Source organism: Sphingorhabdus sp., from assembly GCF_046596595.1.
In the GTDB taxonomy this organism is placed as follows: Bacteria; Pseudomonadota; Alphaproteobacteria; order Sphingomonadales; family Sphingomonadaceae; genus Sphingorhabdus_B.
Map to the genome: position 1 here is coordinate 1 of NZ_JBKJMB010000109.1, position 51,623 is coordinate 51,623.

At 56.1% G+C, this 51,623-nt stretch carries 49 protein-coding genes, 1 tRNA gene and 1 pseudogene; 31 read left to right on the top strand and 20 right to left on the bottom strand.

Going from position 1 to position 51,623, the window contains the following annotated elements; all coding sequences use genetic code 11:
* The 4 genes from ACLL9E_RS10735 to ACLL9E_RS10750 form a co-directional block, all read left to right on the top strand.
* Positions 1-634 (top strand): amino acid permease (locus ACLL9E_RS10735; protein ID WP_411291729.1); only part of this gene is annotated, 634 nt, incomplete at its 5' end.
* 87 nt (positions 635-721) lie between these two features.
* Positions 722-3,517: a valine--tRNA ligase gene (locus tag ACLL9E_RS10740; RefSeq protein WP_411291730.1), complete on the top strand. Its 2,796-nt coding sequence runs from the start codon at positions 722-724 to the stop codon at positions 3,515-3,517.
* Positions 3,518-3,536: 19 nt separating this feature from the next.
* Positions 3,537-4,982 (top strand): MATE family efflux transporter, encoded by a 1,446-nt coding sequence (locus ACLL9E_RS10745; RefSeq protein WP_411291731.1) that lies wholly within the window; start codon positions 3,537-3,539, stop codon positions 4,980-4,982.
* Between the two features lie 111 nt (positions 4,983-5,093).
* Positions 5,094-7,136 carry a protein-disulfide reductase DsbD family protein gene (locus ACLL9E_RS10750; RefSeq protein ID WP_411291732.1) on the top strand — a complete coding sequence of 681 codons (2,043 nt, stop codon included), beginning with the start codon at positions 5,094-5,096 and terminating at the stop codon, positions 7,134-7,136.
* Between the two features lie 25 nt (positions 7,137-7,161).
* On the opposite strand, the gene ACLL9E_RS10755 is transcribed toward ACLL9E_RS10750, so the two are convergent.
* Positions 7,162-7,530 carry a hypothetical protein gene (locus tag ACLL9E_RS10755; RefSeq protein ID WP_411291733.1) on the bottom strand — a complete coding sequence of 123 codons (369 nt, stop codon included), beginning with the start codon at positions 7,528-7,530 and terminating at the stop codon, positions 7,162-7,164.
* Between the two features lie 360 nt (positions 7,531-7,890).
* Between ACLL9E_RS10755 and infC the strand changes: the two genes are divergently transcribed.
* The gene (gene infC, locus ACLL9E_RS10760) at positions 7,891-8,409 is read left to right on the top strand and encodes a translation initiation factor IF-3 (RefSeq protein WP_125231149.1); all 519 of its coding nucleotides are present in this window, start codon (positions 7,891-7,893) and stop codon (positions 8,407-8,409) included.
* Between the two features lie 7 nt (positions 8,410-8,416).
* Here infC and ACLL9E_RS10765 read toward each other — a convergent pair whose 3' ends face one another.
* Genes ACLL9E_RS10765 through coxB form a run of 9 tightly spaced genes read right to left on the bottom strand, consistent with a single transcriptional unit; the run spans position 8,417 to position 15,585 of the window.
* The gene (locus ACLL9E_RS10765; protein WP_411291734.1) at positions 8,417-9,172 is read right to left on the bottom strand and encodes a sulfite exporter TauE/SafE family protein; all 756 of its coding nucleotides are present in this window, start codon (positions 9,170-9,172) and stop codon (positions 8,417-8,419) included.
* Entirely contained in the window at positions 9,169-9,801 is a 633-nt protein-coding gene (locus ACLL9E_RS10770) for an SURF1 family cytochrome oxidase biogenesis protein (protein ID WP_411291735.1), read from the bottom strand. Before ACLL9E_RS10770 ends, ACLL9E_RS10765 begins: the two co-directional genes overlap by 4 nt.
* Complete coding sequence (locus ACLL9E_RS10775) at positions 9,798-10,184, bottom strand: DUF983 domain-containing protein (RefSeq protein WP_411291736.1); 387 nt, start codon at positions 10,182-10,184, stop codon at positions 9,798-9,800. The genes ACLL9E_RS10770 and ACLL9E_RS10775 overlap by 4 nt, the downstream gene beginning before the upstream one ends.
* Positions 10,185-11,072: a cytochrome c oxidase subunit 3 gene (locus tag ACLL9E_RS10780; RefSeq protein WP_411291737.1), complete on the bottom strand. Its 888-nt coding sequence runs from the start codon at positions 11,070-11,072 to the stop codon at positions 10,185-10,187.
* A 38-nt stretch (positions 11,073-11,110) separates the two neighbouring features.
* A complete protein-coding gene (locus ACLL9E_RS10785; protein ID WP_411291738.1) occupies positions 11,111-11,677 on the bottom strand; it encodes a cytochrome c oxidase assembly protein in 567 nt (188 codons plus the stop codon).
* Positions 11,677-11,832: a hypothetical protein gene (locus tag ACLL9E_RS10790; RefSeq protein WP_411291739.1), complete on the bottom strand. Its 156-nt coding sequence runs from the start codon at positions 11,830-11,832 to the stop codon at positions 11,677-11,679. The genes ACLL9E_RS10785 and ACLL9E_RS10790 overlap by 1 nt, the downstream gene beginning before the upstream one ends.
* A complete protein-coding gene (locus tag ACLL9E_RS10795) occupies positions 11,829-12,734 on the bottom strand; it encodes a heme o synthase (RefSeq protein ID WP_411291740.1) in 906 nt (301 codons plus the stop codon). The genes ACLL9E_RS10790 and ACLL9E_RS10795 overlap by 4 nt, the downstream gene beginning before the upstream one ends.
* A gap of 48 nt (positions 12,735-12,782) precedes the next feature.
* A complete protein-coding gene (gene ctaD, locus ACLL9E_RS10800) occupies positions 12,783-14,450 on the bottom strand; it encodes a cytochrome c oxidase subunit I (RefSeq protein ID WP_411291741.1) in 1,668 nt (555 codons plus the stop codon).
* A gap of 13 nt (positions 14,451-14,463) precedes the next feature.
* Positions 14,464-15,585 (bottom strand): cytochrome c oxidase subunit II, encoded by a 1,122-nt coding sequence (gene coxB / locus ACLL9E_RS10805; protein ID WP_411291742.1) that lies wholly within the window; start codon positions 15,583-15,585, stop codon positions 14,464-14,466.
* Between the two features lie 228 nt (positions 15,586-15,813).
* Here coxB and pyrE point away from each other — a divergent pair, with 228 nt between their 5' ends.
* The 17 genes from pyrE to ACLL9E_RS10890 all read left to right on the top strand — a co-directional run bounded on the left by pyrE (position 15,814) and on the right by ACLL9E_RS10890 (position 32,440).
* On the top strand, positions 15,814-16,395 hold the full coding sequence (pyrE, locus tag ACLL9E_RS10810) for an orotate phosphoribosyltransferase (protein WP_411291743.1): 582 nt from the start codon (positions 15,814-15,816) through the stop codon (positions 16,393-16,395).
* Entirely contained in the window at positions 16,395-17,135 is a 741-nt protein-coding gene (locus ACLL9E_RS10815; protein ID WP_411291771.1) for a pyridoxine 5'-phosphate synthase, read from the top strand. Before pyrE ends, ACLL9E_RS10815 begins: the two co-directional genes overlap by 1 nt.
* Positions 17,132-17,542, top strand: a complete 411-nt coding sequence (gene acpS, locus ACLL9E_RS10820; protein WP_411291744.1) for a holo-ACP synthase — start codon at positions 17,132-17,134, stop codon at positions 17,540-17,542. The genes ACLL9E_RS10815 and acpS overlap by 4 nt, the downstream gene beginning before the upstream one ends.
* Positions 17,539-18,483 (top strand): signal peptidase I, encoded by a 945-nt coding sequence (gene lepB, locus ACLL9E_RS10825; RefSeq protein WP_411291745.1) that lies wholly within the window; start codon positions 17,539-17,541, stop codon positions 18,481-18,483. The genes acpS and lepB overlap by 4 nt, the downstream gene beginning before the upstream one ends.
* 64 nt (positions 18,484-18,547) lie before the next feature.
* Entirely contained in the window at positions 18,548-19,600 is a 1,053-nt protein-coding gene (locus tag ACLL9E_RS10830; protein ID WP_411291772.1) for an AI-2E family transporter, read from the top strand.
* A 10-nt stretch (positions 19,601-19,610) separates the two neighbouring features.
* Complete coding sequence (locus tag ACLL9E_RS10835; protein WP_411291746.1) at positions 19,611-19,880, top strand: hypothetical protein; 270 nt, start codon at positions 19,611-19,613, stop codon at positions 19,878-19,880.
* Between the two features lie 41 nt (positions 19,881-19,921).
* Positions 19,922-21,733 carry an ABCB family ABC transporter ATP-binding protein/permease gene (locus ACLL9E_RS10840; protein ID WP_411291773.1) on the top strand — a complete coding sequence of 604 codons (1,812 nt, stop codon included), beginning with the start codon at positions 19,922-19,924 and terminating at the stop codon, positions 21,731-21,733.
* 105 nt (positions 21,734-21,838) lie between these two features.
* On the top strand, positions 21,839-23,605 hold the full coding sequence (gene recQ / locus ACLL9E_RS10845; protein ID WP_411291747.1) for a DNA helicase RecQ: 1,767 nt from the start codon (positions 21,839-21,841) through the stop codon (positions 23,603-23,605).
* A 106-nt stretch (positions 23,606-23,711) separates the two neighbouring features.
* Entirely contained in the window at positions 23,712-24,143 is a 432-nt protein-coding gene (locus ACLL9E_RS10850; RefSeq protein WP_411291748.1) for a TIGR01244 family sulfur transferase, read from the top strand.
* On the top strand, positions 24,140-24,541 hold the full coding sequence (locus ACLL9E_RS10855) for a hypothetical protein (RefSeq protein WP_411291749.1): 402 nt from the start codon (positions 24,140-24,142) through the stop codon (positions 24,539-24,541). Before ACLL9E_RS10850 ends, ACLL9E_RS10855 begins: the two co-directional genes overlap by 4 nt.
* Positions 24,542-24,550: 9 nt before the next feature.
* Positions 24,551-25,447: a sterol desaturase family protein gene (locus tag ACLL9E_RS10860; RefSeq protein ID WP_411291750.1), complete on the top strand. Its 897-nt coding sequence runs from the start codon at positions 24,551-24,553 to the stop codon at positions 25,445-25,447.
* 67 nt (positions 25,448-25,514) lie between these two features.
* Positions 25,515-27,098 (top strand): GMC family oxidoreductase, encoded by a 1,584-nt coding sequence (locus ACLL9E_RS10865; RefSeq protein ID WP_411291751.1) that lies wholly within the window; start codon positions 25,515-25,517, stop codon positions 27,096-27,098.
* 47 nt (positions 27,099-27,145) lie between these two features.
* Complete coding sequence (gene thrC / locus ACLL9E_RS10870) at positions 27,146-28,546, top strand: threonine synthase (RefSeq protein ID WP_411291774.1); 1,401 nt, start codon at positions 27,146-27,148, stop codon at positions 28,544-28,546.
* A gap of 2 nt (positions 28,547-28,548) precedes the next feature.
* Positions 28,549-29,427 (top strand): class I SAM-dependent methyltransferase, encoded by an 879-nt coding sequence (locus ACLL9E_RS10875; RefSeq protein ID WP_411291752.1) that lies wholly within the window; start codon positions 28,549-28,551, stop codon positions 29,425-29,427.
* A gap of 8 nt (positions 29,428-29,435) precedes the next feature.
* Positions 29,436-29,804, top strand: a complete 369-nt coding sequence (locus tag ACLL9E_RS10880; RefSeq protein ID WP_411291753.1) for a dihydroneopterin aldolase — start codon at positions 29,436-29,438, stop codon at positions 29,802-29,804.
* Positions 29,801-30,556 carry an SDR family oxidoreductase gene (locus tag ACLL9E_RS10885; protein ID WP_411291754.1) on the top strand — a complete coding sequence of 252 codons (756 nt, stop codon included), beginning with the start codon at positions 29,801-29,803 and terminating at the stop codon, positions 30,554-30,556. The genes ACLL9E_RS10880 and ACLL9E_RS10885 overlap by 4 nt, the downstream gene beginning before the upstream one ends.
* Before the next feature lie 342 nt (positions 30,557-30,898).
* Entirely contained in the window at positions 30,899-32,440 is a 1,542-nt protein-coding gene (locus tag ACLL9E_RS10890; protein ID WP_411291755.1) for a DEAD/DEAH box helicase, read from the top strand.
* A gap of 106 nt (positions 32,441-32,546) precedes the next feature.
* Here the strand turns inward: ACLL9E_RS10890 and purH are convergent, their stop codons facing one another.
* From purH to ACLL9E_RS10915, 5 genes are all read right to left on the bottom strand, one after another.
* Positions 32,547-34,136: a bifunctional phosphoribosylaminoimidazolecarboxamide formyltransferase/IMP cyclohydrolase gene (gene purH / locus ACLL9E_RS10895; RefSeq protein ID WP_411291756.1), complete on the bottom strand. Its 1,590-nt coding sequence runs from the start codon at positions 34,134-34,136 to the stop codon at positions 32,547-32,549.
* A gap of 4 nt (positions 34,137-34,140) precedes the next feature.
* Positions 34,141-35,856 carry a heparinase II/III family protein gene (locus ACLL9E_RS10900; protein WP_411291757.1) on the bottom strand — a complete coding sequence of 572 codons (1,716 nt, stop codon included), beginning with the start codon at positions 35,854-35,856 and terminating at the stop codon, positions 34,141-34,143.
* The gene (gene rpe, locus ACLL9E_RS10905) at positions 35,853-36,515 is read right to left on the bottom strand and encodes a ribulose-phosphate 3-epimerase (protein WP_411291758.1); all 663 of its coding nucleotides are present in this window, start codon (positions 36,513-36,515) and stop codon (positions 35,853-35,855) included. The genes ACLL9E_RS10900 and rpe overlap by 4 nt, the downstream gene beginning before the upstream one ends.
* A 60-nt stretch (positions 36,516-36,575) precedes the next feature.
* A complete protein-coding gene (locus ACLL9E_RS10910; RefSeq protein ID WP_411291759.1) occupies positions 36,576-37,106 on the bottom strand; it encodes a GNAT family N-acetyltransferase in 531 nt (176 codons plus the stop codon).
* A 150-nt stretch (positions 37,107-37,256) separates the two neighbouring features.
* Positions 37,257-38,525 carry an RsmB/NOP family class I SAM-dependent RNA methyltransferase gene (locus ACLL9E_RS10915; RefSeq protein WP_411291760.1) on the bottom strand — a complete coding sequence of 423 codons (1,269 nt, stop codon included), beginning with the start codon at positions 38,523-38,525 and terminating at the stop codon, positions 37,257-37,259.
* 135 nt (positions 38,526-38,660) lie between these two features.
* Between ACLL9E_RS10915 and ACLL9E_RS10920 the strand changes: the two genes are divergently transcribed.
* The 5 genes from ACLL9E_RS10920 to ACLL9E_RS10940 are packed head-to-tail and all read left to right on the top strand — an operon-like array spanning position 38,661 to position 42,860.
* Positions 38,661-38,825: a DUF1674 domain-containing protein gene (locus ACLL9E_RS10920; protein WP_306064025.1), complete on the top strand. Its 165-nt coding sequence runs from the start codon at positions 38,661-38,663 to the stop codon at positions 38,823-38,825.
* A 46-nt stretch (positions 38,826-38,871) separates the two neighbouring features.
* Positions 38,872-40,332 carry a circularly permuted type 2 ATP-grasp protein gene (locus ACLL9E_RS10925; RefSeq protein WP_411291761.1) on the top strand — a complete coding sequence of 487 codons (1,461 nt, stop codon included), beginning with the start codon at positions 38,872-38,874 and terminating at the stop codon, positions 40,330-40,332.
* A 3-nt stretch (positions 40,333-40,335) separates the two neighbouring features.
* Positions 40,336-41,277: an alpha-E domain-containing protein gene (locus tag ACLL9E_RS10930; RefSeq protein WP_411291762.1), complete on the top strand. Its 942-nt coding sequence runs from the start codon at positions 40,336-40,338 to the stop codon at positions 41,275-41,277.
* On the top strand, positions 41,277-42,077 hold the full coding sequence (locus ACLL9E_RS10935; RefSeq protein ID WP_411291763.1) for a transglutaminase family protein: 801 nt from the start codon (positions 41,277-41,279) through the stop codon (positions 42,075-42,077). Before ACLL9E_RS10930 ends, ACLL9E_RS10935 begins: the two co-directional genes overlap by 1 nt.
* A gap of 36 nt (positions 42,078-42,113) precedes the next feature.
* Positions 42,114-42,860: a peptidase gene (locus ACLL9E_RS10940; protein WP_411291764.1), complete on the top strand. Its 747-nt coding sequence runs from the start codon at positions 42,114-42,116 to the stop codon at positions 42,858-42,860.
* 115 nt (positions 42,861-42,975) lie between these two features.
* On the opposite strand, the gene ACLL9E_RS10945 is transcribed toward ACLL9E_RS10940, so the two are convergent.
* Entirely contained in the window at positions 42,976-43,368 is a 393-nt protein-coding gene (locus tag ACLL9E_RS10945) for an acyl-CoA thioesterase (RefSeq protein WP_411291765.1), read from the bottom strand.
* Positions 43,365-45,449: a S9 family peptidase gene (locus ACLL9E_RS10950; RefSeq protein WP_411291775.1), complete on the bottom strand. Its 2,085-nt coding sequence runs from the start codon at positions 45,447-45,449 to the stop codon at positions 43,365-43,367. The genes ACLL9E_RS10945 and ACLL9E_RS10950 overlap by 4 nt, the downstream gene beginning before the upstream one ends.
* 126 nt (positions 45,450-45,575) lie before the next feature.
* On the opposite strand from ACLL9E_RS10950, the gene ACLL9E_RS10955 reads away from it, so the two are divergent.
* The gene (locus tag ACLL9E_RS10955; RefSeq protein WP_411291766.1) at positions 45,576-47,375 is read left to right on the top strand and encodes an aminopeptidase P family protein; all 1,800 of its coding nucleotides are present in this window, start codon (positions 45,576-45,578) and stop codon (positions 47,373-47,375) included.
* A gap of 3 nt (positions 47,376-47,378) precedes the next feature.
* On the opposite strand, the gene ACLL9E_RS10960 is transcribed toward ACLL9E_RS10955, so the two are convergent.
* Positions 47,379-48,059: a crotonase/enoyl-CoA hydratase family protein gene (locus tag ACLL9E_RS10960; protein ID WP_411291767.1), complete on the bottom strand. Its 681-nt coding sequence runs from the start codon at positions 48,057-48,059 to the stop codon at positions 47,379-47,381.
* A 203-nt stretch (positions 48,060-48,262) separates the two neighbouring features.
* Here ACLL9E_RS10960 and yghU point away from each other — a divergent pair, with 203 nt between their 5' ends.
* The 3 genes and pseudogenes from yghU (at position 48,263) to ACLL9E_RS10975 (ending at position 50,041) form a co-directional block, all read left to right on the top strand.
* Complete coding sequence (yghU, locus tag ACLL9E_RS10965; protein ID WP_411291768.1) at positions 48,263-49,144, top strand: glutathione-dependent disulfide-bond oxidoreductase; 882 nt, start codon at positions 48,263-48,265, stop codon at positions 49,142-49,144.
* 52 nt (positions 49,145-49,196) lie between these two features.
* On the top strand, positions 49,197-49,577 hold the full coding sequence (locus ACLL9E_RS10970) for a VOC family protein (protein WP_411291769.1): 381 nt from the start codon (positions 49,197-49,199) through the stop codon (positions 49,575-49,577).
* Between the two features lie 75 nt (positions 49,578-49,652).
* A pseudogene (locus tag ACLL9E_RS10975) lies at positions 49,653-50,041 on the top strand (cupin domain-containing protein).
* 156 nt (positions 50,042-50,197) lie between these two features.
* Here ACLL9E_RS10975 and ACLL9E_RS10980 read toward each other — a convergent pair.
* Together ACLL9E_RS10980 and ACLL9E_RS10985 are read right to left on the bottom strand one after the other, a co-directional pair.
* A complete protein-coding gene (locus ACLL9E_RS10980; RefSeq protein ID WP_411291770.1) occupies positions 50,198-51,463 on the bottom strand; it encodes a tetratricopeptide repeat protein in 1,266 nt (421 codons plus the stop codon).
* Between the two features lie 37 nt (positions 51,464-51,500).
* Positions 51,501-51,593 (bottom strand) — tRNA-Ser (locus tag ACLL9E_RS10985).
* Between the last annotated feature and the right edge of the window lie 30 nt (positions 51,594-51,623).

The following is a 51,623-nucleotide window of genomic DNA, read 5'->3' on the forward strand; positions in this document are numbered from 1 at the left end:
GCGGATCCTGATATTCTACATTTTGTCGATATTCCTGATCGTGTCCGTTGTCCCGTGGACCGAGATCGTTCCGAAAGTGTCGCCCTTTGCCACCACGCTTGCTTATATGGGCCTTCCGGCGGGCAAGATCATCATGGAAGCCGTCGTGCTCGTCGCGGTATTGTCCTGCCTCAATTCCGGGCTTTACGTCACCTCGCGCGCACTGTTCGGGCTTGCCAAGCATAAGGACGCGCCACAGTGGCTGGTTCAGGTCAACCGCCGCAAGGTCCCTGCCCGCGCCATCCTCATTGCCAGTCTCTTCAGTTATTTCGCGCTCGCCGCAGATGCAGTGTCACGCGACGTGGTGTTCAGCTTCCTCCTCAACAGCTGCGGCGTAACGATGTTGCTGCTGTACCTGATGACGGCTGGCGCGCAGCTCAGGTTGCGCCGCAAATATGAGGCCGAGGACCCGGCGCGGCTGCAGATCAAGATGTGGTTCCATCCTTATGGGACATATGTCGCGATCGCCGCCATGCTGGTGATATTGGTGGCCAAAGGCCTTGACCCCGCAGCATCAAAGGAATTGTGGCTGAGCCTTATTGTGGCTGGCGGTTTCGCGGCGGCGTTTTTCATGTTCCGGCGCGGAAAGGCGTAAGGCAACGCTACGTCACCCTGAACTACTTTCAGCATGACGTGTCGTGAGGGTTTCCCTTTTTAGTCAGGCCGGTTATGGCCCAAATCCATGACTATCGACAAGACTTTCGACCCCGCCGCAATTGAGGCGAAATGGTATGCGCATTGGGAATCCACTGGCGCGTTCCGGCCCGACCGGCCGAACGCCGAGCCTTACACTATCGTAAACCCGCCGCCCAATGTTACGGGCAGCCTGCACATCGGCCATGCGCTGGACAACACGTTGCAGGATATCCTGATCCGCCATGCGCGCTTGCAGGGCAAGGATGCCCTGTGGGTGGTCGGCACGGACCATGCAGGGATCGCAACGCAGATGGTGGTCGAACGGCAACTCAACGCCCGCCAGCAAAAGCGCACCGATTTCACCCGCGAGGAATTTGTCGCGAAGGTGTGGGAGTGGAAAGAGGAAAGCGGCGGCGAAATCACTGGCCAGCTGCGCCGGCTTGGCTGCTCGATGGATTGGGAAAATGAACGCTTCACGATGGACGAAGGCTTTTCAAAGGCCGTCATCAAGGTGTTTGTCGATCTGTATAATCAAGGCCTGCTCTATCGTGACAAAAGGCTCGTCAACTGGGACCCGCATTTCAAGTCCGCGATCTCCGACCTTGAGGTCGAAACGCGCGAAGTGAATGGCCATATGTGGCATTTCAAATATCCGCTCGCAGGCGGTGAGACCTATATGTATGTCGAGCGCGACGCCGACGGCAATGTCAAGCTTGAAGAGGAACGCGATTATATCGCCATTGCGACGACGCGGCCCGAAACAATGCTTGGCGACGGCGCGGTTGCGGTGCATCCCGACGATGAACGCTACAAGCCAATTATCGGCAAGCTTTGCGAAATCCCCGTTGGCCCCAAGGAACATCGCCGGCTGATCCCGATCATCACCGACGAATATCCCGACCCTGATTTCGGTTCAGGCGCGGTGAAGATCACCGGCGCGCATGACCAGAATGACTATGGCGTGGCGCAGCGCAACAATATCCCGATGTACCGCCTGATGGACGAGGTTGCCGCCATGCGCAGCGACGGCGCACCTTATGCCGAAGTCGCCGCGCGGGCCAAAGCCATCGCCGCTGGCGGCCAGTGGGCCGCCGCCGACATCGACGCGCTCAACCTTGTGCCCGACGCCTATCGCGGACTTGACCGGTACGATGCGCGCAAGCGGGTAGTTGCCGATATCGATGCCGATGGCCTGATGATTGCCGTCGAGAACAAGACCATCCAGCAGCCCTTTGGCGACCGTTCGGGCGTTGTCATTGAGCCTATGCTGACGGACCAATGGTATGTGGATGCCAAGACATTGGCGGCGCCCGCCATTGAAGCGGTGCGTTCGGGCGCGATCGATATCGTGCCGAAGTCGTGGGAAAAAACCTATTTCAACTGGATGGAAAATATCCAGCCCTGGTGCGTCTCGCGGCAATTGTGGTGGGGACATCAGATTCCGGCTTGGTTCGACGACGACGGCAAATGCTACGTCGCAGAGACTGCGGAAGCGGCGCAGGCGCTTGCCGGCGAAAGCATTGCGCTGACGCGCGATCCAGACGTCCTCGATACCTGGTTCTCCTCTGCGCTCTGGCCATTCGGCACCTTGGGCTGGCCCGAACAGACAGGCGCGCTCAACCGCCATTACCCGAATGACGTGCTCGTCTCGGGTTTTGACATCCTGTTCTTCTGGGATGCACGAATGGCGATGCAGGGCATTCACTTCATGAAGGAGGTGCCTTGGAAGACTTTGTACCTCCACGGCCTCGTCCGTGCGGCGGATGGTAGCAAGATGTCGAAGTCGAAGGGCAATACCGTCGACCCGCTTGGCCTGATTGACCAATACGGCGCCGATGCGCTGCGTTTCTTCATGGCGGCCATGGAAAGCCAGGGTCGCGACATCAAGATGGATGAAAGCCGCGTTGCTGGCTACCGCAATTTTGCAACCAAGCTTTGGAACGCCGCGCGCTTTGCGCAATCAAACGGCATCGGTGGATCGCAATCGATCAGCGCGCCCAAAGCCGAGCTTGCAGTCAACCGCTGGATTATTGGCGAAGTTGTCAGCACCGTTGAGAGGCTCAACAAGGCTTTTGCCGAATTCCGCTTCGATGGCATGGCTGATGTGCTTTACCACATGGTGTTCGATCAATTTTGTGACTGGTATCTTGAACTCATCAAGCCGGCCTTTGTGGATGGCGAGAAAGGCGAGATGGACGGCGAGTCGAAGATCGTCGCCGGCTGGGTGCTCGACCAGATATTGGTAATGCTGCATCCGTTCATGCCCTTCATCACTGAAGAATTGTGGCACGCGCTGTCGGACCCTGCCGCACCGCGCAGCTATGACATCATCCACGCCAAATGGCCTGAGCCCAACGCGGCTATGGACGCAGAGGCGGTCGACGAAATCAACTGGGTCGTCGACACGATCAGCAAAACGCGATCCTTCAAGGCGGAACTGAACATAGCGCCGGGCACGCGCCTGATCGCAAATATTGCCGAGCCGCAACCATCGACTATCACTTTTATCGCGCGCCAGGCTGCTGCTTTGGCCCGCCTCGGCCGCATTGATGATTTTGTCTATGTGCCGGTCGCGACCAATAACGTGGCGCAAATTGTCGTGGGCGGCGATACCATCGTCTTTGCCCTTGATGGCATCATCGACCTCGACGCAGAGCGCAGCCGCATCGCCAAAGCCATCGAGGCTGTCGCCAAGGAGCGCGATGCGCTCGCGGGTCGCCTGTCTAACGCCGCCTTTGTCGAAAGGGCCAAGCCCGAGGCGGTTGAAAAGGCGCGCGCGGACCATGCCGAAAAGGCAGCAGAGGCAGAGCGGCTCACAGCGGCATTGGCGCGGCTTGGGTGAGTAAGGGGCAAAGCCTAGCTTGGGCATTTCACCGATCCGGCGCAATACCCTTGCTGTGAGTACGCCAGCACATCAACGCGACCTGACCAATGGCCCAGTGGCCAAGACCTTGTTCGTGTTCGCACTGCCGTCGCTGGGTGTAAACATACTCCAGTCGCTAAACCACTCAGTCAATTCCGTGTGGATCGGGCAATTTCTGGGTGAAGAAGCACTTGCGGCATCGGCTAATGCCGGGCTCATCATGTTCTTGATGTTCTCGACATTGTTCGGGTTTACGATGGCGACGACGATATTGATTGGCCAGAATATGGGCCGGCGGGACATTGAGTCTGTTCGCCGGATCATGGGAACCGCATTCGGCATATTTTTTGTTGCGGGTGTTGTTTTTGCTGCCGCCGGTTGGATTTTTGCCCCGCATATGCTGCGTCTTATGGCAACGTCGGAGAGCGTCTATCCGCTTGCATTATCATATTTGCGCGTCATTTTCCTCACCATGCCAGCGACGTTTGTGATGATCCTTATTTCATCGTCGCTGCGCGGTGTGGGCGATTCTGTCACACCGTTCTGGAACACGGTACTGAATGTTGTCCTGGACATCATACTGAACCCCATTTTCATATTGGGATGGGGACCGATTCCGGCGATGGGAATCGCTGGTTCCGCGCTTGCGACGATACTTGCCGGCGTTGTGAGTCTGGGTTTGCTACTGCGCAAGGTGTATGCTCTTGACCTCACAATCCGCTTGCGTGGGGATGAATTGAAATGGCTCCGGCCCGACCCGCGTTATCTCAAACCGATTGCGCGCATGGGTTTACCGATGGGATTGTCGATGATTATCATGTCGGGTTCTGCGGTTGTGATGATTGGCCTCGTCAACCTCGAAGGCGTCAACACAACGGCAGCCTTTGGAGTCATGAACCAGTTGTGGAGCTATGTCCAAATGCCCGCTGTAGCGGTAGGCGCAGCTGTTAGTGCAATGGTCGCACAGAATATCGGAGCAAACAAATGGGATCGGGTCAGCCATATCGTCTGGTCCGGCATTGGCATCAATCTGCTTATGTCAGGCGTGCTGATTGCCATGATGACCTATTTCGCGAGCCCGCTGCTTGGCCTTTTCCTGCCAAATGATAGTCCAGCTATCCCCCTTGCGATTCACATCAACCATATCGTGGGGTGGAGCTTTGTTTTGATGGGCGTGTCCGTCGTCGTAACCTTTGCGGTGCGCGCCAACGGCGCTGTTGTCGCACCGCTTCTGATATTGATATTCAGCGCCGTGCTGGTGCGATTTAGCGTCGGCTTTGGCCTGTATGACCGCTTTGGCGCAGATGCCATATGGAGCTCGTTCATTGCCACTTCTATTGCGTCGTGCATATTGTCGATTGCTTATTATTTGCACGGTGGATGGAAAAAGGCAAAGGCCATGCCATCAATGGCGGCGGTACCGCTGCAAGCGATGCCCGAATAATCCACTGTCCTACAGACACTGCCTTGTGCCATGAGCTTTTCCATGAACCACGTCGTTACATCATTCGTTAGGTCGGAAGTATCGAGGCTTCTACGGCTTTGCCAATTCCTGATGATCATATTTGTAGCCAGCATTGCCCATGCCCAGGCTCCGGTTGCCTCCCCTGCCCAAAATGTCCGCGCGTCAATCGACGCCGAAACGCGTCGCCCTGCGCCCGGCGGCGTTGTGACGGTCGCCATTGTCATGGACCCGAAGCCGGGTTGGCATGATTATTGGCTAAACCCCGGTGATGCAGGAACGCCGCTTGAACTGGACTGGCAACTACCCGCCGGCGTGACCGCTGGTCCGGTTCGTGCGCCAGTACCCGAGACGTTGATTGTCAGCGGATTCATGAACCATATTTACAAGGCGAAACACGCGTTCCTGATTGACCTGAAAATTCCGGAAAATGCTCAAGTCGGACAGGCTTTGGATATCAAGGTGGATGCGCGCTGGTCAGCCTGTTCGGACCTAGTGTGCATTCCCGAAGGCGCCACTTTAGCTATTCCAGTTCAAATTGGCTCAGGCGCAATTGACGCCATAAACCGCGCGCGATTTGACGCCTGGCGCAGCGCCTTGCCCGTAATGCTTGACCGCGCGGCGCTGTATGCAGTGAACGGCAAGCGGATCGATATCGCCATCCCCTATCCACGTAGCGCCGATGTCGGGCGTGTCTGGTTCTTCGCAGCAAGCGAGAACAGGCTCCTATATGCTGCCCCGCAAACTGCGCGGAGAACGGGCGATTGGCTGATTGTCAGCAGCGAGATAAAAAATCCTTTTGATGGCCAGTTTGACGGCCTTCTGCGATTTAACGATGCGCAGGGGCTTCAGGTGCGCGCAATAAAGGGAGACGTACCCGCTGGCGGCGACAACGTGTCGGTTTTCAGCGAGGGGGCAACTGGGGAAGTTCAGCAAGCTCAGCTTGGCTTTGGCTGGATACTAGGGTTTTCTGTGCTTGGCGGGCTGCTGTTGAACCTGATGCCTTGCGTGTTCCCAATTCTTGGGTTGAAGGCTTTGAGCCTTGCCAAAATGGGCGGCGATGAAGGCGAAGCGCGCCGCGATGCCGTCGCCTACACCGTCGGTATCATTTTAAGTTGCCTTGTCCTGGGCGGTGTGATGCTTGCATTACGTGCTGCGGGAGAAGAAGTGGGCTGGGCATTCCAGTTACAGGACCCGGCCATTGTGCTGCTTCTCCTGTTGCTCATGGTGGCGGTTACGGCAAATCTTATTGGCCTGTTTGAAATTGGTGGCATCGGCGCCGGCGAGAGACTCACCCGCAAAGGTGGTATCGCTGGTTCATTCTGGACCGGCGTTCTTGCGGCCGTTGTTGCCACGCCTTGCACCGGGCCATTTATGGCCGCCGCTATGGGCGCAGCCTTGCTATTGCCCGCAACGCTTGCATTGTTGATTTTTGCAGGACTTGGCTTTGGGCTCGCGCTGCCGTTTCTTCTTATTGCCTTCGTCCCGGCGCTGCGCAAACGCATGCCAAGGCCGGGACCGTGGATGGTGCGCTTTCGCCAATGGATGTCAGTGCCGATGGCGCTCACTACACTGGCGTTGCTGTGGCTGCTCTATCAGCTTGCAGGCTTCAGCGGCTTGTTGATTGGTGGCACCGCCACACTGATTATCCTATTGTGCTTGTTTGCGCTGGGGCGGAAACAGAAAAGCGGGGCGTCGCGCAAATTTGTGGTCGCCACTCTATTGGGAATAACCGCGGTTACGATGTTGATCATAGACAACGCTGCAGTGGTGCCGCCTGCGACGCAAACAGCAAAAAATGGCAGCCTCCCTTTCAACGAAGCACGCCTCGCGTCGTTGCGTGCGCAAGGCAGGCCGGTGTTTCTCTATTTCACTGCAGATTGGTGCGTGACCTGTAAGGTCAACGAAAATGCTGCCATCGATCGTACCGAAACCAGCGCAGCTTTTACAAAGGCGGGTATTGTCGTCATGGTGGGAGATTACACGCGCCGCGACCCCGACATCACCCGGTTTCTCACGAAATACGGTCGGTCAGGGGTGCCACTCTATCTATATTTCCCCAAAGACGGTGAACCCCGAATTCTTCCGCAAATACTGAATGTCGACGACTTAACTGCGCTCGCAGGGGTAGGGTAGCTTTAGTTGATGCGATAGCAGCGTACTAAGCCGTTACTACATTATCATCGAGGTCGATGCGTAACACGCGATTTGCGCCTATAACCGTAATGCCGCGCAAACCGGTGACCCCGACCAGGGGTATTGCACGTTCATATGTTTCTGTGTTGCCGCCAATAGTTTCCTTGACGTGGCCCGTTCGACGGATGGCGGCAACCTCGACCGCCCAATAGTCAGGACGCTCATTATAATATCGTGGTGCAAGGCGCACCTCCAGATCCGCACCAGGATGCGCGCCGGTGACCCATAGATAGAGACTATCCTGAAAAGCGACGGTGCGGATCTCTGCCGACCGAAAGTCAATGATTCGCCCGTTGGGTAAGCTGGACAAAGATCCGCTAGAGGTGGTTATCATATTGGAGCCTAAATTATTGTCGCGACGCTGAGTTTTAGATTTCTCAGTTTTATAATTTTATTGCGCGCCTTTGATGGTCGGCTTGCGAATCAACAAGTAAATTTTTTGCCGATATCGAAAGGTGGCTGAAACTGCTGGAGATTTTCTTCCTCTCCCCCGCTTTTTTTCTGACTGAAACCGTTGGGCGCATCGATTCTTCGTTGAGACTCGCCAAAAAGTCGTCGGGCGCGCATCATACCGACGCACAAAAGCAGTAGCTGCTCCGCTAAAAGCCTTTATCTGCGAGCAAATTGGCTGTATTGGCGCTTCGGAACATCACAAGGAGTATCGACTATCGCAACCCCGCCTACCCGGCGCGCCATGACCCCACCTGTTAAAAGTGGTCCGCGCTACAATAATCTCATCACCGTCGAAAAAGTACGGGTCATCGACGACGATGGCGAGAATTTGGGTGTTATGTATACCCGCGAAGCGATAGCGCAAGCAGCCGAAGTTGGGCTTGATCTGGTTGAGGTTTCACCGAACGCTGATCCTCCCGTGTGCAAGTTTCTGGATATCGGCAAGTTCAAATATGAGGCCCAGAAAAAGGCCAATCTAGCCCGTAAGAGCCAGAAAACCCAAGAAATCAAAGAAATCAAGATGCGCCCGAACATTGATGACCATGATTATATGGTCAAGATGAAGAAGGTCGCAGAGTTCATTGAAGAGGGCGACAAGGTCAAGATCACGTTGCGGTTCCGCGGGCGTGAACTGGCGCACCAGCAATTGGGCATGCAATTGCTTCAGCGCGTTCAGGCCGATACGACCGAAACCGCAAAGATCGAAGCGCATCCCCGGATGGAAGGCCGTCAAATGCTCATGGTGCTGTCGCCCAAATAGGGCGTGGTCACCAGATGGATTGCCGAATCAGTTCGGCACCGACCAACACCATTAGAAGCTGAATGATGATGTTGAACCGTTGTGGTGAGACTCGTTTCACCAGCTTCACGCCTGCGACGGTGCTGAGTATCGCGAGTGGCAGAAACAAAGCGGTCAGCGTCATATTCTGCGTGTTGAATTGACCAAGGGCCGCATATGCCGGAACTTTCATCCAGTTTATGATGGCAAAGAATATCGAAGACGTGCCCACAAACACCAAATGCGGAAAGTTGCGGGAGAGCGCCCAAATCTGAAAGGGAGGCCCGCCTGCGTGTGCGATCTGGCTGGTGAAGCCGGAAAGGACCCCCATCACAGCGCCCACCCATTTGGGCGCTGGACCACTCATTTTCATTTGCAGGCTGAACAAGGGTAACAGCCGATAGACACCAAACGCCAGCGCAATAACGCCAACAAAACCGCGTACAGCATCTGCATTAATGGCAGACGCCAGTAGCCAGCCTAAGAAAATGCCAACCGCAGCCCCGGGTATGGTGAGCCATAACGTTGCAACGTCATAGCTGCGACGGAAGGCCCAGACGCTAACGACATCTTGCACCATCAATATGGGCAAAAGCATGCCCGCTCCCGCCACAGGATCCATAACCAAAGCTAATAATGGCATCGCGGTAGCACCGAGGCCTGCAAAACCACCCTTGGCTAATCCGACCAGAATAACGGCAACGCTGGCTACGATGTAAAAGCCGATTTCGGTCGGCAGACTCAAGGCTGCTTCGTGCGCTTTCGCACAGCAAGGACATAAATGATCGCCGCTGCTGAGGCGAAAAAGAACCATTGGATCGCGTAGAAGCCATTACTCGATATCTTGCTTTCGATCTTACTTAAAGACGGGGGGTCAGCGGCGCGAAGCCCTCCCAACCCATCTTTGGACACCAACATTGGGCGCAGCACGATCCGTTTTCCGAACAACTTTGCGATCATCGACTGGCGGTCAGGCTCAGTGGTAATAATGCCTTCGACCTGTCCACCGTTCCAATCTATCGTTTCATTTGGCCGTGCAGATATGCCCGCGACAATCAGGGCCCCCGGACCTTCTGCACCCGTCACGCATTCAGCCAAATAGCGCGTGCCAGTCTTGCCTGTATTGTCGCTACCCGAATCCTCCGTCCACGCTGACACGCGCAAACAATTAACCGATGATTTGCGGTGCAACGCGCTCATGCTGACTGGGCCCAGGCCTGGATAGGTAATAGCAGGCTTCGATTTGTTGGCGGACACTTGCTTCAGTAACAGCGCATTATGTGCCTTGCGTTCCAACTGCCAGAACCCAAGGCCAATCATCGTGGCGACGGCAATAGCAACAAATATTGTTGGTATGATGGGCCAACGTATCACGTCAAATCACTCTTTCCCGCCTCGTGCGCACGGTTTCGAAATTCAGCCGCCAAAAGCGCCGCTTTGGCCATTCGCAATGTGAGGACGGTCAATGCAGTAGTGAACGGGACCCAAATTATGACATGGACCCAAAATGGCGGGTGGAATGCTGCGTCGAGCATTAGGGCGAACACAATAATCAGAGCCCCGATGACCATGGTCAGCAACGCTGCGGGGCCATCCCCAACGTTGAAGCTGCTATAATCCAGTCCACAGTTGCCACATTTCTCAGCAAATCGACCAAGCCCTGCGAACAAGGTTTTGTGTCCGCATTGCGGGCAGAGACCAAAAAGGGCAGCCTTCGCTATGCTAGGCTGCCCTTCAATTGTTGGTGTCGAAGTCATTTACGCGTGAACTGGCGCGCCCCAGCCGCCCCAAATGTAAATGGTGATGAAGAGGAACAACCAAACGACATCAACAAAATGCCAATACCAAGCGGCTGCTTCAAAACCGAAATGTTGTTTTGGTGTGAAGTGGCCTTTGTATGTACGCGCGAGACAGACAGCCAGGAAGATCGTACCTACAATGACGTGAAAGCCGTGAAATCCCGTCGCCATATAGAAGGCCGTGCCGTAATTCAGCCCACCAAAAGGAAATGGTGCGACGGAATATTCGTACGCCTGAATAGCACTGAACAGCATCCCGAGAAGGATGGTCAACCATAGGCCTTTTTTAAGACCCTCGCGGTCTCCATGGATAAGCGCGTGGTGTGCCCATGTAACCGTCGTACCCGAACACAACAATATGAGCGTATTGAGCAATGGAAGCTTCATGGAGTCGAGGACTTCCAAGCCCTTTGGCGGCCACTGCATGAGAGCTGCAGCGCCTTCCTGCCCGATCAGATTGGTGACTGTGAATGCGTGAGTCTCAGCATCTTTGACGATTTCCAGCGGCACTGGAAACAAGGAATAATCAAACCATGCCCAAAACCAAGCCACGAAGAACATCACTTCCGAAGCAATGAACATGATCATGCCGTAACGCAGATGCAATTGTACGACTGGCGTATGATCGCCCGATTGCGCTTCATGGACGACATCGCTCCACCAAGCATAGAAGGTGTAAATCACACCAATTGCTCCGACCCCAAAAATGAGGCTACCGTAACCAAATTGCTCGGGATGCATCCACATCACCAAGCCGAAAAACATCGTCAGGGCCGAAAACGAGCCCAGCAACGGCGTGATGCTTGGTGGCAGAATATGATAATCATGATTTTTGGCACCCGCCATGGTCAATTCCCTGCAATCTTATCGGTTAACAAAATGCTTTAGCCACCGTTCGCCGCTTGGTCCACCGTGTTCGGCTTCTCAACGGGGTAGAATGTGTAGCTGAGCGTGATTTCTTCAATGTCTTTAGTGTCCGGATCAGTCATAATCTGAGGATCTACATAATAGAGCACCGGCATCCGAACTTGCTCCCCCGGCTTCAATGTTTGCTCAGTGAAACAAAAGCACTGGATCTTGTTAAAGTATTTGCCCGCAAGTTCGGGTGTAACATTAAACGCCGCTGTTCCCGTGATGGTTTCATTGGACAGGTTCTTGGCAAGAAATATCGACATGTCCTTGGCACCGATCGTTACGGTGTCGGTGGGCCGTTCCGGTTTGAAGTCCCACGGCAAGTCGCTGCGATGGTTGGCATCGAATCTTATGACCATGGTCTTGTTTATTGCGGATACCGTTGCGGCCTGTGCGGCATCGACGCGCATCGTGGTCCCACCAAAGCCAGTGACCTGGCAGAAGATGCGGTAAAGCGGCACAGCAGCAAAGCCAACGCCGACCATGGAGACCGCGAGACCAGCGGCCAGAAAACCCATTTTCGCGTTCGATACGGCCATCAGTTCGCTCCCCCGACCTTTACGACGGTGATGAAGAAGAAAAGGATGCATAGTCCAACAAGCGCAACACCCATGACGCGGGACCGAGCAGCCTGACGTTTACGAATAACGACGGTCTCTTCGACGGTGTAAGGTGGGCGATCAATTGGGGTCATGATATGAGCATCCGGTCAAACGCGAAGAGCGCAAAGAGAAGGAAAAGGTAAAGGATTGAAAAAGCGAATAGTTGCTTTTCTGGCTTCATAGCCGCCGCTTCAACGGCGTCATTTTTCCACACCCGATACGCCAACACAAGAAACACGAGGTTCAGCGCGATAGACGTGGCACCGTATAGCCAACCGGTCTGGCCAATCACGAACGGCAATATGGCTGTTGCCGCCATCGGAAAGCTATAAGCGAAAATCTGGTCCCGTGTGACCTTCTGCCCCTTTACATTGGGCATCATCGGAATACCGGCCGCGCCGTAATCAGTCTTCATGAACAATGCGAGCGCCCAGAAGTGCGGCGGTGTCCACAAAAAGATAATGGCAAACAGCAATATCGGCAAAAGCGTGACATCGCCTGTTACTGCCGCCCAGCCTATGACGGGCGGGAAGGCCCCTGCAGCACCGCCAATGACGATGTTCTGCGGCGTGTTGGGCTTTAGCCAGATGGTGTAGACGATCGCGTAAAAGAATATCGAGAAAGCGAGCAACCCAGCTGACAACCAGTTGACGGCCACACCCATGATACCGACAGAGAACGCTGCCAGGCCAATACCGAAATGCAGTGCGGATTGACGGTCCATCCTGCCCGCAGGCAGAGGGCGACGCGATGTGCGCGCCATTTTGGCGTCAATATCCGCTTCGTAATATTGGTTCAACGCACCACACGCACCCGCCCCCAAAGCAATGCACAGGATAGCGGTAAACCCGATGATGGGATGAATGCTACCTGGCGCAGCAAGCAATCCGCAAAGCGCCGTGAACACGACAAGCGACATCACCCGTGGCTTTGTTAAAGCCCAGAAATCGCGCCATTCAGCTGGCAAAATGATGTCACGCGTTGCGGTTGTCATGCCTGTTCCCAAACGTACGAAACGTTTAAAGCGGCGAACCGCCGCCGGTTACTTGATAACCGGCAGCGTTTCGAATTGGTGATAAGGTGGAGGGCTTGTCAACGTCCACTCGAGTGTCGTTGCGCCTTCGCCCCAGTAATTGCCTTCTGCGCGTGGGCCAGCGACCAACGACCAGATGACATTCACGAAGAATATCAGCACGCCAAAGGCCATGATGACATAGCCCGTCGACGCGACACCGTTCCAATAGGCAAAGGCCTCCGGATAATCAGGATAACGACGCGGCATGCCCGAGTTTCCAAGGAAGTGCATCGGGAAGAACAATACGTTCACGCCGATGAAAAACACCCAGAAGTGCAGATGGCCAAGAAATTCATTCAAGCGACGACCCGACATCTTGCCAAACCAGTAATAGAAACCGGCAAAGAGCGAGAACACTGCACCCAGCGACAACACATAATGGAAGTGGGCCACGACATAATAAGTATCATGCAGGTTATCGTCGAGGCCACCATTGGCAAGCACAACACCCGTCACGCCACCAACGGTGAACATGAAGATGAAACCCATTGCCCATACCATTGGTGTCTTGAAGCTAACCGAACCGCCCCACATCGTTGCAATCCAGCTAAAAATCTTGATCCCAGTCGGTACCGCGATCACCATCGTTGCTGCCGTGAAGTACATCTTCATATCGACGCTCATGCCCGTGGTGAACATGTGGTGCGCCCAGACGACGAAGCCAACCACGCCAATCGCGACCATGGCATAGGCCATGCCGAGATAACCAAAGACTGGCTTGCGGCTGAAGGTTGCCACAATCTGACTGATGATGCCGAAGCCCGGCAGGATCATGATATACACTTCAGGGTGGCCGAAGAACCAGAAGAGATGCTGGTACAGAACCGGATCACCGCCAGCTGACGCATCGAAGAATGCGCCGCCAAAGTTACGGTCAACCAGAAGCATCGTGATAGCGGCCGCCAGAACCGGCAAAGCCAGCAACAGCAGGAACGCCGTCACAAGAACTGACCAGACAAACAATGGCATCTTGTGCAAGGTCATGCCTGGAGCACGCATGTTGAAAATGGTAGTGATGAAGTTGATGGCACCCAAAATCGACGCAGCGCCAGCGAGGTGGAGCGAGAAAATAGCCATGTCGACGGCAGGCCCAACTGAGCCCGAAGTCGACAGCGGGGCATAGACCGTCCAGCCGGTACCGGCACCAAGCCCTGTACCGCCGGGTACAAAGCTTGAACCAAGCAGCATGATGAATGCGACGACAGTCAGCCAGAAGCTGATGTTGTTCATACGCGGAAATGCCATGTCTGGCGCTCCGATCATCAAGGGGACAAACCAGTTACCAAAGCCACCGATAATCGCAGGCATGACCATGAAGAACACCATGATCAAGCCGTGAGCCGTGATCAAAACATTCCACATATGATAGGCTTCATCGAGCGAAGCCTCCTTGCCAGCCATCATCGATGCCCAGCCCTGAAGATACTGAATGCCCGGTGCCGCAAGCTCCATGCGCATAAGGCCGGAAATCGCGCCACCGATAATCCCCGCGAAAATCGCAAAGATCAAATAGAGCGTTCCGATATCCTTATGGTTGGTCGACATGAACCAGCGGGCAAAAAAGCCCGGCTTGTGGTCCGCGTCATGATGGTCATGCGCGTGAAGGTCTGTACCTGTGGCGGCTATGGTTGTCATCCGTCTGGCCTCTTTACTTGGTTGGCGCTGCAGGTGCAGCAGCTGTGTCTGGGTTATTTGCGGTTCCCGCAGGAGCTACAGGAGCGGCTACGCTTTGCCCTGGAGCAGCAGCGGCGGCGGGCGCTGGCTTGTCTGCACCCGGCATTGTGCCGCCCTGGGCCTTGACCCATGCTTCAAACTGCGCGGGCGGAAGCGCTTCTACCACTAGGGGCATGAAGGCATGACGCGCGCCGCATAATTCGGAACATTGACCAAAATATACACCTGGCTTCGTGATCGTCAGCGATTTTTCGTTCAGACGGCCCGGTACGGCATCCAGCTTGAACCAGAGCGACGGTACGGCAAAAGCGTGAATCACGTCCGCAGCAGTCGTCTGGATGCGCAATGGAACGCCTGCTGGCACAACCATACGGTTGTCCGCAGCCATCAGCTTTGGTCCGTCATTGTCTGTACGGAAGCGTTCGCCCTTGGCGACGTCTTCTTTTTCCTTCAGCATGTTCGAGACGACTTCGAAACCACCGTGATCAGGGTAAGTATAACCCCAATACCACTGATATCCGGTTGCCTTGATGGTCACCGCATTGGCGGGCGCTGGCTTGAACTGCTTCGCCAGAAGGTCAAGCGACGGATAGGCAATGCCCAACAAAATAAGCACGGGGACCAGAGTCCAGACCACCTCAATAAAGGTATTGTGCGTTGTTTTCGATGGCACAGGGTTAACACGGCGATTGAACCGCAAGACTACCCAAAGTAGCAGACCAAGAACGAAGATCGAGATGACCGTGATGATAGGCAACAGGACCGCGTTGTTGATCCATTTGGCATATTGGCCATTGTCGCTGAACTGTTCCTGAAAATCAACTTCCTTAGCCTTTGGCATGCCAACGCTGTTTTTATAGTCGGGACGCATTGGCGTGTAACCGGGCAATGATCCGTCCATGGACTTGGGCGCAGCGGCGGCAGCAGGTGCGCCTTCTGTCGCTGGGGTCGCGGTTGCAGCAGCCGGCATTGCTACAACGGGCGCAGCCACTTCCTTTGCGACCGGCGCAGGCGCTGGATTCGCCGGCTGCGCCATTGCCAGAGTAGGTGTGGTCAGCACAGCTACTATTACCAGAATTTTCTTCAACATATTCATCAACTTAGCCCTGTATTCTTGATGCGACGCAGGAACTTTGCGCTGGTCTTACCTACCGTTAAACGGCCAGACTGGCGCGACCTATAGTCGTGCTCATCTGAACGCTCAAGCAGAGGATTCATTATATTTAGCATTTAATTGCTCCACTTTTCTACCTATTTGCGTTGCAATCCGCTAAACGGAACATGCAAAAGATAACATTGGCTAATCAGGAAAATTCTCCCAATCATGACCGAAGATGAAATACTTTCCGAATTCCGTAGCGTCGAGGCATTGCTTGAGGGGCACTTCCTTCTGTCCTCCGGTCGTCACAGCGCCTATTATCTTCAATGCGCACGCTTATTGATGAACCCCGAGCGCGCAGGACGAATTGCGCTTGCGATCACGCAAAAAATCCCGCGCGAGCTTCGCAGCGAGGTGGAGGTCGTCATTTCACCAGCAATGGGCGGGATCATCATTGGTCATGAAATGGCGCGCGCGCTTGGCGTCGATGCCTTGTTTGTCGAACGTCCTGACGGTGTCTTCGGTTTGCGCCGTGGCTTTTCACTCGCGCCAGGGACGAAGGTTATTTTGATCGAGGATGTCGTTACAACGGGTCTTTCCTCTCGCGAAGCTATTGCCGCAATCAAAAGTGCAGGCGGCGTCGTAATCGCCGCTGGTGCCGTCGTTGACCGGTCGGCTGGCACCGCAGAGCTTGGCGTGCCATTTTTCCCATTAATCCAGTTGAATTTTCCGACCTATGCACCCGACGAGTTGCCACCAGAGCTTGCGATGAGCCAGGCGGTAAAGCCAGGTAGCCGGAAATTATGATGGAAACGCCAAGCACCCCGCGTCTGCGATTAGGCGTCAACATCGATCATGTGGCAACGATCCGCAATGCGCGCGGCGGGGAGCATCCCGACCCCGTTCGTGCGGCACAGATCGTCGCAGAGGTTGGTGGTGACGGCATTACCGCCCACCTGCGCGAAGATCGGCGGCACATTCGCGATGCAGATATTCAACGCATTATGGCGGCAACCACTTTACCGCTTAACCTTGAAATGGCCGCAACCGAGGAAATGATGGAAATCGCGCTGCGGCATAAGCCACACGCTGCCTGCATTGTCCCGGAACGTCGTGAGGAGCGCACAACCGAGGGTGGGCTCGACGCAGCGGGCCAGCACAACCACCTCGCGCCGATTGTCGCGCGGTTGTTGGACGCTGGCATCCGCGTGAGCCTGTTCATTGAGCCTGATGCGCGCCAGATTGAGGCCGCCATTCGATTGCGCGCGCCGATCATAGAGTTTCACACGGGTAAATACGCCCATTCCGAAGGTGGCGAGCGGGAAATCGAATTGCGCAGGATAGCTGATGCAGCTGCATTGGCTGCAAAGAACGGCATTGAGCCGCATGCCGGCCATGGCCTGACGTTTGAAAATGTTCAACCAATTGCCGCAATCCCGCAATTTGCCGAACTCAACATCGGGCATTATTTGATTGGCGAGGCTATTTTTATCGGGCTTGAGGCAAGCGTCCGCAAGATGCGGACCTTGATGGATCTTGCCCGGTGATCATCGGACTTGGTTCCGACCTGTGTAATATCGACCGCATTGCCCGTTCGCTCGATCGCTTTGGCGCACGCTTTGAAAACCGGGTCTTTACGGACGTCGAACGCGCAAAGGCGGGCCGAAGACCCTTCACCAAAGCCGGGACTTACGCGAAACGTTTTGCAGCCAAAGAGGCTTTTTCCAAGGCTGTGGGAACCGGTTTCAAACATGGTGTGTTCATGAAGGACATTGGCGTTGTTAATGCAGCGTCCGGTGCGCCAACTCTCTCCCTTACAGGCGGAGCAAAAGCGCGGCTCGACGCGATGATACCTTCCGGCTATGAGGCCCATATTCATTTGACACTGACTGATGACCACCCTTGGGCGCAAGCATTTGTCATTATAGAAGCGTTGAGATTGCAAGAGGCATGAACAGTTTGACCACCGACAACAGCAATCCCGCCACACCGCCCGCGCCAGCCCCCGAAAAGCAAGGCTGGGCATCTTCGGCATGGGCGGAAATCAAGGGCATGTTCTGGCTGCTGCTAGCTGTTCTCGCTTTTCACAGCTTCATCGCGAAGCCCTTTTACATCCCGTCGATTTCGATGATGCCGACCTTGCTTGTGGGTGACCGGCTGTTCGTCAGCAAATATCCTTATGGCTGGAGCCATGTTTCGCCCACAATCCCCAACCCGGCCGCGATATTCCGTTGGCTTGTGCTGCGCGAGGATGTTGACGCGCTTGCTGTCCCCTTGCCCGAAAGCAACACCCGTGTCTGGGGGAAGATGCCCGAACGCGGCGATATCGTCATATTGACGCCCAAGGGCAAATATCAGGACTGGATCAAGCGCGTCATCGGATTGCCCGGCGACACCATATCCTTGCGTGAGGGTCAGGTTTTCTTGAATGGAAAGGCGGTTCCACAGGACACACAGCCAAACCTCATATTGCCAGTCGACGCCAACAACCCGTGCAATGACTATGATTTTCCCGGAGCGCTAACACGCGGCGATGATGGATCTCTGACCTGTCATTTGCCCATCATCCGCGAGACACTGCCCAATGGTGCGCGATATGATACGATCGATGCGCGCCGGGGCGATACCGATAACATGGCACCGGTCAAGATACCGGCAGGACATGTATTCCTAATGGGCGATAACCGCGACAATAGTTCCGACAGCCGGGTGCCTGCTGAACTTGGTGGCTTGGGTGGCCCTGTTTCATGGGACCGCATCGGCGGTCGCGCCGAGATAATTACATTTTCGGTCGATGGCAGCACAAGTCTGAGCCCCGCGACGTGGATAGGCTCGTTGCGCAGCGACCGTGCCGGCACAAGCCTGCGTCCCAAAAAGGTCATTCAGGGTGAATGAAGCGCCTGATGCTGCGCCAACCAAACCGCGTCGGCCGCGAAAAAAACTGGTCCTTCAGGAGGACATATTCCGCGAAGAGGTCGGGCCAACCGAACTTTACGACCCAGTCATTCGTTCCGAGATAAAGCGCGCGACTGTCTGGATTGGCATGGCAACTTTGGTTATCGCGCTTATCTGGCTTGCGCAGCCCATCCTCCTGATAATCGGCGGGATTGTTCTTGCCGCGATGTTTGATGGCGGGGCGCGTCTATTGGGCCGGGTTTTACCTATCCCGCGCGGATTTCGCCTGACAATCGTCGTGCTGGCCGTGTTCGGCTTTATGTATTGGACATTTGTTTTTACGGGCTCTGAACTTGCCGCCCAGGCCGCAAGTCTTCAGGCTATCGTTGAAACGCAGATTGAATCCATCGGCAATAGGATTGAGGCCGCAGGGTTCAATATCTCTGCTGAAGATGTGAAGGGTCTTGGATCACAGATTTTGAACTCGGTCGGCCGCGTTACTGAAGCTGTCTCATCCGTATTGGGCGCGGTTACGAACTTGGCGATGATGCTGGTTCTTGCCATCTTCATCGCGGCAGAACCGCGCATGTACGAACGGGGTGTCGCTTGGATGTTGCCCCTCGCCGAGCGCGAGCATTTCTATGTCACCGCCGGAAAACTGGGCAGCGTGTTGCGCCGCCTGATGGCAGGGCGCTTGCTTGGCATGGCGGTAGAAGGTGTTGGCACATGGATATTGCTGAGCCTCGGGAACGTTCCGATGGCAGCGTTGCTTGGCGTGCTGACTGGCTTGCTCGCATTCCTGCCAAATATCGGCGCGATCGTCTCGGGCGCGCTCATCATATTGGTTGGCTTCTCTGCCGGGGTCGATGTTGGCCTTTATGCGGTATTTGTGTATTTCGTGGTTCAAATGGTCGACGGCTATTTGATTGTGCCCATGGTAGCCAAGCGCGCGGTTGATTTGGCACCGGCATTGGTTCTTGGCGCACAGATTCTTTTCGGCGCCTTGTTCGGCATATTGGGCCTTGCGCTTGCTGACCCCATTATCGCGATGATCAAGGTCGCGCTTGAGCGGCAATCCGCTCGCAATGAAGCACGGGCCATTCGCGAAGGGCCCTGATGTAAGCCGCATGCTCTTGCTGATATGTTTCTTTTTGGGCGTCGCAAACTTCGCGCTGCACAAGGCGGTAGCGGAATCTGGCCATCCTTTTGTCGATGAGGCGAAGCGGCGTTTTAGTGCACATTTCGGACAATATGGCAGCTATATGATTGAGCTTGCCCTTCTGATCGGCGCAATGTGGTTGGCCAACGCAGGATCCGTTGCCCTTGCGGTGATGTATGGCGCGTATACCGCGATAAATGGCGTGGCAACTTGGCTCTTGCTGTCGGGCAAGGCATGAACGGCATTTGTGCTTTGGATTAATCTAATTATATGGCGCCTGTGCCGCCAATAGCTCCATCCTCTGACACAAAGCCCGATTTCGCCGTCATGCGGCGTTTCCTGCCCTATCTTTGGCCGAAGAACGAGGCTGGCCTGCGCGTGCGTATTGTCTTCGCATTAATGCTGGTGGTGATCTCAAAACTCATCCAGCTCAGCATGGCCTGGGTCTATGGCCAAGCCATCGATCGCATGGTGCCGGGCATGGAAGACAGCGTGGCAATTGCGGTCGCCTTGGTGGCGGCTTATGCAGGCGCGCGTTTTGGCGGCGTGCTGTTCGACAATCTGCGCAACGTCGTATTTGAACGCGTTGGCCAGGAGGCAACACGACGATTGGCAGAAAATGTCTTCAGCCATTTGCACAATCTATCGATGCGGTTTCACATGAACCGGCGCACAGGCGCAGTTACCAAGGTCATCGAACGCGGCACGAAGAGCATCGATATCATGCTCTATTTCCTGTTGTTCAACATTGCGCCGACGTTGCTCGAGCTTGTCTTGGTCTCGGTTTATTTCAAGATCTCGTTTGGCTGGGGGATGGTCGTAGCAACGCTGATCATGGTCGTGAGCTACATCACGTACACGACGTTGATCACCAACTGGCGTAACAAATTGCGTGAGGAAATGAACGAGCTCGACACGCAAACCGTCGCCAAGTCGGTGGACAGCCTTTTGAATTATGAGACCGTCAAATATTTCAACGCGGAAAAGCGCGAGACGCGCCGCTATGCCGAAGTGGTCCACCATTACGCAAATGCAGCGGTAAAGTCGGAAAACTCGCTGGCCGCATTGAACATCGGGCAGTCGCTCATCACCAACATAATGATGGCAGGCGCGATGGGCTATGTTGTCTGGGGCTGGTCGCGCGGGCAGTTCACAACGGGCGATGTTGTGACGGTAAACACCCTGCTCGCGCAGCTTTTCCGTCCTTTGGACATGCTTGGGATGGTCTATCGTACCATCCGCCAGGGCCTGACCGACATGGCTGCCATGTTCGATTTGATCGATACGCCCGCAGAAATCACTGACAAGCCAAATGCACCTGCTCTGGCGGTCAGCAGCGGCGAGGTGGTGTTTGACGATGTGCGCTTCGCATATGACGCCGACCGGCAGATCCTGAACGGCGTGAGCTTTAAAATAGAGCCTGGACATACGCTTGCAGTCGTTGGCCCTTCGGGCGCAGGTAAGTCGACGATTGCGCGGCTGCTGTACCGTTTTTACGATATTACCGGCGGCCGCATCACGATTGACGGGCAAGATTTGCGCGATGTCACGCAATCCAGCCTCCGCAGCTCGATCGGGATCGTGCCGCAGGATACGGTGCTGTTCAATGACAGCATCGGGTACAATATTGGTTATGGCCGTGAAGGCTCCAGCCAAGACGAAATCGAAGAAGCGGCGCGTGGTGCGTCTATCCATGGCTTTATCGAGTCATTGCCTGATCAATATTCTGCTAAAGTGGGCGAGCGGGGCTTAAAACTGTCAGGCGGCGAAAAACAACGCGTGGCGATTGCGCGAACCTTGCTCAAAAATCCGCCTTTGCTTATCTTGGATGAGGCCACGAGCGCGCTCGACAGCCGCACCGAATCCGAAATACAGGCCACGCTTGATCGTATTTCGGAACGCCGCACCACCATCGTCATCGCGCACCGGCTTTCAACCGTGGTCAACGCTGACCAGATTATTGTGCTTGAGGCAGGGCAAGTTGCTGAAAAAGGCACGCACCTTCAGCTGCTCCGCAAGAATGGCCTTTATGCCGATATGTGGGCGCGCCAGCAAAGCGAAGCTGAAGAAGAGGCTGCGCCCGTCGGCTGACGCGTTGGCTGGACCGAAGGGCTCCAGTCAGGCTATCCACAGACCTATTGCATCACTCGCAAGTGCGGACTGTTATTGGCGGCAGGGTCACGCTAGGGCAGCAATATGGCCTCTGTCGCACCTTCTCCCACGCCAGCCGATGTATTACACCGTCTATTTGGTTTTGCAGGCTTTCGGGGGCAGCAGGAACAAGTGGTGTCGCGTGTGCTGGCCGGACAGCGTACGCTTGCCGTCATGCCAACAGGCGCGGGCAAATCCTTATGCTATCAATTGCCCGCAGTCATCATGGACGGCACATGCGTCGTCATATCGCCTCTGATTGCGTTGATGCACGACCAGATGCGCGCCGCCGACGCGGTCGGTATTCGCGCGGCGACACTGACGTCAGCGGACGACAACCGCGCCGAGACGATCGCGCGTTTTCGGGCAGGTGAACTGGACTTGCTCTATGTCGCGCCAGAACGGGCGTCGGGGCAGGAATTCCGCAATCTCTTGCGCGAGACCAAGATATCACTGTTCGCCATCGATGAAGCGCATTGCGTTTCCGAATGGGGACATGATTTTCGGCCGGATTATCGGTTGCTCCGCCCCTTGCTCGATGATTTTGCCGATGTGCCAAGGCTCGCGCTGACGGCGACTGCTGATAGCCATACCCGCGACGACATCGCCGAGCAGCTCGGTATTCCCGGCAATGGCGTCATGGTGGCAGGGTTTGACCGGCCCAACATTCGTTATGCCGCCAACGCCGCGCCGAACAGCGGCATTGCTGCGCTGGTAAAGGGGCTGAATGGCGCTGGCATTGTGTACGCCCAGACGCGCGATCGCACAGAAAAAATTGCTGCCCAGATCAAAGCGACAGGCCGCAGGGCTTTATTCTATCACGCTGGCATGGAGCCACAAACCCGTGCACGTGCACAGGCCGAGTTCGTATCATCGGAAGATATGGTCATGGTCGCCACAGTCGCGTTCGGAATGGGGATCGACAAGCCCGATGTGCGCTTTGTCGTGCATGCTGGCCTGCCAAAATCGATCGAATCTTATTATCAGGAAAGCGGTCGTGCGGGACGCGACGGCGACCCGGCGGTCGCGCATATGCTCTGGTCGGCGGGCGACTTCACGCGAGCCCGCGCGCGTTTGAACGAACTTCCCAAGGAACGCCGTGAGGCAGAGCTCGCGCGTGTCGCTGCATTGTCGACGCTGGTGGAGACGCCGGGCTGCCGCCGCGCCGTGCTGCTGCGGCACTTTGGCGAAAGCCCGCCTGAATCTTGCGGCAATTGCGACAATTGTCTGAACGCGCCAGCCGTACATGACGCCACGGAGCTTTCCCGCAAGCTTTTGTCGGCGGCCTACAGGACTGGGCAAATGTTCGGCATGGGGCATCTGGAAAAGGTGCTCCTTGGCAATGCCGACGACCGGATTAGCAAGTTGGGGCAGGACAAGCTGTCTGTGTTCGGTATCGTCGATAGCGCCGAAGCGCGCATGCTTAAGCCGTTGGCGCGTGCGCTTCAGGCGCGCGGTGCGTTGGTGGCAAATGAACATGGCGGGCTGAAACTAGCTGGCGATGCCCGCGCAATTATGCGCGGCGACCTGAAAATCGAAATCGCGGTCGTGACCCAAGACCGCAAGCGCCGCGCAAGCAGTCCCCAAAACCCTGTCGGCGACCCGTTGTTCGAGGCGTTACGCGCCCAGCGCCGCTCACTGGCCGAAGAGGCGAATGTCCCACCCTATGTCATCTTCCACGATGCAACTTTGCGCGAAATGGCGACGGTTCGGCCAGCCGACATTCGCGCCTTGGGACGGATCAGCGGCGTTGGCGCGCGCAAGTTGGAGGCATATGGGGAAGCATTTTTGGCCGTAATCGCCCAATATTAAGCTATGACGCGCACGCACCTGCTGTCCTTTCTTGTTATCGATTGCGGATTAAAATAAGGCAGGATGTATGTCGCTGGTTAAGGCGATTTTGAAATAGGATTATCAGATGTTCCGCCAACTCACTGACCGCGTCCTTGTCGCCCCGCAAATTGATGTCGGCGATGTGATGGACGCGGCGCAAGCTGGCGTTAAGCTCATCATCAACAACCGTCCTGAAGATGAATCTGCTGATCAAACCCCAGGTGAAGAGATTGATACCGCAGCGCGTGCCGCTGGAATGGATTATGTCGCCATCCCGGTCACGCATGCCGGGTTCGCCGAATGGCAAGTGACGGCAATGGCCGACGCATTGAACAAAACCGATGGCAAAGTGCTGGCTTATTGTCGCTCAGGCACACGGTCGACCTTGTTATGGGCTCTGGCGCAAGCATCCAAGGGCGAACACCCCGCCCTTTTGGCGGAAAAAGCAGCAGACGCAGGCTATGATTTAACGCCCGTCTCCGCAATGATGGATATGCTGCGCGGGCGGGCCTCGTGACCGCAGAATTGCTGAAGCTTGCAGGCTCCATTGCCGCGATATTGTTTATCGCATGGCTTGCGCGATATTGGCAGCTTGGCGGCGACGTGCGCATTCGTAGCGAGGAGCAAGCCCGCGAGATTGCTAATGATACCTTGCCCGGGTTTGATCCGGTCAAAATTGCCATTGATAAAGCCGGAATAGCTGCGCTCTTGCGCGATGCCGGCGGTAGACATCTTTTAATCCGCCAACATGGTGTCCAATGGGCCGGGCGACTGCTTGATGGACATAACGAAAGCCGTCTGGACCAAGGAATGCTGACAATCGGCACTGGAGAGAGAATCTTCGGCTCGGTCACGTTGAACCTAGGCATGCAAGCGTCGCATTGGGCGGCAGGCTTGCGCCATTTGAAGACATAGGACGCGCATATGCCTGAACTCTTCAGTCCAGTCGATTATGCCATTCCGGCGTTCATCATCCTGATCGTTGCCGAAATGCTGTGGGCGCGTCGCCGTGCGCCGGAAAAATATGAACCGCGCGATACGTTGACCTCACTGGCATTGGGGACGGGCAGCACCGTTGCAGGCGCACTGACTGGGGCATTGGTTTTCAGCGTGGCGATGTGGATTTACGAGCATCGCCTGTTCGATATTGGCTGGGTGTGGTGGGCGTGGCCCTTATGCTTCGTGCTGGATGACTTTGCTTATTATTGGGCACATCGGTCGGGACACCGCGTCCGCTGGTTTTGGGCAAGCCATGTAAACCACCACAGTAGCCAGCATTACAATCTATCAACGGCGCTGCGCCAGACGTGGACCGGCTTTATCGCGCTTGGCTTTATTTTCCGCATTCCCTTGGCCTTTTTGGGTTTTCATCCTGCGATGCTGTTGTTTGTGGGCGCACTTAACCTCATTTACCAGTTCTGGATCCACACCGAAATTATCGGCAAGTTTCCGCGCTGGGTAGAATTTGTCATGAACACGCCAAGCCATCATCGCGTCCACCACGCAACCAACCCCCGATATCTGGACCGAAATTATGCCGGAACTTTCATCATTTGGGACCGCATATTTCGGACATTTACCGAAGAGGTCGAAGGCGAAAAAATCCGCTACGGGATCGTAAAACAACTGGGCACGTTCAACCTGCTGTGGAGCGTCTTCCACGAATGGATCGGCATCGGCCAGGACCTGAAATCCGCCCCATGGCGACATAAATTCTCATACCTCTGGCGTCCGCCGGGTTGGAGCCACGATGGCAGCAGAGACACATCGGACACAATCCGTGCGCGATGGTTGGAAGCGCAGCAAGCGAAGGCCGACTAAGGCTATTTACTCCCTTGCCAGTAATTAATCGCTTGCTTAAACCCTTGGCAAAGAGGGAGCAGGCAATATGGATGAGTTCGACATCATTGTTATCGGCGGCGGATCCGCAGGTAGCGCGGCAGCTGGCCGACTGTCCGAAGGTGGCAAATACAAGGTCTGCCTTATTGAAGCGGGCGGCACCAACGACAACATGCTCATCAAGACGCCCGGCTTCATGCCGTTCATCCGCAATGCGTCCAATTACAAATATGAAACCGTTCCGCAAAAGGGATTGAACGGCCGGACTGGATATCAGCCGCGCGGCAGGGGGCTAGGCGGGTCAAGCGCGATCAACGCCATGGTCTATATCCGTGGGCATGCCTATGATTACGACAATTGGGCTGCGCTGGGTTGCACCGGCTGGTCCTATGATGACGTATTGCCTGTTTTCAAACGCTGCGAAGACAATGAGCGCGGCTCCGATGCCTTTCATGGTTCAGGCGGACCGCTTTCGGTCATGGACCAACGATGGCCACAGGGCGGGAGCCTTGCCTTTGTCGAGGCGGCCGCCGAACTGCAATTGACCGTCAATGCAGACTTTAACGGCGCAACGCAGGATGGCTTTGGCCTGTATCAGGTGACGCAAAAGGGCGGGGAGCGCTGGACCGCGGCGCGCGCGTATGTCGAGCCTGCACGCAACCGGATGGAAGTGCTAACCGGTGCGTTGACCGAAAAGATTATTGTCGAAAATGGCCGGGCGACTGGTGTCATTATTCGGCAGGGGCGCAAGAAACGCACCATAAAGGCACGCGGCGCGGTCATCTTGTCCGCTGGCGCCTTTGGATCGCCGCAGATTCTGATGCTGTCTGGCATGGGTCCGGCCGACCATTTACGCAGCGTCGGTGTTGACGTGGTCCATGACAAGGCAGCGATCGGTTCCGACTTGCAGGACCATATCGATTATGTCTCCAGCTTCGAAACCCAGTCGAAAGATGATTTCTTCGGCGATTCGCTGAAGGGCACAGGAAAAATGATCAGGGCGATCATTGAACACCGGCGCAAGCGCACCGGCGTTATGACCACCTGCTTTGCCGAAGCCGGCGGGTTCTGGCGTTCGGACCCAAGCTTGCCCGCACCCGACGTCCAATATCATTTCGTACCCGCCATGCTGGAAGACCATGGTCGGTCAAAGGTGAAGGGCCATGGTTTCAGTTGCCATGCTTGCGTGCTGCGCCCCGAGAGCAGAGGCACCGTCCGTTTGGCATCGGCGGAAGCCAGCGCAGCGCCGCTGATTGACCCCGCGTTTTTAAGCGACGACCGTGATATGGCCACCTTGCGCAGCGGCGTCCGCGCCATGCACCGTATTTTTGAAGCCCCGGCGATGGCGGTTTATCATGGCAAAAACAGGCATCCGGTCGATATCAATGATGATGCCGCGCTAGACGACCTGATCCGCAGCCGCGCTGATACCGTCTACCACCCTGTTGGCACGTGCCGCATGGGGCCAAGCGCCGATGACGTCGTCGACCCAAGGCTGAAATATCGCGGGATTGAGGGCCTCTATGTCGCGGATGCCAGTATCATGCCCCGCCTTGTTTCGGGGAACACCAATGCACCCAGCATCATGATCGGCGAAAGATGTGCCGAATTTGTCCGTGCTGACTTGCAATAATCTTGCGTAAATGCGGCGCGGCGGTTAACCGCGTGCCCGCAATGGCGATGAACGGAACAGATTATATCAGCACGCGCGGAAACGCGGACGCGCTTGATTTTGCGGGCGTCACGCTGACGGGTCTTGCCAGCGACGGTGGCCTATATGTTCCGCGCCATTGGCCGCAATTTTCAACCGACGAGATTAGCGCAATGCGCGGTCTGTCTTATGTGGAACTTGCGGCGCGCGTGATGGCACCCTTTACTGCGGGCGTCTTGGACGAGGCGGAGTTGAAGGGTCTGTGCGCCACGGCATACGGATCCTTTGCCCATTCGGCCGTTACGCCGCTGGTCCAGCTTGATGGCCAGCATTGGCTGCTTGAGCTATTCCATGGGCCTACCTTGGCATTCAAGGACGTTGCGCTTCAATTGCTTGGCCAGTTGTTCGATCGCTTTCTGTCGGGCACCGACAAAAAGTTGACCATTGTTGGCGCAACCTCGGGCGATACCGGGTCAGCCGCAATCGATGCTGTTGCCGGTCGCGCGCAAATCGAAATATTCATGCTCCACCCGCATGAACGTGTCTCCGATGTGCAACGGCGGCAAATGACCACTATAGATGCGCCAAACGTCCATAATATTGCGATCCATGGCAGCTTTGACGATGCACAGGCGATGGTGAAGCGCATGTTCGGCGATCGTGACGTCAATGGTCCGCTGACATTGTCAGCTGTGAACTCGATCAACTGGGCGCGGCTCATGGCGCAAGTCGTGTATTATTTCTATGCTGCGCTGCGCTTGGGCGGCCCTGAGCGAAAAGTCGCTTTTTCGGTGCCGACGGGCAATTTCGGTGATGTGTTTGCCGGCTATGTCGCCGCGCAAATGGGGCTGCCGATCGAGCGCTTGATCGTTGCGACAAACATCAATGATATTCTCCACCGCGCCTTGTCCAAAGGCGATTACTCGGTGCTCGGCGTGACCCCAACATCAGCGCCATCGATGGACATTCAGGTATCGAGCAACTTTGAACGGTTGCTGTTCGATCTGGAGGGCCGCGATGGGTCCACCACGGCTGCGCGCATGAAGTGGTTTGAAAAAATGGGCAAGATGGTGCTGTCGCCCGACATGCGTAAAAAGGCGACCTTGCTGACAAGCGCGCGTGCCGATGCCGAACAAATGTTGGCGGCCATGCGCTGGGCTTATGGTGCCACCGACCAAATTATCGACCCGCATACCGCTATCGCGCTTCACGCTGCCCGTGCAGCGGGAATCCGGAGTGATGTTCCAGTCGTCACCTTGGCAACAGCCCACCCGGCCAAATTCCCCGATGCCGTCGAAAACGCAACGGGCGTCCGGCCTGTGCTGCCTGCCCGCGTCTCGCATCTCTTTGACCGCGAAGAACGATTTGACATATTGCCCGGCGAATATGGTGCGGTGCGCGATTATGTATTGGCGCGCGCCGCGCGGTAAATATGGAACCCAATTTCGTAACCCTCATCAGCGAGCCACGCCACGAGTACACGCTGATCGATTCAGGCAACGGCCGCAAATATGAAGCATATGGCGACCGCCGCTTCATTCGCCCCGAACCGCAAGCGATGTGGGCCCCCGCCTTGGAAGAATGGCCAGCAGACGCCGAATTCCAGCCCGGGTCGGATGACGAAGGCGGCGGCCGATGGTATAATAATAATCCAGTGCCGATGGATGGATGGCCGCTCTCGTGGAATGACGAAGTACGCTTTACGGCATCCTGCACACCGTTTCGCCATTTGGGTTTCTTTCCCGATATGGACCCGGTGTGGCGGTGGATGCGCGGCCAATTGGCTGGCATGACCGAGCCTGTTGCGATGAACCTGTTTGGCTATACCGGCGTTGGCACGCTCGCTTTGTCCGCAGCGGGCGCGCACATGGTGCATGTCGACGCGTCCAAGAAATCGGTCGGGCAAGCGCGCGTCAATGCCGAACTGTCGGGCATGTCGGACCGCCCGATCCGGTGGATCGTCGATGACGCCGCAAAATTTGTCGCGCGTGAAGTCCGCCGCGAAAAGCGCTATGACGGTATCTTGCTTGATCCGCCAAAATATGGCCGCGGGCCTGAAGGCGAAATATGGCGGCTGGAAGAAGACCTGCCTGAGCTGATTGCCAATTGCCGCAAATTGCTGGATGCCGAATCGAAGTTTTTGTTTCTGACCGTATATGCTGTGCGCATGTCTGCGCTGGCATTGGGCGGGCTATTGGAATCCCATTTTGCCGATTTGGGCGGCACGGTTGAATTTGGCGAACTGGCGGTGCGCGAACAGGGGCGGGGGATGCTTTTGCCCACGGCCATCTTCGCCCGTTGGTCGCGTTAAGGAGTGCAATGAACGACAACCTAATTCTGGAAGTACACGATCTTGTCGTCAATGTTCTCACCGGCATTTACAGCCAGGAAACGCATTTGCCGCAACCCTTGCGGATCTCGATTAGCGCAACGCTCGATATGGCGCCGCATTACGCGCCGGACTCGCCATTATCGGCATCTAAAAATTACATGACGCTCAAGGAAGCTGCGACGCATTTGCCGGAAGGCGTGCATTTCACGCTCATCGAGGCGGTCGCAGACCATATTATCGACAATCTGTTCGCGGACGACCCGCGCATCAGCAACATTGTCGTCAAAATCGTTAAGCTGGCCATCGCCGAAGAGAATGAGGCGATTGGCATCACCATGTCACGGAGCCGCAAGTGAAGACAGCGCCGCTTGCGATTATAACAGGTGGCAAGCGCAGGCTGGGTGCCGAGATTGCATCGAAACTGGCCGCTGCTGGCTACGCGCTTGCCTTGGTCAGTCATATAGACGCGCCGCCCGAGGCCGCATTGGCGGCGGCGCTAAAGACCTATGAGACGGAATGGCATCCCTTCACATTTGACCTCAGTGCCGGAAATCCAGCTGAGCTTGTCGGCACGATTGCAACGCATTTTGGTCGGACCCCGGATTTGCTGGTAAATAATGCGGCGATGTTTGGTCAGGATGACTGGGAATCGATGACGCTTGAAACGCTGCAAACCCATTTCCGGCTTAATCTGTTCTCGCCCTTGTTGTTGGCGCAGGCGCTTGTGTACGCGGCCGGAGCGCAAGCAAGACCAGTCATTGTCAACATTCTCGACCAACGCATCGTTAACCCCCACCGCGACCAGATGAGCTATACATTGTCGAAACAGGCGCTTGCGGCGTCCGTACGGTCTATGGCAGCGGCGTTTGCAGGGCGTGCGCGTTACAACGGCGTTGCACCGGGTCTTGTCATTTCAACGGATGAGTACACCGCAGAGCAAGAGTCGCGGCTGGCCGATATGATGCCCTTAGGAGCCCTGCCTTCCCCATCCGCAGTCGCAGACGCTGTGGTATACCTCGCCGGTGCACAGGACGTTACCGGGCAGATTATTTTTGTAGATGGCGGGGCCCATCTTAAAAGCTTCGACCGCGACTTCATGCATCTGTAGCGCGCCGATTGTCGCGGCCTATTTTGCTGACGACCCAGCCCAGTGCACGACCGATAATTGCGCCACTGCACAAATAACTTGCTTTTGGTGGGCTGCTTGGCCATAGGGCCTCCAAGCGCATAAGGCGAGCGGACAGAACCGCCGCAGTTTTGGCAGCGTGAGGGCCCCACCAAAGGCTCCGCCAAACGAACAAGATGCGTAAGCTTAGAGGCTTCCCATATCACGCAGGGTTGTTTCCAACGGGTCAGCATGAGCTGCTCCCGAACACCTGCTGTTGCGCCTGTGCGGTCCTGATGAAAGGACGCGCATCACGGGCCGCGACGACCATTTGAAAGTATAAATATGTCTTTTTTCCAAGACCTGGGCCTTGCCCAACCTATCCTTAAGGCGCTTGAGGCGGCTGGCTATGATACGCCAACCCCCATTCAGCAACAGGCTATCCCGTCGCTGCTGCAAGGCCGCGATCTGTGCGGTATCGCCCAGACTGGAACTGGCAAAACCGCTGCGTTTGCTTTGCCCTCGCTCCACCATTTTGCGACCAAGCCAAAAGCGCGCCAGCCATTTAGCTGCCGTATGCTTGTTTTGTCGCCAACACGCGAACTTGCCGCGCAAATCGCGGACAGCTTCCGCACCTATGGCAAATTCCTTGGCCTGAAGGTCGATTGCGTTTTCGGCGGGATGCCGATTTTCAGCCAGAAGAAGCGGCTTGCCGGCGGCGTTGATATTCTTGTGGCAACGCCAGGCCGCCTGATTGATCTTATCGAACAGCGCGCAGTGACGTTGAAAGATGTCGAAATCTTCGTCCTTGATGAAGCCGACCAGATGATGGACCTTGGCTTCATTCACGCGTTGAAGCGTATTGACCAATTGCTGCCTAAACAACGCCAGACATTGTTCTTTTCGGCGACCATGCCAAAGGCAATTGCAGAGCTTGGCAACCGGTTCCTGAACAATCCAGTGCGTGTTTCCGTCGCTCCGGCGGCAACCACCGCAGAACGCGTCGAACAGTTCGTGACCTTTGTGGAGCAGCGTGAAAAGCAGACTTTGCTGACGCTAAAGTTGCAAAGTGAAGACATTGACCGTGCATTGGTTTTCACCCGTACCAAGCATGGCGCTGACCGCGTTGTGCGTGGACTGGCGGGCGCAGGCATTCAGTCTGCCGCCATTCATGGTAACAAATCGCAAGGCCAGCGTACCGCTGCGCTTCAAGCGTTCCGTGATGGCAAAATCAAGATCCTCGTTGCGACCGATATCGCCGCGCGCGGCATTGACGTTCCTGGCGTGAGCCATGTGTTCAACTTCGAACTGCCAAATGTGCCCGAGCAATATGTCCACCGTATTGGCCGTACCGCGCGTGCGGGTCGTGAAGGTGTCGCCATGAGCTTTGTTGCCGGTGATGAGCGCGGCTATATGAAGGACATTGAGCGTCTGACTGGCGTCCGCGCCATGACGCTTGGACTTCCCGAAGGCTTTCGCGCAGCGGTTGCTGCATTGCCACCCCCCGTTGCGGATAAAAAGCCACAACAGGCACGTGGCGGTCGCGGTGGTGGTCAGCCAGGTGGCGGACGCACCAATTATGCCGGCAAGAAGCTTGGCGGCAACAATGGCGGCACTGGCTTGAACGGCGAAACACGCAATCGCACGCACACGCCACAAGGCGGCTGGCAACCCGCCATCGGTCCACGTGACGGCAGCCGTGAAGGCAGCCGCGACGCACGTCCGCGCAATGACAATGCACCGGCTGGCGATCGTCGCCCAACTGCCGACCGTGCATTTGCCGCACGCAGCGAAAACCGCCGCGATCCCGGCGCACCCGCACGCAATTACGGTCCTAAAAAGGGCGGTAATGGCAACTTCAGGGGTACGGTCAAGCGGGCTGTCTAACCTCTCGCAATAATTATAGGCCGTCACCCTGAACTCGTTTCAGGGTCTTACTTTCGCGTAAATAGTAAGATGCTGAACCAAGTTCAGCATGACAGCTTTTAATCAATCAGTGCCGGAAATGCCGCATGCCGGTGAAGACCATGGCAAGACCAGCTTCATCGGCGGCGGCAATGACTTCGTCGTCGCGCATTGACCCGCCGGGTTGAATGACGGCTGTTGCTCCCGCTTCTGCTGCGGCCAGCAGGCCGTCAGCAAACGGGAAAAAGGCATCGGAAGCGACCGCCGAACCCACGGTACGCGCGGACGCCCAACCATAAGTTTCCGCTGCCTCTTTTGCCTTTATCGCTGCGATGCGCGCGCTGTCACGCCGGTTCATCTGGCCAGCGCCAATGCCAGCTGTCGCGCCGTCCTTGGCATAGACTATCGCATTGGACTTCACATGCTTGGCAACCGTCCAGGCAAAGCGGCAGTCGGCCAATTGCTGCGCAGTTGGTACGCGTTTGGTCACGACGGTAAAATCGCTGTCCGCAACATGGCCATTGTCACGCGACTGCACGAGCAATCCGCCGGTAATCGGCTTGACGGAAAGACCGCCCCGCTGGGGGTTAGGCAACTCGCCCGTCAGTAATAGCCGCAAATTCTTCTTCTTTGCAAAAACCGCTTTGGCTGCATCGTCAGCCGAAGGCGCTGCTACCACCTCGGTAAATATTTCGGTTATCGCCTCGGCTGTTTCGGCATCAAGCGGCCGGTTCACGGCGACGATACCGCCAAAGGCCGAGACGCTGTCGCATTCAAGCGCCGCGCGATAGGCGTCAATCAACGTGGCGCCAGTCGCCACACCACACGGGTTAGCATGCTTGACGATGACAACCGTAGGCGGGCCATGACGAAACTCTGCAACAAGCTCAAGTGCGGCATCAGCGTCATTATAATTGTTGTAAGATAATTCCTTACCTTGCACCTGTTCGGCTTGTGCGATCCCTGCAATATGCGGGCCCACCGGCACATAAAGTGCGGCGCGCTGATGTGGATTTTCGCCGTAACGCAACTCGGTCACGCGGTTGCCATTGATGGCCAGCATATCGGGGAAAAGCTGCTGCTGGTCCGCAAAGGCAAACCATTGGCTGATCATGCTGTCATAGGCCGCAGTCGCCGAATACGCCTTTGCCGCGCATTTCCGGCGAAAATCATAACTTGTTTTGCCATCGCTTTCCTCAAGCTCGGCTATCAGGTCGTCATAATCCGCCGGGTCCGTCAGGATCGTGACATAGGCATGGTTCTTTGCCGCGCTGCGCACCATCGACGGCCCGCCAATGTCGATGTTTTCAATAATTTCGTCGCGTGATGCTCCCTTTGCGACTGTCTCGGCAAATGGATAAAGATTGACGACCACTAGGTCGATTGCGCCAATATGGTGTTCAGCCATTGCCGCTGCATGTTCAGGATTGTCGCGCACGGCAAGCAAACCGCCATGCACCATCGGGTGGAGCGTCTTGACGCGTCCGTCCATCATTTCGGGAAAGCCCGTAAGCTCGCTGATGTCCTTGACGGCAAGGCCCGCGGCGCGCAGCGTCTTCGCGGTCCCGCCAGTCGACACGAGCTCCACATGCCGCGCTGCCAGCGCATGGCCAAGTTCAACCAGCCCAGCCTTGTCGGACACGGATAATAAGGCCCGCTTGATGACGACGTCTTGCATGTAATTATCCTAAATGACGTAATTGCCAGCTGATGCTGAGGCCGCCTTTACCAGTGTCGGCGGCGATCACAAGTTGGCGCGTGGGGTGTGGGCGGCCATTCTGGTCAACCCAAAGGCTGTCGTCAGCGGACAATGTTCCGCCGGAGGCAGCAAAGGCCCAGTTGCTTCCATCGGCCATGCGCAGCAAAGCGGTCTGTGGATTATCCGAAGGGACGATTTCGATATCTGGTCCAAGATGAAAACGGACATGAACGGGTACGTTATCCTTTGGCTTCGACTGCGGTAATAAAGTGTCCTCGCCGCGAAGCTCCATGCCGTCCGAACGCAGCGTGAGGAGTCGGCTATGGCTATAGCCGAAGCTTTTGGCATAGCCATCATGGCTTGCCTGAATGCGTGTTGCCTGATCAACATCACGTCGCTCAAGCCCTACCTCCGCCACGCCTCTGCCCAGCTGTCCGCCGGGCAAAATAGCGGTCGAGTTCGTGTCGTTGAGGCATAAGGTCGAATGCGCGGCCGTCGTGCGCAGCCCCCTTGCCAATGCCAGCGGGATCGATGCCCCAACCAGCGCGGCGCCCCCGCAATTGACGATAATGCGTTGAGCCCCGTGCGACAATTCGAACGCCAAAGTGGATGCGCAGCCCGAAGCAGACTGACGCGCCAGCGGCGGGGGCCCGGCATCAAGTAAGAGCACCGATTTACCAGCGGTGACCCTCTGATATCCCCAATCCAATGCCTGCCGATGTGGCCGGGCGCGCACTTCGCTGGCGGCGACGAGCGCGTGAATTCGGTCGACAGCAATATGGGGCGACCCTTGCCAAGCGCCAAGGCCGCCATCCGAATGGGTAAGACCAAGCAACGCAGGCACGGCACGGCCCAAAGCTTCGGTAAGAAAGTCAGGGACCATTTCCCTTTGTGCGACATAGCATTGCTTCAGCAGGCTCAGCAGGCCAATCAGCTCCATCAACTGAATAGGAGAGCGCGAAACGACACCGCCATCGGGGAAGATCGTAGCGCGCAGGGAATCCGCAAGCCCGTCCTCTCCGACCGCGCGCCGTATCTTTCCTTCAGGCAGTAACAAAGATGCCGCCACGACCCCGGCCCAACCAACGGTTTTGGCAAAGTAGCTTTGAGCTCTTGGTGCAGACTGGTCGAGATGCCGCGCGACACGGGCAAAATGATTGATGACGCGCGAGCGATAAATAGGGTCAGCGCTGCTGAGCAGGAATGGCGACCCAGCCGCCATGTTCAATAATCGCCAGGCGCAATTGTCCACGCGCCATGCAGGTTCGCGCGTTTTCATGCCGTTGGCGCGCAACCATGCATCTGCGATCTGCGCTGCAACGGGCGCGCCGTCACCGCGATTTGTCGCCGCAGCAAGATCGCGCAACCAATCGAAGCGATGAATATAATCGGTCAGAGATGGCGGCAATTCCAGCTTTTGGTAATCGAGGCCATCAATCGCCTGTTCAAAACCTTGATAATGGAATTTACCGATGCGCAAGGCCTGACCACGTGCGGCATTGCCCTCAAGCGGATCATGGGGCACCGCGAGCAAGCGCAAAGGCACCTTGCCCTTCAGGCGGCCACTGTGGAGCGGTGTGCGCCATGTCAGTTTGTAGAATTCGAGGGAAAGTCGCTCCAGAAGGTTTTGGCCGGCACCTTTGGGCCTAACGATTAACGCCGAATGTTGCTGTCCAATGCTTTCATCACCGCGGGTCATTCACCCCTCAGCGCCCGGATGTTTGCGGCATATTGTCCCGCGCCACCCTTGAACGTTGCCGTTCCGGCTACCAAAGTGTCGGCACCTGCTGAAATCGCGAGCGGAGCGGTATCGACGGTAATTCCGCCATCAACTTCGAGCCGGATATCGCGCCCTGTTTTCTCGATCATTTTTCGGATGGCTTCTATTTTGCGTAACTGGCTGGAAATGAAACTTTGCCCGCCGAAACCGGGGTTGACACTCATCACGAGGATAAGGTCAATCTCGTCGATCAGATAATCGAGCATTTTGGCCGGCGTGTGGGGATTGAGGACGATGCCAGCCATTTTGCCCAATGACTTGATGAGTTGCACCGTTCGGTGGGGATGCGGGCCAGCCTCAGGATGGAACGATATGATATCGGCCCCGGCATCTGCAAAGGCTTCAACATATTGGTCAACCGGCGAAATCATAAGATGTACGTCGAACGGCTTGGCACTGTGCGGCCGCAACGCCCGTACGACGGCGGGACCAATGGTGATATTGGGAACAAAATGTCCATCCATGACGTCAACATGAATCCAGTCACAACCAGCCGCATCAATGGCACGCACTTCTTCACCCAGCCGCGCGAAATCGGCTGATAAAATCGATGGCGCTATGCGGATGGCGCTGGACATGTATTCGGCTTAGACGCTCGATTCCGCCGGAGCAAGGCGGTGCAAGGCGTTATGCACAGCTTATCGCACGGATTGGCGCGGCTCACGGCGATAAATAAACAGGTCGCCGATGACGTCATGGGACTCCGCAAATTTGGTGTAACCAAGCTTGTGCGCAACCTTATGCGAAGCCGTATTGCCAGTGTCGATAATGCAGCGTGTCTCCCCCAAATTTTTCGCATCAGCCCAGTCCAGAATTGCTGACATTGCTTCAGTAGCAAAGCCTTTGCCCCAGGCATCAGGGGTAAAGGCCCAACCTGCCTCGGGGATATTCGCGAGCTCCGGGATGCCGCGCTCAAACTGCGCCAGCCCCCCATTGCCGACGAAGCTGCCGCTTTCGCGCTCCACGAATGACCAATAGCCATAGCCAAATAACGACCACATCCCGATGCCTTGAAGCATTTTGCCCCAGCTGACATTTCGGCTGCGTGGTTTGCCGCCAATGAACGCCGTCATCCGCGGATCGGCCCATGCCGCGGCATATTCCTCCCAATGCGCCAAGGACATCGGCTCAATCGAAAGTCGTTCGGTAATTAATGTTGGTGCTAGCAAATTTCCTACCCCCCAATCATACCGTAGCAATGAGCAGCGTCGGCTAAGCGGATGCGTCCGCCGAAGCGCGTTCCTCGAACGAGAGCCGCCCTTCGACTTTTCGCCAGCGCTGGCGCGCTCACGGCTCAGGGCTTGGGTATTTCGGCATACCTATCCGGCCCGGACAAAACGCGCCACAAAGAAGCCGTCCAGACCGCCTTGTTCAGCCAGCATGGGTGGCATCGTCCTCAGATGTCCGGCTGCGTTTGCGACGACGCCATCGGGAAGCTCGTTTTGCGTTATGGCCTGTGTTTTATATTCGGGTTGCCGAGCCAGAAAGGCCTCTGCTTGTGCCTCGCCTTCATGCGGTTCAAGCGAACATGTTGCAAACACCAAAGTGCCGCCAGGTTTCACCCATTGCGCAGCCCGATCCAGCATCGCGCTTTGAATGGCAGCTAGATTGTTAATCGCCTTCAGATCGATGCGATGCAACACGTCGGGATGCCGCCGCATCGTGCCCGTTGCGCTGCAAGGTGCATCCAGCAATATGGCATCGAAGGGCTGCGCCGGTTTCCAGTCCATCACGTCAGCATTGACCCGTTCCGCATTCAATTGCGTGCGCTCCAGATTAGACATCAGACGGTCCATCCGCCGCGCGCTGTTATCAAGTGCAGTTACCGCAAAACCCGCAGCCGAAAGCTGCATGGTCTTGCCCCCCGGCGCGGCGCAAAGATCAAGCGCACGCTTGCCAGTCCCGTCACCGAGCAGCCGCGCAGGCAAGCTTGCGGCTAGATCCTGCACCCACCAAGCGCCTTCGCCATAGCCATCCAGTTCCTCCACCGCCGTGCCGCGCGGCAGGCGAACATGGCCTTGCATCAGGCTGACGCCGTTCAACCGCTCTGCCCATAAATCCGTCGCCGTCAGATCCCGCAAGGCAAGATCAAGCGGCGGCGGCTCGGACAGCGCCTTTTGTGCACCAGCGATCATTTCATCGCCCCACGCCGGATGCCAGCGCATCATCACCGCCTCAGGCAGCGATGGTAGCTCGGGCAGTGCGACTTCCGCGCGAAGCAACGATCCCAAGACGCCGTGAACCAGCCGCCTTGGGCCTCCATCGACCAGCGGCAGCGCCGTTGCGATTGCGGCGTGGGCAGGGGTGCCAAGCCGGAGGATTTGCGCGAGCGCCAGGCGAAGCACCATGCGCGCCTTGGAATCATCGGGCAGGACTTGCTTGGTCTTGCTGTCGATCAGCATATCGAGGTCCACAGCCCAGCGCAGTGTTTCCTGCGCAATGGCGATGGCCAAGGCGCGGTCAGGCGGCGACAGGCCCTTGGTCGCATTCGCCGTCGCCTGATCCATTGGTGTGCCCATGCGCATCACGGTGTCAAGCAAGCGCAAAGCAGCGCGGCGCGTCGGAAGGCCGGAAATTTCATCGTTCATGTCAAGCCCACTAGGCGTGTGTGTGAGACAAGTGAAGAGCGTTGTGCGGCCCCTCATTTCGGCGACACACCTTGCAATTTGGCTGATGAGCGCCAATGTTCTGTTCAAGCTATGCCGCTCAAGGAAACCTAATCAATGGGCACCCGTCCCCCACATGTCAAAGCGCCGGAGTATCTCTCCAAAAGCCCGCCCGTCCCTGAGCCCAAGGAAGTCGGTCGCGAGCCTGAACCCGATGCCGAAAGACCCGATCCCGTGCGTTATGGCGACTGGGAATTGAAGGGTGTTGCGATAGATTTCTAGCCGCAGCGCTGCCCAATATTTGTGCAGTTGCGAAGTTGCTTGTTCTATGCATTTTTTTTGGGCAGATACTCAGGCAATGGCCTCCAAACCGCCCTGCTTTGATGAAATGCTCAATGAGGACGGGACGCCGCGTGCGGCTTATGCCGCGTATCATAAATGGTTTTCCGAACAGGACAGCACGCATCTCAAGCAAAAGGCGCGCGACGCCGAAGAGTTTTTCCGCCGCACTGGCATTACCTTTGCTGTCTATGGCGATGATGAGGCGGAAGAGCGCCTAATACCCTTCGATATCATTCCGCGCATTGTATCGGCGCGCGAATGGACGAAGCTATCGCGCGGCATCGAACAACGTGTCCGCGCCATCAACGCGTTTTTGCAGGATATTTACCACCGGCAGGAAATCGTGCGCGCTGGCCGACTGCCCGTTGAATTGCTTGAAAAGAACGACGCCTTTGTCAGTCAGATGATAGGGTTTACCCCGCCCGGCGGCGTCTACACGCATATTGTCGGCATCGATCTCGTGCGCACTGGCGCGGATGATTTTGTCGTGCTTGAGGATAATGCACGGACACCTTCGGGCGTGTCCTACATGCTCGAGAACCGCGAAACCATGATGAATATGTTCCCTGAACTGTTCAGCAATATTCGCGTCCGCAATGTCAGCGATTATCCCAAGAATTTGCGCGCATCCTTAAGCCGCGTTGCGCCGCCGGCCTGTACGGGCGATCCAGTGGTCGCAGTGCTTACCCCCGGCATTCACAACAGCGCCTATTTCGAACATGCGTTTCTCGCTGACCAGATGGGTGCTGAGCTTGTTGAGGGCCATGACATCCGCATCGTCGACGGGCGAGTTGCCATGCGCACCACGCGCGGCTACCAACCCATCGATGTGCTGTATCGCCGGTTGGATGATGATTATCTCGACCCGCTGATTTTCAGGCCTGACTCAGCTTTAGGAATCCCCGGCATTTTTGACCTTTACCGCGCTGGCCGGATCACCATCGCCAATGCGCCGGGCACGGGCATTGCCGACGACAAGGCGATCTACAGCTACATGCCCGACATCGTCGAATTCTACACAGGCGAGCGGCCGATCTTGAAAAATGTCGATACGTGGCGCTGTTCGGAAAAAGATTCGCTGGCCTATGTGCTTGAGCATTTGTCCGAACTGGTCGTGAAGGAAGTACACGGCTCGGGTGGTTACGGCATGCTGATTGGCCCTGCCGCGAGCAAGAAAGAACTGGCGGAATTTCGGGCAAAGCTGATTGCCAAGCCCAGCAATTATATCGCGCAGCCGACCCTGGCTCTATCGACGATTCCGATCTTCGCCAATAGCGGCCTTGCCCCGCGCCATGTCGACTTGCGGCCATTTGTTCTCGTCTCGCCTGACAAGATCGATATAACTCCGGGCGGCCTTACGCGCGTCGCATTGCGCAAGGGATCGCTGGTGGTCAACTCAAGCCAGGGTGGCGGGACCAAGGACAGCTGGGTCATCGATGATGATTGATCCATGCTAGGCAAAACCGCATCCGGCATTTTCTGGCTGTTCCGCTACCTCGAGCGCGCGGAGAATATCGCGCGGCTGATTGAAACGGGGCACCGCTTTACGCTCACCCGCAACAGCGGGCGGCAGGACGAATGGCGTTCGATTCTCGCGGCATTGGGCATGGATGCAGCTTACCGCGCCACACATCAGGATTATAATGCAGCGCAGGTCGTCGATTATCTGCTGCGCGACAAGCGTAATCCCGGGAACTTACGCAACCTGATCGACAGTGCACGGCAAAATGCGCGTACGACGCGCACCGCGATCACCCGCGAATTGTGGGAAGCCGTCAACGAATGCTGGATTTGTGTCAATGATGGCCTGAAACGCCAGGTGCGTGAGGCTGAACTACCCGCCACAATCGACCTTATCGAACGCCAGACCGCGATGGTGCGTGGCGCGCTCGAAAACACGATGCTGCGCAATGACGGCTATAATTTCAGCCGCGTGGGGAATTTCATTGAACGCGCTGACAGTATGGCGCGGCTTCTTGACGTCAAATATTATGTGCTTCTGCCGTCTGTTTCATTCGTCGGGTCATCGCTCGACAATATCCAGTGGGAAACAATCCTGCGTTCGACATCGGCCTACAGCGCCTATCGCTGGTTATATCCCGGCCGGGCAAGCGCGCTTGGCATTGCCGAGTTCCTTATCCTTGACCGCCGCTTTCCGCGCAGCCTTGCCTTTTGCTACGGCAAGCTAACCGATAATTTGCGGCATCTGGCGATGTCTTATGGTGTGCCATCGCAGAGCCTTGCCGAGGCCGAGCGCATTTACGCTGGCTTTGCCTCTTTAACCGCCGCTTCCATATTGGAGGACGGATTGCACGAATTCCTGATCGAATTCCTGGCGCAAAACCGGAACCTCGCGCAATTGGTGGAGCAGGAATATAGGTTTAACAGCTGATGCTTTTGTCGATCCACCACATCACCGAATATCAGTTCGACCAACCCGTACGCTATGCGCTTCAGCGGCTTAAGCTGCGCCCAAAAGACGGTGCAGGGCAGAACGTATTGGATTGGCAGTTGGTTATCGATGGTGGCAGGATCGAGGCTGAGCACGACGACCCGCATAATAACCATGTCACGCTGATTTCGATTGAAGAAGGTCGGACATCCATCAAAATCAGTTGCAGCGGCCAGGTACAAACGGCTGACAATCATGGCATATTGGGTCGCCACCGCAGCCATGTACCCCTATGGGCTTATTGTCGTTCCACGCGGCTCACAGGGGCTGCACGGGGCGTCCAGAAGCTACTTGTCGGTATTGACCGGGCAGCGCCCGACAAGATCGGCATGCTGCACGAATTGTCCGCGCATATCTTGTCGACGGTAGAGTATCGCACGGGCGCAACGGGCGTTGAAACCAATGCCGAGCAAGCGATAATCGTTGGCGCGGGCGTCTGTCAGGATCATGCGCATATCTTCATTGCGGCATGCCGTTCGATTGGCATTCCGGCGCGTTATGTGTCGGGCTATTTGATGATGGATGGCCACGTCGAACAAACCGCAAGCCATGCCTGGGCAGAGGCGCATCTCGACGGGCTTGGCTGGGTCGGTTTTGACATATCCAACGGTATTAGCCCCGACGGACGCTATGTCCGCGTGGCGACTGGCTTTGACTATCGCGACGCCGCGCCGATATCGGGGATGTCATTTGGCGCACGTGACAAGAGCATGGTTGTATCCTTGCGTGTCGAACAGTAGGAATCACGAAACAGGGCGGGGGCCAATGGTTCAGGAATGACATATTGCGTGGGAATGTTACTCGATAAAGGCATGGCGTTCATGTCCGACACGCGCACGAATTCGGGCGTCGACAATATCTCGACCTTTCGCAAAATGTTCAGCTGGTCTGTCCCCGGCGAGCGGTTCATCACGCTGATGACAGCGGGCAATTTGGCTACAACCCAGGCGCTGATCAGCCAGTTGGAAGAACGCACGAAAGCGCCCAATGATCGAAAGCCCTCGATCCTCGCCGCGCCTACCATGTTTCAAGTTGCCAATATCATAGGCGCCACATTGCGAGACACTATCTCGGCGCGCGCGCTGACCGGACCCGTTGCCGCGAGCCCTACCCCCAATTTCAACGCCAGCGTCATTTTAGGCGGGCAAATAGCGGGCATGGAGCCGCGGCTGTACCTCATTTACCCGGAAGGCAATTTTATCGAGGCCAGCGCCGAGACGCCATTCTTCCAGATTGGCGAAACCAAATATGGCCGGCCGATATTGGTGCGCGGATTTGAAGCGCACATGTCCTTTGCGGACATCACGAAACTGCTGATGGTGTCATTCGATTCCACGCTGAAGGCTAATCTTTCGGTCGGCCTGCCACTGGACCTAATGCTCTACAAGAATGACGAATTTGCCTCCTTCCACGAACGCCGGATCACAGGGGACGACCCCTATTTCGAGAGCATTTCCGACAGCTGGAGCGAAGCGTTACGCAACGCGTTCCAATCGCTGCCTGATTATGCGCTGGATGAATAAGAATAACGTCATGCTGAACTTGTTTCAGCATCCATCCCGCAGCATGACCAATGGCTAGAATATAAATAGACCCTGAAACAAGTTCAGGGTGACAACCTTTTATTCAATATTCCCGTCACCCCATAAACGGCGCAGAAATCTCCGGCCGCACGCGTGCCAGCCTACCCGTCGCCTTATCAATCATCGCCCAGGTCGTATTCGCGCGGACAATAACCTTGCCATGGCCATCGACGAAATCCACGCGCCGGTCAAATTGTGCGCCCTTGGGCGCGCGCTCAATCCAGGTCCGTCCTGTCACGCTTTCACCCGCAGCGATATTTCCGCGATAATCAATCTCGTGCCGCGTCACGACCCAGAAATAAGCAGCAATATGTTCAGGGTGGGCGACTGCCTGCCAATGCGACGTCGCCATATCCTGGATCCACCGCACCCACACCGCATTGTTGACATGCCCAAGCTCGTCAATGTCGCCGGGCACTGCGGTGAAGGTGATCTCAAATGGCGTCATTTGTTCGGCTTGGCCATCCCCATCTGCCACAGGATGAACGCAGCTTCTTCGGCATTTTCGCGCAAGCGCTCAAATCGCCCTGACTTGCCGCCATGCCCTGCACCCATATTGGTTTTGAGCAGCAGCACATTATCGTCGGTTTTCATGTCGCGTAATTTGGCGACCATTTTTGCTGGCTCCCAATATGTCACCCGCGGGTCGTTCAATCCCGCAGTCCACAGCATTGGCGGATAGGCTTTGGCCTCGACATTATCATACGGCGAATAGCTGCGAATATAATCGAACGCGGCCTTGTCGATAATCGGGTTGCCCCATTCAGGCCATTCGCCCGGCGTCAACGGCAGGTCCTTGTCGAGCATTGTGTTCAGCACATCGACGAACGCAACATGGCTGACCACAGCGCCAAACAGTTCGGGCGCCTGATTGACCACAGCGCCCATCAGTTCGCCGCCAGCGCTGCCACCGCTTGCGGTAACCTTGCCTTTGCTGGTGAAGCTCAGGTCAATCAATCCCGTCGCCGCGTCGACGAAATCGTTGAAGGTGTTGGTTCGCTTCGTCAGTTTTCCGTCGAGATACCATTGATAGCCCAAGTCATCGCCGCCACGAATATGCGCGATCGCATAGGCAAATCCACGATCGACCATCGACAGGCGGTTGGCACTAAAGCCCGGCGGCGTTGCATAGCCATAAGCGCCATAGGCATAGAGATGAAGCGGTTGGCTGCCGTCTTTTTTGAAGCCTTTTTTGGTCAGGATCGACACCGGCACCTTAGTACCATCGCGCGCCGTAATCATAACGCGCTCGGTCACATATTGGCGCGCATCATATCCACTTGGGATTTCCTGCACCTTCAGTGTTTCCAACCGGCCGTCCGCCAGATGATAGTCGAACACCGTGTCAGGTGTGACCATTGATTCATAGCCGAGCCGCAACTTTGTCACATCATATTCGGGATTGTCACCAAGCGCCGCATCATAGCTTGCTTCGGGAAACGCGATCGCGCGTACCTTTGCTGTGTCCGCATAATCGCGAATTTCAACCTGATCGAGCCCGTCGGTGCGGCCTTCAGTGACATAGAAATTCTTGAACAGCGACAGACCAGTCAAATAATGGCGGTCGGAACCCGCAATGAGTGTCTTCCAGTCGCCAGGTGCCTTCATGTTGGCCGTGGCCACGCGAAAGTTCACATGGTCATCATTGGTGAGCACATATAACGTCCCGTCGCGGACATCGACGCTGTATTGCCGTCCGGTTTTGCGCGGAGACACCATGATAGGCGTCGCGGTCGGATCGCTTGCCGGCACCAGCCGCACTTCGCTTGTCACATTATCGCCTGCGCCGATGACGATCCAGTCTTCCTGCGCGGTCAGACCAACACCGACGCCAAAGCCGATATCCTGTTCCTTATAGAGCAACTTCGCCTTCGTCAGTTCCTCACCCAGCCTGTGATACCAGGCATTGTCCGTACGCCAGTTTTCGTTGGCAAGGCCGTAAACCACGCCCTTGTTGTCTGAAGACCATACGATACCCGATAAGGTTCCGGGGATGACATCAGTCAACTTCTCGCCAGTTGCAAGATTGCGGAAATGCAGGTCAAACCGTTCCGAGCCATTGTCATCATAGGCATAAGCCAGTATTTTTCCATCCGGACTGATCTCGGCTGCGCCCAGGCGGAAATAGGCTTTGTCTTTCGCAAGTTCATTTTCGTCAAGAATGAGCTCATCCGAACCGCCAGCCACGGCCTTGCGGTAATGCTTGCGATATTGCGCGCCTTCTTCGAATTTCGACCAATAAATATAGTCGCTATCTTTTTGCGGAACGGTGCTGTCGTCCTCTTTGACTCGGCCCTTCATTTCCTGAAAAATCGTTTCGGTCAGCTGCGCCTGCGGGGCCATTTGTGCTTCGAAAAAGGCGTTTTCTGCATTCAGATGCGCCAATATCTCGGCATCATCAATCGTTGGATAGCTTTGATCCTTCAACCAGTGATAATCATCGGTCAAAGTTACACCATGATAGGTGGCCTGATGTGGGCGCTTGGCGGCAATGGGAGGCTTGATTTCGGCAGCGGCTTTTTCGGTCATGGGTTCTTTCTGGGCAATTGCGGGCGAAGATAATGCACTGGTTGCAAAAATGAGTGGGAGCAGTGCTTTCATGAAATGGCATCCTCGCTTATATGGTTCCTGTAACCATATGAACGGAAGTCCGACATGTCTACCTATGAAGCCCGTCTCGCTGCACTCCGCGCGCAACTCAGGAAAGAACAGCTCGACGGTTTCGTCGTGCCAATTTGCGATGAACATATGTCCGAATATGTCGGCGATTATGCGCAGCGGCTGGGTTGGCTGACGGGCTTTGGTGGCTCGGCCGGTTCCGCGGTTGTGCTCTCGGAGGAAGCCGCGATCTTCACAGATGGCCGCTATACGCTTCAGGTGCGCGAACAGGTCGATGGCAAGAATTGGCAATATGTCGGCGTGCCACAAACCAGCATATCCGACTGGCTGAAAGATCACGCCCCCAATGGCGCGCGTATCGGCTATGACGCATGGGTCCACACCAAAGGCTGGGTCGAAAGCGCGACCAAGGCATTGGCAGCGAAGGGCGCTGAACTGGTTGCGGTCAAAAGCAATCCAATCGACATGGTCTGGGCCGATCAGCCGCAGAAAAGCGACGCCAAGCTGATGGTACATGACAACCGTTATGCCGGACAAAGCAGCGCCGAAAAACGTGCCGCAGTTGCAGAATGGCTGACGGCAAATAACCTCGACAGCACAGTCATTTCGGCGCTGGATTCGGTGGCATGGCTGCTTAATGTGCGTGGGTCCGATGTATCGAACACGCCTGTTGCGCTGAGTTTTGTGCTTGCCCATGCCGATGGCACCGCTGACCTGTTTGTTGCGCCGGAAAAGGTCGATGACGCCGTCCGCGCGCATCTTGGCAATGCGGTTCGTTTGCGTAGTCCGTCCGATTTCGTTCCCGAACTTCGGTCAATGAGCGGCAAACGCGTGGGCGTTGACCCCGACCGAGCCGTCGCCGCCATTTTCGGCGCACTGCAAAGTGGTGGCGCGTTTATCGTAGAGGCGCGCGATCCCACAATTTTGCCTAAAGCCGTTAAAAACCCGATTGAACAATCCGGCCACCGCGCCGCGCAATCGCGCGATGGTGCTGCCTTAAGCCGCTTCCTCCATTGGATGAGCGAAACCGCATATCAGGGTGGACTGAACGAACTGTCGGCTGCTGCACGGCTCAAGGCTTTCCGTGAAGACACTGGTATGCTCAAGGACCTGTCCTTCGACACGATTTCCGCCACGGGTCCAAATGGCGCGCATTGCCATTATAAGGTCGATGAAACGACCAACCGCGCGATTGAACCCAACAGTGTCTACTTGGTCGACAGTGGTGGGCAATATCTCGACGGCACGACTGACGTTACCCGCACTATCTGGGTCGGTCCTGGCGAGCCGACGGCAGAAATGACAGATCGCTTCACGCGCGTGCTCAAGGGCCACATTGCCTTGGCTACCGCTATCTTCCCCGAAGGCACAAGGGGCGCACAACTCGACACGCTCGCGCGCGCGTCCTTGTGGCAGGCAGGCCTCGATTACGCCCACGGCACTGGCCACGGCGTCGGCAGTTTCCTTGCCGTCCATGAAGGTCCGCAACGAATTGCGAAATTTGCAGGCGGACAAGCGGGCAGCGACGAGCCACTGCAGGCTGGCATGATCCTGTCGAACGAGCCGGGATATTACAAGCAAGGCGAATATGGCATTCGCATCGAAAATCTCGTGCTCGTCGAGGAACGCGAAATCAACGGCGCAGAAGGCCGCTATTTCGGGTTCGAAACGCTTACCTTTGCGCCGATTGACAAGACTTTAATCGATACCAGCCTGCTCAACGCCGATGAACTGCGCTGGTGGAATGATTATCATGCGAAGGTACTGCAGATTGTCGGCCCCCAACTGGAAGGCGAGGCGCTGACATGGGTAACGCAAGCCTGCGCACCGTTGTAAGGGTCAAACCTTGTGATGCGCGCCTAGGCTCGCGCGAACGCGGTCGAGCGTCGGCTTGCGCATGGATTTCTTGTTCCAGGCATAAGCCGGGCCGGGCAATTGCGCGAGCTGACCCGCCACGGCCATGGCTTTGGCTTCAACCTCCCCGACTTCGGCGAGCATGTCGAGATAGCCTGCCTCCAATGCACTTTGCGGATTATAGATGAATCCCTGAATCATCGCGCGCGTGAGGTGCGACGGATTCAAGCGATCGCGCGCCAGCTCCATGGCGAAAATCGGTAGGTTCATGCCGGTGATGGCTTCGTTTGCGCCAATCTTGTAATCGCCCGCGGTCCCAATCCGCGTATCGCACGCGTGAAGGATAAACACGCCCATCGCGATTGCATGCCCAGTGCAGGCGGCAACCACGGGCAGCGGACCACCGTAAAGGCGCAGGAGCAACTCGGCGCCTGCATCAAGCAATTTATACACGCCATCGGCGCCAAGGCTTGCAAATGCATTCAGGTCAAAACCGCCCGAAAACCGTCCATCGCGCCCAGCCAGAACGATTGCTTTTGCACTTGTCTCGGCCGTGTCGAGCGCGATGTTCAACGCCGCAACCATTTCGAAGTTTATGGCGTTTGCCTTGCCATCGTCCATGCGGATCAACGCAATGTCGTTGATGATTTCGACAGTAGCGGACATATCGGCTCTCTCCCTAGTTTCAATCGGGGGACTAAAGCCATGCTTTACGTGCCCGTCAAACTGATTTTGGATCACTGGCTTTAACTGTCATCCCCGATCAAGTCGGGGATGACAGGGTGCGGAGGTATCGCCGAACTTGACGCATGGTCGCATCGACACCACACTAACAATAATCCCAATTATCCCAGGAAGAGATCCCTCGCATGACTCAGACTTTTTCCGACTATACCCCAGATAAGGTCTGGGAATGGAACACCGAAAATGGCGGCCAATTTGCCAACATCAATCGGCCTTTAGCCGGTGCTACGCATGACAAGCCCCGCCCCGTAGGTAAGCATCCGCTGCAGCTTTATTCGCTTGCCACGCCCAATGGCGTCAAGGTGACTGTGATGCTTGAGGAGTTGCTCGCCTTAGGCCATCAGGGCGCAGAATATGACGCTTGGCTCGTCAACATTCGCGATGGAAACCAGTTTTCCAGCGGCTTTGTCGAAGCGAATCCCAATTCCAAAATCCCCGCATTGTTCGACCATTCAACGCCAGAGCCGACGCGGGTGTTCGAATCTGGGTCAATCCTTATGTATTTGGCGGAGAAATTCGGTGCGTTTCTGCCGACCGAGCATCACGCCCGCACCGAAACGATCAACTGGCTAATGTGGCAAATGGGCAGCGCGCCATATTTAGGCGGCGGATTTGGTCATTTTTATGCCTATGCGCCGTTCAAATTCGAATATGCGATTGACCGCTTCGCCATGGAGGTAAAACGGCAGCTGGACGTACTCGACCGCAACCTTGCCGATCGCGCATATATGGCAGGAGACAGTTACACCATTGCCGACATGGCGATCTGGCCCTGGTATGGCGCGTTGGTGAAAGGACTCATCTACGATGCGGGGGAGTTTCTGTCGGTCCACGAATATAAGAATGTTATCCGCTGGACGGATTTGATTGCCGAACGTCCGGCAGTCAAGCGCGGCCGCATGGTCAACCGGGTGATGGGCGATCCTGCAAGCCAATTGCATGAACGCCATGATGCAAGCGATTTCGACACAAAGACGCAGGACAAGATAGCGCCCAAAACCGATTGACTTTTCCCAGATGTTCCTGTAATGTTCTCTTATCATTTGGAGGAGTGATTCGATGATTGGCTACGTTACTTTGGGGACCAACGACTTGCCGCGCGCTGCGGTTTTTTACGACGCGATTGGTGCGGAGTTGGATACGCCGCGTATGATGGAGTTTGATGGCTTTATCGCCTGGGGCAAACCCGGCGATGCGGCTGGCATTGGTCTTACCAAGCCGTTTGATGGCAAGCCGGCGAGCGTCGGTAACGGCGTAATGGTCGCGCTGGCCGCGAGGGACAAGGATCAGGTACAGCGGCTTTATGACATTGCGCTTGCCAATGGCGGGACCTGTGAAGGGCCTCCGGGCGCGCGCGGCGAAGGATTCTATGCAGGGTATTTCCGCGACCCCGACGGTAACAAGTTGAACGCCTTCGTCATGGGCCCGGATGCCGCCTGACCGCGTTTGGCCTGATACCTTTTAGCCTGATACTGCTTAGGGAGCCGCCTTCCTTAGATTTCCGGGAATTTTGCCATGCCTAGTCTGTTTGAAAATCCGCTGCATCTTGGCCTTGGCGCGACCGCTATTCCCCAACCGCCGTTTACCGGCATGGATTGGTATGAGGCTTACGGAGAGCGGAATGCAAGCGACGGAGCCGAGGGCGGCTGGTGACAATGCACCGCTTTTCGGAAAACTGGGACAGTTGGGAAATGCACCCTTTGGGCGATGAGGTAGTAGTTTGCCTGTCGGGGCAAATAACCCTGCATCAGCAGCATGCCGATGGATCGACAGCATCCGCCACCATCGGTGCAGGCGAATATGCCGTTAACCCACCTGGCTGCTGGCACACTGCCGATATTGTTGGCGAAGCGACGGCGTTATTCATCACGGCAGGCTTAGGCACCGAACACCGGTCGCGTTAGCGGCTGCTAAAGTGCGAAAATCGGGCCTTTCACCGAGTCATACATTCGTAACGAATTCTATCGTATACAGAAGATGCGACCCAAGGGCATCTGACTTTAGGAGGGCGCCCTCTCCTAAAGAGCTTGGCCGGAATCTCCGGCCAAGCTCGCTTTTCCTCATCGCGGCGTGATATTTATCGACCGCAAGGTAAACTCTGCGCCAAGCTGGTTGCTACCCCCCGCTGCCTGCAAAATGAGTATCTGGTTCCTGCAATCATTGCCGATAGAAAAATCCTGCATTTGGGCAAAATTACCTGCGCGGACTGGCGTCGTCACAAACCATTTTGCAACGTTACCCTCCGCGGTAATACATTGAAGATCCCAACGGATTTCCGCGTCCGAGACACCGTCCTGCGCCGAAAATTGTGCTTGAAAACGATAGCTTCCAGGATCGAGGAATAACAGCTTGCGCATCACCTCGCCGCGTTCGCCTGAGCCGGCAAAGGCCGATAGCGCTAAGCGCCCCTTACTATCTGGCTGTGAGAATGACCCGCCGATTCCAGGACTTTCCACTACCTGCCATCCAACCGCCGAATAACGCACGTTGACGGTATTTTTGGTGAGTGACGCAGACTGGAATGCGGCACGATTGCTGCCCTTCAGGCTTAGATAATATTGCCGGAAAGCGGGAAATTTGTTCTTTGACGCCAACTGAACGAGCAGGGCATTGGAAATGCCCCGATAGGTAACGTTATCGGGCAGACCACCTGCCTTCACCAGAACGTCCGCCAGATTGGCCGGGTTTTCAACAGTGTTGATCGCTTCGCTGAGATAGGCAGGCAACCACACCGGTGCCTGCCGAACAATGGGAGCAAGTGCTACGCGCACTTCGGGATCGCTAATTGCCCCGGTCAATGTCGGAAACAATATCGGAAAGCTGCTTGGCGTCGTCCGCAGCGCGATGTCATAATGGTAGAGCGCCTGTTTCTTGTCACCGCGCGCCACTGCATCTTCAATCAGCCACAGCTGGGTACCAAAGTCGCGACGCGAGACTTTTTGCGACAGGAGCATGAGTTCACGCGCTTTGTCGGTGTCACCCCGCACGTCGGCGACATAGCCCAAAAGCCTTATGGCAACGGGATTCAGCGCACCACCACGCAACGACTGCTTTGCCATCGCTTCCACTTTGGCAAGTGTCTCCGGATCTTGCTTTGCGGCAAATAATTCATCTGCCTTGCGCGACAAGGCCAATGGATGATCGGGCACATAAGAGAGCGCTACGTCGGAATTCTGGTCCCAAGTGATATTGGCAACAGCGTGGATAAACGAAAGCCACGCAAGATAGGCAGTGACGACCGAGATGACGGCAATTTTTACCCAGAACAACGGCGGCTTTGTGCGCAACGCCGCAAATCGCGAAGGGCCTATACGTTTTCTCGACATCGGTTTTGCGCGTTTCACCTTTGAGAAGGCCACAAATTGGCGGAGACGGAGGGATTCGAACCCTCGGTACCGGATTTACCAGTACGACGGTTTAGCAAACCGTTGGTTTCAGCCACTCACCCACGTCTCCTGTGCGCTTGGCATCGGCGGCCTATAGCGG

Excerpts from the sequence above, each read along its gene's own strand:
- ACLL9E_RS10740 (WP_411291730.1), top strand. The coding sequence starts at position 722 with ATGACTATCGACAAGACTTTCGACCCCGCCGCAATTGAGGCGAAATGG.
- ACLL9E_RS10750 (WP_411291732.1), top strand. The coding sequence starts at position 5,094 with ATGATCATATTTGTAGCCAGCATTGCCCATGCCCAGGCTCCGGTTGCC.
- ACLL9E_RS10755 (WP_411291733.1), bottom strand. The coding sequence starts at position 7,530 with ATGATAACCACCTCTAGCGGATCTTTGTCCAGCTTACCCAACGGGCGA.
- infC (WP_125231149.1), top strand. The coding sequence starts at position 7,891 with ATGACCCCACCTGTTAAAAGTGGTCCGCGCTACAATAATCTCATCACC.
- ACLL9E_RS10775 (WP_411291736.1), bottom strand. The coding sequence starts at position 10,184 with ATGACTTCGACACCAACAATTGAAGGGCAGCCTAGCATAGCGAAGGCT.
- ACLL9E_RS10780 (WP_411291737.1), bottom strand. The coding sequence starts at position 11,072 with ATGGCGGGTGCCAAAAATCATGATTATCATATTCTGCCACCAAGCATC.
- ACLL9E_RS10785 (WP_411291738.1), bottom strand. The coding sequence starts at position 11,677 with ATGGCCGTATCGAACGCGAAAATGGGTTTTCTGGCCGCTGGTCTCGCG.
- ACLL9E_RS10790 (WP_411291739.1), bottom strand. The coding sequence starts at position 11,832 with ATGACCCCAATTGATCGCCCACCTTACACCGTCGAAGAGACCGTCGTT.
- ACLL9E_RS10795 (WP_411291740.1), bottom strand. The coding sequence starts at position 12,734 with ATGACAACCGCAACGCGTGACATCATTTTGCCAGCTGAATGGCGCGAT.
- ctaD (WP_411291741.1), bottom strand. The coding sequence starts at position 14,450 with ATGACAACCATAGCCGCCACAGGTACAGACCTTCACGCGCATGACCAT.
- coxB (WP_411291742.1), bottom strand. The coding sequence starts at position 15,585 with ATGAATATGTTGAAGAAAATTCTGGTAATAGTAGCTGTGCTGACCACA.
- pyrE (WP_411291743.1), top strand. The coding sequence starts at position 15,814 with ATGACCGAAGATGAAATACTTTCCGAATTCCGTAGCGTCGAGGCATTG.
- ACLL9E_RS10815 (WP_411291771.1), top strand. The coding sequence starts at position 16,395 with ATGGAAACGCCAAGCACCCCGCGTCTGCGATTAGGCGTCAACATCGAT.
- lepB (WP_411291745.1), top strand. The coding sequence starts at position 17,539 with ATGAACAGTTTGACCACCGACAACAGCAATCCCGCCACACCGCCCGCG.
- ACLL9E_RS10835 (WP_411291746.1), top strand. The coding sequence starts at position 19,611 with ATGCTCTTGCTGATATGTTTCTTTTTGGGCGTCGCAAACTTCGCGCTG.
- recQ (WP_411291747.1), top strand. The coding sequence starts at position 21,839 with ATGGCCTCTGTCGCACCTTCTCCCACGCCAGCCGATGTATTACACCGT.
- ACLL9E_RS10850 (WP_411291748.1), top strand. The coding sequence starts at position 23,712 with ATGTTCCGCCAACTCACTGACCGCGTCCTTGTCGCCCCGCAAATTGAT.
- ACLL9E_RS10860 (WP_411291750.1), top strand. The coding sequence starts at position 24,551 with ATGCCTGAACTCTTCAGTCCAGTCGATTATGCCATTCCGGCGTTCATC.
- ACLL9E_RS10865 (WP_411291751.1), top strand. The coding sequence starts at position 25,515 with ATGGATGAGTTCGACATCATTGTTATCGGCGGCGGATCCGCAGGTAGC.
- thrC (WP_411291774.1), top strand. The coding sequence starts at position 27,146 with ATGAACGGAACAGATTATATCAGCACGCGCGGAAACGCGGACGCGCTT.
- ACLL9E_RS10875 (WP_411291752.1), top strand. The coding sequence starts at position 28,549 with ATGGAACCCAATTTCGTAACCCTCATCAGCGAGCCACGCCACGAGTAC.
- ACLL9E_RS10880 (WP_411291753.1), top strand. The coding sequence starts at position 29,436 with ATGAACGACAACCTAATTCTGGAAGTACACGATCTTGTCGTCAATGTT.
- ACLL9E_RS10890 (WP_411291755.1), top strand. The coding sequence starts at position 30,899 with ATGTCTTTTTTCCAAGACCTGGGCCTTGCCCAACCTATCCTTAAGGCG.
- purH (WP_411291756.1), bottom strand. The coding sequence starts at position 34,136 with ATGCAAGACGTCGTCATCAAGCGGGCCTTATTATCCGTGTCCGACAAG.
- ACLL9E_RS10900 (WP_411291757.1), bottom strand. The coding sequence starts at position 35,856 with ATGACCCGCGGTGATGAAAGCATTGGACAGCAACATTCGGCGTTAATC.
- rpe (WP_411291758.1), bottom strand. The coding sequence starts at position 36,515 with ATGTCCAGCGCCATCCGCATAGCGCCATCGATTTTATCAGCCGATTTC.
- ACLL9E_RS10915 (WP_411291760.1), bottom strand. The coding sequence starts at position 38,525 with ATGAACGATGAAATTTCCGGCCTTCCGACGCGCCGCGCTGCTTTGCGC.
- ACLL9E_RS10920 (WP_306064025.1), top strand. The coding sequence starts at position 38,661 with ATGGGCACCCGTCCCCCACATGTCAAAGCGCCGGAGTATCTCTCCAAA.
- ACLL9E_RS10925 (WP_411291761.1), top strand. The coding sequence starts at position 38,872 with ATGCATTTTTTTTGGGCAGATACTCAGGCAATGGCCTCCAAACCGCCC.
- ACLL9E_RS10930 (WP_411291762.1), top strand. The coding sequence starts at position 40,336 with ATGCTAGGCAAAACCGCATCCGGCATTTTCTGGCTGTTCCGCTACCTC.
- ACLL9E_RS10935 (WP_411291763.1), top strand. The coding sequence starts at position 41,277 with ATGCTTTTGTCGATCCACCACATCACCGAATATCAGTTCGACCAACCC.
- ACLL9E_RS10940 (WP_411291764.1), top strand. The coding sequence starts at position 42,114 with ATGACATATTGCGTGGGAATGTTACTCGATAAAGGCATGGCGTTCATG.
- ACLL9E_RS10945 (WP_411291765.1), bottom strand. The coding sequence starts at position 43,368 with ATGACGCCATTTGAGATCACCTTCACCGCAGTGCCCGGCGACATTGAC.
- ACLL9E_RS10950 (WP_411291775.1), bottom strand. The coding sequence starts at position 45,449 with ATGACCGAAAAAGCCGCTGCCGAAATCAAGCCTCCCATTGCCGCCAAG.
- ACLL9E_RS10955 (WP_411291766.1), top strand. The coding sequence starts at position 45,576 with ATGTCTACCTATGAAGCCCGTCTCGCTGCACTCCGCGCGCAACTCAGG.
- ACLL9E_RS10960 (WP_411291767.1), bottom strand. The coding sequence starts at position 48,059 with ATGTCCGCTACTGTCGAAATCATCAACGACATTGCGTTGATCCGCATG.
- yghU (WP_411291768.1), top strand. The coding sequence starts at position 48,263 with ATGACTCAGACTTTTTCCGACTATACCCCAGATAAGGTCTGGGAATGG.
- ACLL9E_RS10970 (WP_411291769.1), top strand. The coding sequence starts at position 49,197 with ATGATTGGCTACGTTACTTTGGGGACCAACGACTTGCCGCGCGCTGCG.
- ACLL9E_RS10980 (WP_411291770.1), bottom strand. The coding sequence starts at position 51,463 with ATGTCGAGAAAACGTATAGGCCCTTCGCGATTTGCGGCGTTGCGCACA.